This window comes from Variovorax sp. CF079, from assembly GCF_900101545.1.
Classification (GTDB): domain Bacteria; phylum Pseudomonadota; class Gammaproteobacteria; order Burkholderiales; family Burkholderiaceae_C; genus Variovorax.
Map to the genome: position 1 here is coordinate 1 of NZ_FMZU01000031.1, position 56,620 is coordinate 56,620.

General features: G+C 67.6%; 48 protein-coding genes, 2 tRNA genes and 2 pseudogenes (1 of these 52 cut by a window edge). 33 read left to right on the forward strand and 19 right to left on the reverse strand.

Annotation, left to right across the window (positions count from 1 at the left end; translation table 11 throughout):
* The 17 genes and pseudogenes from BLS74_RS30615 to BLS74_RS30690 form a co-directional block, all read left to right on the forward strand.
* Positions 1–101: pseudogene (locus BLS74_RS30615) on the forward strand (elongation factor Tu); the annotation flags it as partial.
* 10 nt (positions 102–111) lie between these two features.
* A tRNA-Trp gene (locus BLS74_RS30620) sits at positions 112–187 on the forward strand.
* Positions 188–331: 144 nt separating this feature from the next.
* Positions 332–715, forward strand: coding sequence for a preprotein translocase subunit SecE (gene secE / locus BLS74_RS30625; protein ID WP_093111289.1), 384 nt, complete (start codon positions 332–334; stop codon positions 713–715).
* A complete protein-coding gene (gene nusG, locus BLS74_RS30630; RefSeq protein ID WP_093111291.1) occupies positions 715–1,311 on the forward strand; it encodes a transcription termination/antitermination protein NusG in 597 nt (198 codons plus the stop codon). Before secE ends, nusG begins: the two co-directional genes overlap by 1 nt.
* Before the next feature lie 116 nt (positions 1,312–1,427).
* Complete coding sequence (rplK, locus tag BLS74_RS30635) at positions 1,428–1,859, forward strand: 50S ribosomal protein L11 (RefSeq protein WP_028252759.1); 432 nt, start codon at positions 1,428–1,430, stop codon at positions 1,857–1,859.
* A complete protein-coding gene (gene rplA / locus BLS74_RS30640) occupies positions 1,859–2,560 on the forward strand; it encodes a 50S ribosomal protein L1 (protein WP_093111293.1) in 702 nt (233 codons plus the stop codon). Before rplK ends, rplA begins: the two co-directional genes overlap by 1 nt.
* Positions 2,561–2,567: 7 nt before the next feature.
* Complete coding sequence (locus BLS74_RS34145) at positions 2,568–2,801, forward strand: hypothetical protein (RefSeq protein WP_139191792.1); 234 nt, start codon at positions 2,568–2,570, stop codon at positions 2,799–2,801.
* A gap of 3 nt (positions 2,802–2,804) precedes the next feature.
* The gene (gene rplJ / locus BLS74_RS30645) at positions 2,805–3,338 is read left to right on the forward strand and encodes a 50S ribosomal protein L10 (protein ID WP_093111295.1); all 534 of its coding nucleotides are present in this window, start codon (positions 2,805–2,807) and stop codon (positions 3,336–3,338) included.
* Between the two features lie 38 nt (positions 3,339–3,376).
* On the forward strand, positions 3,377–3,754 hold the full coding sequence (gene rplL / locus BLS74_RS30650; protein ID WP_093111297.1) for a 50S ribosomal protein L7/L12: 378 nt from the start codon (positions 3,377–3,379) through the stop codon (positions 3,752–3,754).
* A gap of 293 nt (positions 3,755–4,047) precedes the next feature.
* Positions 4,048–8,172 carry a DNA-directed RNA polymerase subunit beta gene (gene rpoB / locus BLS74_RS30655; RefSeq protein ID WP_093111391.1) on the forward strand — a complete coding sequence of 1,375 codons (4,125 nt, stop codon included), beginning with the start codon at positions 4,048–4,050 and terminating at the stop codon, positions 8,170–8,172.
* A 19-nt stretch (positions 8,173–8,191) separates the two neighbouring features.
* Positions 8,192–12,427, forward strand: coding sequence for a DNA-directed RNA polymerase subunit beta' (rpoC, locus tag BLS74_RS30660; RefSeq protein WP_093111299.1), 4,236 nt, complete (start codon positions 8,192–8,194; stop codon positions 12,425–12,427).
* Positions 12,428–12,499: 72 nt separating this feature from the next.
* Positions 12,500–13,102, forward strand: a complete 603-nt coding sequence (locus BLS74_RS30665; RefSeq protein ID WP_093111393.1) for a lema family protein — start codon at positions 12,500–12,502, stop codon at positions 13,100–13,102.
* 29 nt (positions 13,103–13,131) lie between these two features.
* Complete coding sequence (rsmB, locus tag BLS74_RS30670) at positions 13,132–14,490, forward strand: 16S rRNA (cytosine(967)-C(5))-methyltransferase RsmB (protein ID WP_244504094.1); 1,359 nt, start codon at positions 13,132–13,134, stop codon at positions 14,488–14,490.
* A gap of 58 nt (positions 14,491–14,548) precedes the next feature.
* Positions 14,549–15,094 carry a DUF4390 domain-containing protein gene (locus tag BLS74_RS30675; protein WP_244504095.1) on the forward strand — a complete coding sequence of 182 codons (546 nt, stop codon included), beginning with the start codon at positions 14,549–14,551 and terminating at the stop codon, positions 15,092–15,094.
* Positions 15,091–17,421 carry a sensor histidine kinase gene (locus BLS74_RS30680; protein ID WP_170855778.1) on the forward strand — a complete coding sequence of 777 codons (2,331 nt, stop codon included), beginning with the start codon at positions 15,091–15,093 and terminating at the stop codon, positions 17,419–17,421. Before BLS74_RS30675 ends, BLS74_RS30680 begins: the two co-directional genes overlap by 4 nt.
* A 71-nt stretch (positions 17,422–17,492) precedes the next feature.
* Complete coding sequence (locus BLS74_RS30685; RefSeq protein ID WP_093111303.1) at positions 17,493–18,191, forward strand: response regulator; 699 nt, start codon at positions 17,493–17,495, stop codon at positions 18,189–18,191.
* Positions 18,192–18,271: 80 nt separating this feature from the next.
* Positions 18,272–18,347, forward strand: a tRNA-Phe gene (locus BLS74_RS30690).
* 505 nt (positions 18,348–18,852) lie between these two features.
* Here the strand turns inward: BLS74_RS30690 and BLS74_RS30695 are convergent.
* Both BLS74_RS30695 and BLS74_RS30700 read right to left on the reverse strand, forming a co-directional pair.
* On the reverse strand, positions 18,853–19,491 hold the full coding sequence (locus BLS74_RS30695; RefSeq protein WP_093111305.1) for a LysE family translocator: 639 nt from the start codon (positions 19,489–19,491) through the stop codon (positions 18,853–18,855).
* Between the two features lie 182 nt (positions 19,492–19,673).
* Complete coding sequence (locus BLS74_RS30700; RefSeq protein WP_093111307.1) at positions 19,674–20,366, reverse strand: GntR family transcriptional regulator; 693 nt, start codon at positions 20,364–20,366, stop codon at positions 19,674–19,676.
* Between the two features lie 86 nt (positions 20,367–20,452).
* Here BLS74_RS30700 and araD point away from each other — a divergent pair, with 86 nt between their 5' ends.
* From araD to BLS74_RS30715, 3 genes are read left to right on the forward strand one after another with little or no spacing between them, the layout of a single operon-like run.
* Positions 20,453–22,180 (forward strand): L-arabinonate dehydratase, encoded by a 1,728-nt coding sequence (gene araD / locus BLS74_RS30705; RefSeq protein WP_093111309.1) that lies wholly within the window; start codon positions 20,453–20,455, stop codon positions 22,178–22,180.
* A gap of 43 nt (positions 22,181–22,223) precedes the next feature.
* Entirely contained in the window at positions 22,224–22,934 is a 711-nt protein-coding gene (locus BLS74_RS30710; protein WP_093111311.1) for a ribonuclease activity regulator RraA, read from the forward strand.
* A gap of 36 nt (positions 22,935–22,970) precedes the next feature.
* The gene (locus tag BLS74_RS30715) at positions 22,971–23,951 is read left to right on the forward strand and encodes a Bug family tripartite tricarboxylate transporter substrate binding protein (protein ID WP_093111313.1); all 981 of its coding nucleotides are present in this window, start codon (positions 22,971–22,973) and stop codon (positions 23,949–23,951) included.
* Positions 23,952–23,967: 16 nt separating this feature from the next.
* On the opposite strand, the gene BLS74_RS30720 is transcribed toward BLS74_RS30715, so the two are convergent.
* The 4 genes from BLS74_RS30720 to BLS74_RS30735 form a co-directional block, all read right to left on the reverse strand.
* On the reverse strand, positions 23,968–25,299 hold the full coding sequence (locus BLS74_RS30720; protein ID WP_093111315.1) for an MFS family transporter: 1,332 nt from the start codon (positions 25,297–25,299) through the stop codon (positions 23,968–23,970).
* 89 nt (positions 25,300–25,388) lie between these two features.
* Positions 25,389–26,549 carry a phospholipase A gene (locus tag BLS74_RS30725; protein ID WP_093111317.1) on the reverse strand — a complete coding sequence of 387 codons (1,161 nt, stop codon included), beginning with the start codon at positions 26,547–26,549 and terminating at the stop codon, positions 25,389–25,391.
* Positions 26,546–26,977 carry a hypothetical protein gene (locus BLS74_RS30730; RefSeq protein WP_093111319.1) on the reverse strand — a complete coding sequence of 144 codons (432 nt, stop codon included), beginning with the start codon at positions 26,975–26,977 and terminating at the stop codon, positions 26,546–26,548. The genes BLS74_RS30725 and BLS74_RS30730 overlap by 4 nt, the downstream gene beginning before the upstream one ends.
* The gene (locus BLS74_RS30735) at positions 26,974–29,073 is read right to left on the reverse strand and encodes an ATP-dependent helicase (RefSeq protein WP_093111321.1); all 2,100 of its coding nucleotides are present in this window, start codon (positions 29,071–29,073) and stop codon (positions 26,974–26,976) included. The genes BLS74_RS30730 and BLS74_RS30735 overlap by 4 nt, the downstream gene beginning before the upstream one ends.
* A 109-nt stretch (positions 29,074–29,182) precedes the next feature.
* Between BLS74_RS30735 and BLS74_RS30740 the strand changes: the two are divergent.
* The 3 genes and pseudogenes from BLS74_RS30740 (at position 29,183) to BLS74_RS30750 (ending at position 31,876) form a co-directional block, all read left to right on the forward strand.
* Positions 29,183–30,466 (forward strand): annotated as a pseudogene (locus tag BLS74_RS30740) (phospholipase D-like domain-containing protein).
* A 26-nt stretch (positions 30,467–30,492) separates the two neighbouring features.
* Positions 30,493–31,512 (forward strand): AEC family transporter, encoded by a 1,020-nt coding sequence (locus tag BLS74_RS30745; protein ID WP_093111323.1) that lies wholly within the window; start codon positions 30,493–30,495, stop codon positions 31,510–31,512.
* Positions 31,513–31,666: 154 nt separating this feature from the next.
* Positions 31,667–31,876 carry a hypothetical protein gene (locus BLS74_RS30750; protein ID WP_093111325.1) on the forward strand — a complete coding sequence of 70 codons (210 nt, stop codon included), beginning with the start codon at positions 31,667–31,669 and terminating at the stop codon, positions 31,874–31,876.
* Positions 31,877–31,883: 7 nt separating this feature from the next.
* Here the strand turns inward: BLS74_RS30750 and BLS74_RS30755 are convergent, their stop codons facing one another.
* The 3 genes from BLS74_RS30755 to BLS74_RS30765 form a co-directional block, all read right to left on the reverse strand.
* The gene (locus BLS74_RS30755) at positions 31,884–33,983 is read right to left on the reverse strand and encodes a primosomal protein N' (protein WP_093111327.1); all 2,100 of its coding nucleotides are present in this window, start codon (positions 33,981–33,983) and stop codon (positions 31,884–31,886) included.
* Positions 33,984–34,352: 369 nt separating this feature from the next.
* Positions 34,353–35,456: a uroporphyrinogen decarboxylase gene (gene hemE, locus BLS74_RS30760; protein WP_093111329.1), complete on the reverse strand. Its 1,104-nt coding sequence runs from the start codon at positions 35,454–35,456 to the stop codon at positions 34,353–34,355.
* A gap of 23 nt (positions 35,457–35,479) precedes the next feature.
* Positions 35,480–36,406 carry a LysR family transcriptional regulator gene (locus BLS74_RS30765; protein ID WP_093111331.1) on the reverse strand — a complete coding sequence of 309 codons (927 nt, stop codon included), beginning with the start codon at positions 36,404–36,406 and terminating at the stop codon, positions 35,480–35,482.
* 107 nt (positions 36,407–36,513) lie between these two features.
* Here BLS74_RS30765 and BLS74_RS30770 point away from each other — a divergent pair, with 107 nt between their 5' ends.
* Together BLS74_RS30770 and BLS74_RS30775 are read left to right on the forward strand one after the other, a co-directional pair.
* Positions 36,514–37,608 carry a tartrate dehydrogenase gene (locus tag BLS74_RS30770; RefSeq protein ID WP_093111333.1) on the forward strand — a complete coding sequence of 365 codons (1,095 nt, stop codon included), beginning with the start codon at positions 36,514–36,516 and terminating at the stop codon, positions 37,606–37,608.
* A 35-nt stretch (positions 37,609–37,643) separates the two neighbouring features.
* A complete protein-coding gene (locus BLS74_RS30775) occupies positions 37,644–38,648 on the forward strand; it encodes a Bug family tripartite tricarboxylate transporter substrate binding protein (protein WP_093111335.1) in 1,005 nt (334 codons plus the stop codon).
* Positions 38,649–38,663: 15 nt separating this feature from the next.
* Here the strand turns inward: BLS74_RS30775 and BLS74_RS30780 are convergent, their stop codons facing one another.
* The 4 genes from BLS74_RS30780 to BLS74_RS30795 all read right to left on the reverse strand — a co-directional run bounded on the left by BLS74_RS30780 (position 38,664) and on the right by BLS74_RS30795 (position 42,899).
* Positions 38,664–39,101 (reverse strand): CoA-binding protein, encoded by a 438-nt coding sequence (locus BLS74_RS30780; protein ID WP_093111337.1) that lies wholly within the window; start codon positions 39,099–39,101, stop codon positions 38,664–38,666.
* A 38-nt stretch (positions 39,102–39,139) separates the two neighbouring features.
* Positions 39,140–39,832, reverse strand: coding sequence for a redoxin domain-containing protein (locus BLS74_RS30785; RefSeq protein ID WP_093111339.1), 693 nt, complete (start codon positions 39,830–39,832; stop codon positions 39,140–39,142).
* A 93-nt stretch (positions 39,833–39,925) separates the two neighbouring features.
* Complete coding sequence (locus BLS74_RS30790; protein ID WP_170855779.1) at positions 39,926–42,109, reverse strand: protein-disulfide reductase DsbD family protein; 2,184 nt, start codon at positions 42,107–42,109, stop codon at positions 39,926–39,928.
* Between the two features lie 46 nt (positions 42,110–42,155).
* Positions 42,156–42,899 (reverse strand): alanyl-tRNA editing protein, encoded by a 744-nt coding sequence (locus tag BLS74_RS30795; protein WP_093111341.1) that lies wholly within the window; start codon positions 42,897–42,899, stop codon positions 42,156–42,158.
* 134 nt (positions 42,900–43,033) lie between these two features.
* Between BLS74_RS30795 and BLS74_RS30800 the strand changes: the two genes are divergently transcribed.
* Complete coding sequence (locus tag BLS74_RS30800; protein WP_093111343.1) at positions 43,034–44,371, forward strand: PQQ-dependent sugar dehydrogenase; 1,338 nt, start codon at positions 43,034–43,036, stop codon at positions 44,369–44,371.
* A 6-nt stretch (positions 44,372–44,377) separates the two neighbouring features.
* On the opposite strand, the gene BLS74_RS30805 is transcribed toward BLS74_RS30800, so the two are convergent.
* Entirely contained in the window at positions 44,378–45,388 is a 1,011-nt protein-coding gene (locus BLS74_RS30805) for a zinc-binding alcohol dehydrogenase family protein (RefSeq protein WP_093111345.1), read from the reverse strand.
* Positions 45,389–45,479: 91 nt separating this feature from the next.
* On the opposite strand from BLS74_RS30805, the gene BLS74_RS30810 reads away from it, so the two are divergent.
* Positions 45,480–46,388: a LysR family transcriptional regulator gene (locus BLS74_RS30810; protein WP_093111347.1), complete on the forward strand. Its 909-nt coding sequence runs from the start codon at positions 45,480–45,482 to the stop codon at positions 46,386–46,388.
* A 23-nt stretch (positions 46,389–46,411) separates the two neighbouring features.
* Complete coding sequence (locus BLS74_RS30815; protein WP_093111349.1) at positions 46,412–47,230, forward strand: creatininase family protein; 819 nt, start codon at positions 46,412–46,414, stop codon at positions 47,228–47,230.
* Positions 47,231–47,236: 6 nt separating this feature from the next.
* Here the strand turns inward: BLS74_RS30815 and BLS74_RS30820 are convergent, their stop codons facing one another.
* Positions 47,237–47,866 carry a YbhB/YbcL family Raf kinase inhibitor-like protein gene (locus BLS74_RS30820; RefSeq protein WP_093111351.1) on the reverse strand — a complete coding sequence of 210 codons (630 nt, stop codon included), beginning with the start codon at positions 47,864–47,866 and terminating at the stop codon, positions 47,237–47,239.
* Between the two features lie 115 nt (positions 47,867–47,981).
* Here BLS74_RS30820 and BLS74_RS30825 point away from each other — a divergent pair, with 115 nt between their 5' ends.
* The 3 genes from BLS74_RS30825 (at position 47,982) to cutA (ending at position 49,056) form a co-directional block, all read left to right on the forward strand.
* A complete protein-coding gene (locus tag BLS74_RS30825) occupies positions 47,982–48,227 on the forward strand; it encodes a GlsB/YeaQ/YmgE family stress response membrane protein (protein WP_093111353.1) in 246 nt (81 codons plus the stop codon).
* Between the two features lie 15 nt (positions 48,228–48,242).
* Positions 48,243–48,575, forward strand: coding sequence for a hypothetical protein (locus tag BLS74_RS30830; RefSeq protein WP_093111355.1), 333 nt, complete (start codon positions 48,243–48,245; stop codon positions 48,573–48,575).
* 148 nt (positions 48,576–48,723) lie between these two features.
* Positions 48,724–49,056 carry a divalent-cation tolerance protein CutA gene (cutA, locus tag BLS74_RS30835; RefSeq protein ID WP_093111357.1) on the forward strand — a complete coding sequence of 111 codons (333 nt, stop codon included), beginning with the start codon at positions 48,724–48,726 and terminating at the stop codon, positions 49,054–49,056.
* On the opposite strand, the gene BLS74_RS30840 is transcribed toward cutA, so the two are convergent.
* Complete coding sequence (locus BLS74_RS30840; RefSeq protein ID WP_093111359.1) at positions 49,047–49,721, reverse strand: histidine phosphatase family protein; 675 nt, start codon at positions 49,719–49,721, stop codon at positions 49,047–49,049. The genes cutA and BLS74_RS30840 overlap by 10 nt on opposite strands.
* A gap of 224 nt (positions 49,722–49,945) precedes the next feature.
* Between BLS74_RS30840 and BLS74_RS30845 the strand changes: the two genes are divergently transcribed.
* Positions 49,946–53,875, forward strand: a complete 3,930-nt coding sequence (locus BLS74_RS30845; RefSeq protein ID WP_093111361.1) for an autotransporter outer membrane beta-barrel domain-containing protein — start codon at positions 49,946–49,948, stop codon at positions 53,873–53,875.
* A gap of 52 nt (positions 53,876–53,927) precedes the next feature.
* The gene (locus BLS74_RS30850) at positions 53,928–54,566 is read left to right on the forward strand and encodes a dioxygenase family protein (RefSeq protein ID WP_093111363.1); all 639 of its coding nucleotides are present in this window, start codon (positions 53,928–53,930) and stop codon (positions 54,564–54,566) included.
* Between the two features lie 12 nt (positions 54,567–54,578).
* Here BLS74_RS30850 and BLS74_RS30855 read toward each other — a convergent pair whose 3' ends face one another.
* The 3 genes in view from BLS74_RS30855 to BLS74_RS30865 are tightly spaced (at most 3 nt apart) and all read right to left on the reverse strand, a layout consistent with a single transcriptional unit that may run on beyond the window.
* Complete coding sequence (locus BLS74_RS30855; protein WP_093111365.1) at positions 54,579–55,544, reverse strand: threonine dehydratase; 966 nt, start codon at positions 55,542–55,544, stop codon at positions 54,579–54,581.
* Positions 55,545–55,547: 3 nt separating this feature from the next.
* Positions 55,548–56,183 (reverse strand): LysE family translocator, encoded by a 636-nt coding sequence (locus BLS74_RS30860; RefSeq protein ID WP_093111367.1) that lies wholly within the window; start codon positions 56,181–56,183, stop codon positions 55,548–55,550.
* Between the two features lies 1 nt (position 56,184).
* Positions 56,185–56,620, reverse strand: partial view of a VOC family protein gene (locus BLS74_RS30865; RefSeq protein ID WP_093111369.1) — the 3' portion only. Its footprint extends 251 nt past the window's final position; the window shows 436 of its 687 coding nt (coding positions 252–687); its start codon lies off the right edge, out of view — the gene reads right to left on this strand; the stop codon is at positions 56,185–56,187.

Consider the following 56,620-nt stretch of genomic DNA (forward strand, 5'->3'; position numbering starts at 1 on the left):
TGATCAACCCGATCGCCATGGAAGAAGGCCTGCGCTTCGCGATCCGCGAAGGCGGCCGCACCGTGGGCTCGGGCGTGGTGGCGAAGATCCTCGACGTATAAGGGATTGCACAGGGGTATAGCTCAATTGGCAGAGCGTCGGTCTCCAAAACCGAAGGTTGTAGGTTCGATTCCTACTGCCCCTGCCACCTGAGGGTGGTGCTCTCGAACAAATAAGCCCGTCATAGCCTGACGGAAAGGCAGAAAAAGCCCGTCATAGCCTGACGGGCTTCGGCGTCTCAAGAAGACGTATTGAATTGAAGGCCGAAAGGCCGCAGGAATAAAGCCGCAAGATGGCCACTTCTCAAATCGAAACCGTGAGCACGGGCGCAGACAAGGCCAAGCTGGCCGTGGCTGTCGTGCTCGCGGTGGGCGCCATCGTGGCGTTCTATCTGCTCTCGCGCCAAGGTGCGATCGTGCAGTGGGTCGCCCTGCTGGTGGGCCTTGCCGCCGCTGTCGGCGCGTTCGCGAGCTCGGAGAGCGGTCGTCAGCTGTGGGCTTTCGGTCGCGATTCGTGGCGCGAGGTCAAGAAGGTCGTGTGGCCTTCGCGCAAGGAAACGATCCAGATGACGGCCTACGTGTTTGGCTTCGTCGCGATCATGTCCGTCTTCCTTTGGCTCACCGACAAGACGCTCGAATGGGTGTTCTTCGACCTCATTCTGGGCTGGAGAAAATAATGACTGACGACGCTGTCGAAACCACGCCGGAAAGCACTTCCCTGCTGGCACCTCCCGCCAACCCCGATCTGCGCTGGTACGTGGTGCACGCGTACTCGGGCATGGAAAAGGCCGTGGAGCGCAACATCCTCGAGCGCATCAACCGCGCCGGCATGCAGAGCAAGTTCGGCCGCATCCTGGTGCCGACCGAAGAAGTGGTCGAGATCAAGAACGGCCAGAAGCGCACCACCGAGCGCCGCTTCTTCCCGGGCTACGTGCTGGTCGAGATGATCATGGACGACGAAAGCTGGCACCTGGTGAAGCACACCAACAAGGTGACGGGCTTCGTCGGCGGCGCGAAGAACCGGCCGGCCCCGATCTCGCAGAAAGAGGTCGAGGACATCGTCAGCCAGATGCAACAGGGCACCGAGAAGCCGCGCCACAAGGTCGAGTTCGTCGTGGGCGAATTCGTGCGCGTTAAGGAAGGCCCGTTCACCGACTTCAACGGCACGGTCGAGGAAGTCAACTACGAGAAGAGCAAGGTGCGCGTGTCGGTCATGATTTTCGGCCGCGCGACGCCTGTCGAACTCGAGTTCAGCCAGGTGGAAAAGACCTGAAGACAGTTTCGGCCTGGCGCTTCCCGACTCGGCGCTGGGTTTTATTCGAAGAGTCGTCAACCCCGGGGAGCTGCGGCTGAACAAGCCAAGGCGTCATCACCCGCAAGGAGAAAAGCATGGCGAAAAAAATCGTCGGCTTCATCAAGCTGCAAGTGCCAGCTGGTAAAGCCAATCCGTCGCCGCCGATCGGTCCCGCACTGGGCCAGCGCGGTTTGAACATCATGGAATTCTGCAAGGCGTTCAACGCGCAGACCCAAGGCGTCGAGCCGGGCCTGCCGCTGCCGGTGGTCATCACCGCGTTCGCCGACAAGAGCTTCACCTTCATCATCAAGACGCCGCCGGCGATCACCTTGATCAAGAAGGCCATCAAGCTCGAGAAGGGTTCCGCCCGTCCGCATACCGACAAGGTCGGCAAGATCACGCGCGCCCAGCTCGAAGAGATCGCCAAGACCAAGATGAAGGACCTGACGGCAGCCGATCTGGACGCCGCGGTTCGCACCATCGCCGGCTCCGCCCGTTCGATGGGCGTGAATGTGGAGGGCGTGTAATGGCCAAGATCACCAAGAAGCAAAAAGCGCTCGTGGGCAAGGTCGACAGCAACAAGCTGTACCCGCTCGTCGACGCGATCGGCATCATCAAGGAAGCCGCCACCGCGAAGTTCGATGAGTCGATCGACGTGGCCGTGCAGCTCGGCATCGATGCCAAGAAGTCTGACCAGGTCGTGCGCGGCGCCGTCGTGCTGCCCAACGGCACCGGCAAGACCAAGCGCGTGGCGGTGTTCGCCCAGGGCGCAAAGGCTGAGGAAGCCAAGGCCGCCGGCGCCGACATCGTCGGCATGGACGACCTGGCTGCGATGGTGAAGGCTGGCGACATGCCCTTCGACGTCGTGATCGCTGCACCGGACGCGATGCGCGTGGTCGGTACGCTGGGTCAGATCCTCGGCCCGCGCGGCCTGATGCCGAACCCGAAGGTCGGCACCGTGACGCCCGACGTCGCGACCGCCGTCAAGAACGCCAAGGCCGGCCAGGTGCAGTTCCGCGTCGACAAGGCCGGCATCGTGCACGGCACCATCGGCCGTCGTTCGTTCGACACCGACAAGCTGCAGGGCAACCTGGCGGCGCTGATCGAGGCGCTTGTCAAGGCGAAGCCGGCCACCAGCAAGGGTGTGTACCTGCGCAAGGTGGCCGTGTCGTCGACGATGGGTGTGGGTGTCCGCGTGGACACGCAAACCATCGCCGCGCAAGGTTGAGTTTGTTGTGAAGGATTTGCCTCATCGCCGGTCAAACGGCGGCGAGGCGATGTGGTGGGTCGGGGCAGCGTTCAAGCGCTTCCCCGGGCCATCCAAGACCGCTGGTGTGCAGGGCAACCCGCACTTAATCGCCAGCGCAGATGGCGATCCCGCTGCAGAGGAACCTGGTTCCGAAAACAGTTGGTCGCTGCATGAAGCGCGTCTCGAGGCTCTGGCCGAGGGGCGCATTGAAAAGGAGTAGACCTTGAGTCTGAATCGCAGTGAGAAAGAAGCGGTCATCAGTGATGTGACCAGCCTCGCCGCAAAAGCTCAAACGCTCGTGATGGCGGAGTACCGTGGCATCACGGTCGCCGACATGACCAAACTGCGCAACGATGCGCGCAGCAAGGCTGTGACCCTGAGTGTTCTCAAGAACACGCTGGCACGCCGCGCTGTCGCAGGTAGCTCGTTTGAGATCGTGTCCGACCAGATGACCGGTCCGCTGATCTATGGCTTCTCCGAAGACGCCGTGGCTGCCGCGAAAGTGGTGGCCGATTTCGCGAAGACCAACGACAAGCTGGTGATTCGCGGCGGTGCATTCGGTGGCAAGGCCCTGGACGTCGAGGGCGTGAAGCAACTGGCCAACATCCCTTCGAAGGAAGTGCTGTTGTCGCAGCTGCTGGGCTTGATGCAATCCCCGATCTCGCGCACGGCCCGTGTTCTGGCCGCGCTCGCCGAGAAGCGTGGTGGTGGCGAAGCACAGGCGGAAGCTCCCGCCGCAGAAGGAGTCGCTGCCTAAGCGCGCGACTTTTCACCCAACTTATTTAGGAATCAAAAATGGCATTCGATAAAGACGCATTTCTGACCGCGCTCGACAGCATGACGGTCCTGGAACTCAACGACCTGGTGAAAGCCATCGAAGAGAAGTTCGGCGTGAGCGCCGCAGCAATGGCCGCTCCCGCCGGCGCCGGCGGTGGCGCTGCTGCAGCCGTCGTCGAAGAGAAGACCGAGTTCAACGTCGTTCTGCTCGACGCAGGCGCGAACAAGGTGTCGGCGATCAAGGCCGTGCGCGAAATCACCGGCCTGGGCCTCAAGGAAGCCAAGGACCTGGTGGAAGCCGCTCCCAAGGCCGTCAAGGAAGGCCTGCCGAAGGCAGACGCCGAAGCCGCCAAGAAGAAGCTGGAAGACGCCGGCGCCAAGGTGGAACTGAAGTAATTCGGTTCTCCCGGAGGGCTGGAGTGTGCCGAAAGGCCCTCCAGCCTTTGCCGCTTTCAGAGCGCACCCAAAAGCCGGCTTGGCGCCGGCTTTCCCGGAGACCTTCAGGTCGACGGAAAAGCCAAACCGAGACGATTTTTGAGTGTCTTCTGACCCCGACTGCAGAAGACCCCTTGGTTCGGGTGATGTGCAACGCATCACCGTCCGCCAGGGCTGGTAGTGGCCAGCCACCAAGGAGAGTGGTGCTCAAGCACCCGACCAAGTCGCTGAAGATCTCAAGCTCCGGAGCTCTCATGGCCCAAACGTCCACGTACAGTTACACCGAACGCAAGCGCATCCGAAAGAATTTCGGCAATCGCGACAGCGTCGTCGAAATCCCCTACCTGCTGCAGATGCAGAAAGACGCGTACACCGCGTTCCTGCAGGCCGGCATTGCACCCCAGAAGCGCACCGTGGAAGGCCTGCAGGCTGCATTCGACGCTGCCTTCCCGATCGTCTCGCACAACGGTTTCGTCGAGATGAAGTTCCTCGAGTACAACCTCGCGAAGCCTGCCTTCGACGTGCGCGAGTGCCAGACCCGCGGGCTGACTTTCGCCTCGGCCGTGCGCGCCAAGGTGCAACTGATCATCTATGACCGCGAATCGTCGACCTCGCAGTCGAAGGTGGTCAAGGAAGTGAAGGAGCAAGAGGTCTACATGGGCGAAGTGCCGCTCATGACCGACAAGGGCTCCTTCATCATCAACGGCACCGAGCGCGTCATCGTGTCGCAGCTGCACCGTTCGCCCGGCGTGTTCTTCGAGCACGACAAGGGCAAGACGCACAGCTCCGGCAAGCTCCTGTTCTCGGCCCGCGTGATTCCCTATCGCGGTTCGTGGCTGGACTTCGAGTTCGACCCGAAGGACATGCTGTACTTCCGCGTCGACCGCCGCCGCAAGATGCCGGTCACGATCCTGCTGAAGGCCATTGGCCTGAACCCGGAATCGATCCTCGCGAACTTCTTCGTGAACGACAACTTCCGTCTGATGGACAGCGGCGCGCAGATGGAGTTCGTCTCCGAGCGCCTGCGCGGTGAAGTCGCGCGTTTCGACATCACCGACAAGTCCGGCAAGGTCGTGGTCGCCAAGGACAAGCGCGTCACCGCGCGCCACACGCGCGAACTCGAGCAGACGGGCACCACGCACATCAGTGTGCCGGAAGACTTCCTGGTCGGCCGCGTGATCGCGCGCAACATCGTCGACGCCGACTCCGGCGAGATCCTGGCCAAAGCCAACGACGAGCTGACCGAAGCGCTCCTGAAGAAGCTGCGCGCCGCCGGCGTGCAGGACGTGCAGGCCATCTACACCAACGAACTCGACCAGGGCGCGTACATCTCGCAGACCCTGCGCATCGACGAGACGGTGGACGAGTTCGCCGCCCGCGTGGCGATCTACCGCATGATGCGCCCCGGCGAGCCGCCGACGGAAGACGCGGTGCAGGCCCTGTTCCAGCGTCTGTTCTACAACCCCGACACCTACGACCTGTCGCGCGTCGGCCGCATGAAGTTCAACGCCAAGGTCGGCCGCGACGAGTCGACCGGCCCGATGGTGCTGACCAACGAGGACATCCTCGCCGTGGTCAAGATCCTGGTGGACCTGCGCAACGGCCGCGGCGAAGTGGACGACATCGACCACCTCGGCAACCGCCGCGTGCGCTGCGTCGGCGAACTGGCCGAGAACCAGTACCGCACCGGCCTCGCCCGCATCGAGAAGGCCGTGAAGGAACGTCTGGGCCAGGCCGAGCAAGAGCCGCTCATGCCGCACGACCTGATCAACAGCAAGCCGATCTCCGCCGCGCTGAAGGAATTCTTCGGCGCCTCGCAGCTGTCGCAGTTCATGGACCAGACCAACCCGCTGTCCGAGATCACGCACAAGCGCCGCGTCTCGGCCCTCGGCCCGGGCGGCCTGACGCGCGAACGCGCCGGCTTCGAAGTGCGCGACGTGCACGTCACGCATTACGGCCGCGTGTGCCCGATCGAAACGCCTGAAGGTCCGAACATCGGCCTGATCAATTCGCTGGCGCTCTACGCGCGCTTGAACGAATACGGCTTCATCGAGACGCCGTACCGCCGCGTGATCGACGGCAAGGTCACGAACGAGATCGACTACCTGTCGGCCATCGAAGAAGGCAAGTATGTGATCGCGCAGGCCAACGCCGCGCTCGACAAGGACGGCCGCCTCACGGGCGACCTGGTGTCGGCGCGCGAAACCGGCGAATCGATCCTGGTCAGCGCCGAGCGCGTGCAGTACATGGACGTGTCGCCGGCGCAGATCGTGTCGGTGGCCGCGTCGCTGGTGCCCTTCCTCGAGCACGACGATGCGAACCGCGCGCTCATGGGCGCCAACATGCAGCGCCAGGCCGTGCCGGTGCTGCGTCCCGAAAAGGCCTTCGTCGGTACCGGCATCGAGCGCGTCTCCGCGGTCGACTCGGGCACCGTGGTCACGGCCACCCGCGGCGGCATCGTCGACTATGTCGACGCCACCCGCATCGTGGTGCGCGTGAACGATGCCGAAGCGGCGGCCGGTGAAGTCGGTGTCGACATCTACAACCTGATCAAGTATCAGCGTTCGAACCAGAACACCAACATCCACCAGCGTCCGATCGTCAAGCGCGGCGACAAGATCGCCAAGGGCGATGTGGTGGCCGACGGCGCATCCACCGACCTCGGCGAGCTGGCCCTGGGCCAGAACATGCTGGTCGCGTTCATGCCCTGGAACGGCTACAACTTCGAAGACTCGATCCTGATCAGCGAACGCGTGGTGGCCGAAGACCGCTATACCTCGATCCACATCGAGGAACTGGTGGTGATGGCCCGCGACACCAAGCTCGGTGCCGAGGAAATCACGCGCGACATCCCGAACCTGGCCGAGCAGCAGCTCAACCGCCTGGACGAGTCGGGGATCATCTACGTCGGCGCCGAAGTGCAGCCGGGCGACACGCTGGTCGGCAAGGTCACGCCCAAGGGCGAAACCACGCTGACGCCTGAAGAGAAGCTGCTGCGCGCGATCTTCGGCGAGAAGGCTTCCGACGTGAAGGACACTTCGCTGCGCGTCGACCAGGGCTCGCAAGGCACCGTGATCGACGTCCAGGTGTTCACCCGCGAAGGCATCACGCGCGACAAGCGCGCCCAGCAGATCATCGACGACGAGCTCAAGCGTTTCCGCCTCGACCTGAACGACCAGCTTCGCATCGTCGAAGCCGACGCCTTCGACCGGATCGAGAAGCTGCTGGTCGGCAAGGCCGCCAACGGCGGCCCGAACAAGCTGGCCAAGGGCACCAAGCTGGACAAGGCCTACCTCTCGTCGATCGAGAAGTTCCACTGGTTCGACATCCGCCCGGCGGACGACGACGTGGCGTCGCAGCTCGAGTCGATCAAGAACTCGCTCGAGCAGACGCGCCACAGCTTCGACCTCGCCTTCGAAGAAAAGCGCAAGAAGCTCACGCAGGGCGACGAGCTGCCCGCGGGCGTGCTCAAGATGGTCAAGGTCTACCTGGCCGTCAAGCGCCGCCTGCAGCCCGGCGACAAGATGGCCGGCCGCCACGGCAACAAGGGTGTGGTGTCGAAGATCGTTCCGGTCGAAGACATGCCTCACATGGCCGACGGCACGCCGTGCGACATCTGCCTGAACCCGCTGGGCGTGCCTTCGCGGATGAACGTGGGCCAGGTGCTCGAAGTGCATCTGGGCTGGGCCGGCAAGGGCATCGGCCAGCGCATCGGCGACATGCTGCAGGCCGAGGCCAAGGTGGCCGAGCTGCGCAAGTTCATGGACCAGCTCTACAACGGCTCGGGCCGCAAGGAAGACCTCAGCAAGCTGAGCGATGCCGACGTGCTCGAGATGGCCGGAAACCTGTCGACCGGCGTGCCCTTCGCGACCCCCGTGTTCGACGGCGCTTCGGAAGAAGAGATCCGCGGCATGCTCAAGCTGGCTTATCCGGAAGAGATCGCCAAGGCCAAGGGCCTGACCGACACCCGCACGCAGGCCTACCTGTTCGACGGCCGCACCGGCGACCAGTTCGAGCGTCCGGTCACGGTCGGCTACATGCACGTGCTCAAGCTGCACCACCTTGTGGACGACAAGATGCACGCCCGCTCGACCGGCCCGTACAGCCTGGTCACCCAGCAGCCGCTGGGCGGCAAGGCACAGTTCGGCGGCCAGCGTTTCGGCGAAATGGAAGTGTGGGCGCTCGAAGCCTACGGCGCCGCCTACGTGCTGCAGGAAATGCTGACGGTGAAGTCCGACGACGTGCAGGGTCGTACCAAGGTCTACGAGAGCATCGTCAAGGGCGAACACTCGATCGAAGCCGGCATGCCGGAATCGTTCAATGTGCTGGTCAAGGAAATTCGTTCCTTGGGCCTCGACATTGAACTGGAACGTTCTTAATTGAGAGGGAAAGAGTCAAATGAAATCGCTACTCGACCTGTTCAAGCAATTCACGCCCGATGAGCATTTCGATGCCATCCGCATCGGCATGGCTTCGCCCGAGAAGATCCGTTCGTGGTCCTTCGGCGAGGTGAAGAAGCCAGAGACCATCAACTACCGGACCTTCAAGCCCGAGCGCGACGGCCTGTTCTGCGCCAAGATCTTCGGGCCAATCAAGGACTACGAGTGCCTGTGCGGCAAGTACAAGCGCCTGAAGCACCGCGGCGTGATCTGCGAGAAGTGCGGCGTTGAAGTCACTCAGACCAAGGTGCGCCGCGAGCGCATGGGTCACATCGACCTGGCCGCGCCCTGCGCCCACATCTGGTTCCTGAAGTCGCTGCCCTCGCGCCTGGGCCTCGTGCTCGACATGACGCTGCGCGACATCGAGCGCGTGCTGTACTTCGAAGCTTACGTGATCACCGACCCTGGCATGACCCCGCTGAAGAAGTTCGGCATCATGTCCGAGGACGACTACGACGCGAAGCGCAAGGAATACGGCGACGAGTTCATCGCCAAGATGGGCGCCGAAGGCATCAAGGACCTGCTGATGGGCATCGAGCTCGACAGCGAGATCGAGAAGCTGCGCGGCGACCTGACCGGCTCCGAAGTCAAGGTCAAGAAGAACTCCAAGCGCCTCAAGGTGCTGGAAGCCTTCCGCAAGTCGGGCATCAAGCCCGAGTGGATGGTGCTCGACGTGCTGCCCGTGCTGCCGCCGGACCTGCGTCCGCTGGTGCCGCTGGACGGCGGCCGCTTCGCGACCTCCGACCTGAACGACCTCTATCGTCGCGTCATCAACCGCAATTCCCGCCTGCGCCGCCTGCTCGAGCTGAAGGCGCCGGAGATCATCGCGCGCAACGAAAAGCGGATGCTGCAGGAAGCCGTCGACAGCCTGCTGGACAACGGCCGCCGCGGCAAGGCCATGACGGGCGCCAACAAGCGCGCGCTCAAGTCGCTGGCCGACATGATCAAGGGCAAGAGCGGTCGCTTCCGCCAGAACCTGCTGGGCAAGCGCGTCGACTACTCGGGCCGTTCGGTCATCGTGGTCGGCCCGACGCTCAAGCTGCACCAGTGCGGCCTGCCGAAGCTGATGGCGCTCGAGCTCTTCAAGCCCTTCATCTTCTCGCGCCTCGAAGCCATGGGCATCGCCACCACCATCAAGGCGGCGAAGAAGGAAGTCGAATCCGGCACGCCGGTGGTGTGGGACATCCTGGAAGAGGTGATCAAGGAGCACCCGGTGATGCTCAACCGCGCACCGACCCTGCACCGCCTCGGCATCCAGGCCTTCGAGCCGATCCTGATCGAAGGCAAGGCGATCCAGCTGCACCCGCTGGTTTGCGCGGCCTTCAACGCCGACTTCGACGGCGACCAGATGGCCGTCCACGTGCCGCTGTCGGTGGAAGCGCAGATGGAAGCCCGCACGCTGATGCTGGCCTCCAACAACGTGCTGTTCCCGGCCAGCGGCGAGCCCTCGATCGTGCCGTCGCAGGACGTGGTGCTGGGCCTCTACTACACGACCCGCGAGCGCATCAACGGCAAGGGCGAGGGCCTGATCTTCTCCGACATCGGTGAAGTGCAGCGCGCGCTCGACGCCAACGTGGTCGAGCTCACCGCCAAGGTCAGCGTGCGCATCACCGAGTACACGAAGGACAAGGAATCGGGCGAGTTCACGCCCAAGACCGAACTCGTCGACACGACCGTGGGCCGCGCGCTGCTGTCCGAGATCCTGCCCAAGGGCCTGCCGTTCTCGAACATCAACAAGGCGCTGAAGAAGAAGGAAATCTCCAAGCTCATCAACGTCTCGTTCCGCAAGTGCGGCCTGAAGGAGACCGTGGTCTTCGCCGACAAGCTGCTGCAGAACGGCTTCCGCCTGGCGACCAAGGCCGGCATCTCGATCGCCATCGACGACATGCTGGTGCCGGCCGAGAAGCACGGCATCATCGAGCGCTCGGCCAAGGAAGTGAAGGAGATCGAGCAGCAGTACGTCTCGGGCCTGGTGACTTCCGGCGAGCGCTACAACAAGGTGGTGGACATCTGGGGCAAGGCCGGCGACGAGGTGTCGAAGGTCATGATGGCCAAGCTCTCGAAAGAGAAGGTCACCGACCGCCACGGCAAGGAAGTGGAGCAGGAGTCCTTCAACTCCATCTACATGATGGCCGACTCGGGCGCCCGCGGTTCCGCCGCGCAGATCCGCCAGGTCGCCGGCATGCGGGGCCTGATGGCCAAGCCCGACGGCTCCATCATCGAGACGCCGATCACCGCGAACTTCCGCGAAGGCCTGAACGTGCTGGAGTACTTCATCTCCACCCACGGTGCCCGAAAGGGTCTGGCCGACACCGCGCTGAAGACCGCGAACTCCGGCTACCTGACGCGCCGACTGGTCGACGTGACCCAGGACCTGGTCGTGATCGAGCAGGATTGCGGCACGCACGAAGGCGCAGCGATGCGCGCGATCGTCGAAGGCGGTGAAGTCATCGAGTCGCTGCGCGAGCGCATCCTCGGCCGTACTGCGGCCGAAGACGTGCTGCATCCTGAAACGCGTGCCGTGCTGGCCAAGGCCGGCGACATGCTCGACGAGGACGTGATCGAGGTGCTCGAAGCCGAAGGCGTCGACGAAGTCAAGGTGCGCACGGCACTCACCTGCGCGACCCGCTTCGGCATCTGCGCCAAGTGCTACGGCCGCGACCTCGGCCGCGGCGGCCTGGTCAACAACGGCGAGGCGGTCGGCGTGATCGCGGCCCAGTCGATCGGCGAACCCGGCACGCAGCTCACGATGCGCACCTTCCACATCGGTGGTGCGGCTTCGCGTGCGGCGGTGGCTTCGAGCGTCGAGGCCAAGTCCAACGGCGTGATCGGCTTCAACGCCACGATGCGCTACGTGACCAACAGCAAGAACGAGCTGGTCGTGATCGCGCGTTCGGGCGAGATCGTCATCCATGACGAGCACGGCCGCGAGCGCGAACGCCACAAGGTGCCGTACGGCGCCACGCTGGCGGTCAAGGCCGACCAGCAGGTCAAGGCCGGCCAGGTGCTGGCCAACTGGGATCCGCTGACGCGCCCGATCATTACGGAGTTCGCCGGCAAGACCAAGTTCGAGAACGTCGAGGAAGGCCTCACGGTCGCGAAGCAGGTCGACGAGGTCACGGGCCTGTCGACGCTGGTGGTGATCGATCCGAAGCGCCGCGGCGCGGCCAAGGTCGTGCGCCCGCAGGTGAAGCTGGTCGACGCCACGGGCAACGAGGTCAAGATCCCCGGCACCGACCACTCGGTGACCATCGGCTTCCCGATCGGTTCGCTGGTGCAGATCCGCGACGGCCAGGACGTGGGCCCCGGCGAGGTGCTGGCGCGCATTCCGGTCGAAGGCCAGAAGACCCGCGACATCACCGGCGGTCTGCCGCGCGTGGCCGAGCTGTTCGAGGCGCGTTCGCCGAAGGACAAGGGCATGCTGGCCGAGATGACCGGTACCGTGTCGTTCGGCAAGGAGACCAAGGGCAAGATCCGCCTGCAGATCACCGACCCCGAAGGCAAGGTCTGGGAAGACCTGGTGCCGAAGGAGAAGAACATCCTGGTGCACGAAGGCCAGGTGGTGAACAAGGGCGAAAGCGTGGTCGACGGCCCGGCGGATCCGCAGGACATCCTGCGCCTGCTGGGTTCCGAAGAACTCGCGCGCTACATCGTGGACGAAGTGCAGGACGTGTACCGCTTGCAGGGCGTGAAGATCAACGACAAGCACATTGAGGTGATCGTTCGCCAGATGCTGCGCCGCGTCGTGGTCGAGAACCCGGGCGACACGAACTACATCGCCGGCGAACAGGTCGAACGCAGCGAAATGCTCAACACCAACGACGCCCTGCGCGCCGCTGACAAGCTGCCCGCCACGTTCACCAACCTGCTGCTCGGTATCACGAAGGCATCGCTCTCGACCGACAGCTTCATCAGCGCCGCATCGTTCCAGGAAACGACGCGCGTGCTGACCGAAGCCGCGATCATGGGCAAGCGCGACGAGCTGCGCGGCTTGAAGGAAAACGTCATCGTCGGCCGCCTGATTCCCGCGGGCACCGGCATGGCGTATCACCAGGCACGCAAGGTCAAGGACGCCATGGACGAGGCCGAGCGCCGCGCGATCGCCGAGGCGGAAGCCGCCGACCTGGCCGCCAGCCCTTCGACCGACGATGCGACCACCACGGCCGACGCCAGCGAAGGCGCCGCGACCGAATAAATAACTGGTTAGCATCACCGGCATGACCGGTACCCATCGCCCCCCTTCCGCCCGCGGATGGGGGGCTTTTTCATGAGCGACATGCCCGATTCGCTGCCGTATTGGATCTTTGGCGCGGTGGCGCTGTTCTGGTTCGTCGGCGCCTACAACCGCATCGTGCGCCTGCGTTCGGCGGCGCTGCAGGCCTATGCGGCGCTCGACGCGGCGCTGGTGCGGCAGCTCGATTTCGTGCAGGCGCGCGTGGCCGAAGCGGCGCCTGCGCCTGCGCCGGCAGTGCCCAAGGGCGCGACGGCCGACGCCTCGCTGCAGGCGGCCGCCAGCCAGCTGGTGACCCTGCTTGCCGCCACGCGACTCAAGCCGCTCGATCCGGCCGGCATCGGCGCGCTGGCCACCGCCTTGCATGTCATGCTCGGCGCCTGGCAGCGGCTGCATCCCGATGCGGTGGTCAGTTTCGAGGCCGACGGTACCCTGTCGCGACCCGCGCCGCTCGCGGCCAGGGAAGACGCGGCCGCCGGCTCGGCGCCGATCGCCTGGCCCGAGCCCTCGGCTGCGGCCGAAATCGCCCGCAACCAGTTCAACCTGGCCGTGACGCAGTACAACGCGGCCATCGCCCAGTTCCCGGCGCTGCTGGTGGCGTGGATCATGCAGCTGCGACCGGCAGCGCCCTTGCGCTGATCCTGCGTTCTTTTCTCATCGACACCAAGTTGGCAGACCTTCCAGACCCCATCCGCGCTCCGTCGCCCGTTTCGCCGCCGTTGTGGCGCCAGTTGCAGCTCACCGCCGTCGCGCTCGCCTCGATCCGCAGCGGCGTCTCGGGCTCGGTGGCCTTCGAGGCCGTCGATCCGGCCTTGCGGCCGGGCGTCCAGGCGCTGGGCTTCCAGGTGCTGCGCTGGCTCGGCCGGGCCGAGGCCCTGCGACGCCAGCTGGCCAAGCGCACGCCGCCGCCGGCGGCCGATGCCTTGCTCTGCACCGCGCTCGCGCTGGCCTGGGATGCCGCGCTGTCGCCCTACGAGCCGTTCACGCTGGTCGATCAGGCGGTCGAGGCCGCCAAGCGCAACCCCGGCACGCGGGCCCAGGCCAGCTTCATCAATGCCTGCCTGCGCCGCTTTCTGCGCGAACGCGATGAGCTGGTTGCGGCCACCGAGCGCGAGCCGGTCGCGCAATGGAACCATCCGCGCTGGTGGATCGAGCGCCTGCGGCGCGACCATCCGCGCGACTGGCAACGCGTGCTGGCGGCCGACAACACCCAGGGGCCGATGACGCTGCGCGTCAACACGCGCAAGACCGATGTGGCCGCCTACCGGCGCGCCCTGGAAGCCGTGAACCTGCAGGCCGTTCCCGTGGCGGCCAGCGGCCTGCAGTTGCTGGGCGCGCGGCCGGTCCAGGCGCTGCCGGGCTTTGCCGAGGGCGAATGCTCGGTGCAGGATGCGGCGGCCCAGCTGGCCGCGCCCCTTCTGCTCGAAGGACTGCAAGGCGCCGCGCCGCTGCGGGTGCTCGACGCCTGTGCGGCGCCGGGCGGCAAGACCGCCCACCTGCTCGAAGTGGCGGGACCGGATGCGATCGAGCTCACGGCGCTCGAAATCGATGCCGGGCGCAGCCGGCGCATCGACGAGACGCTGGCCAGGCTCGGCCTGGCTGCCAAGGTCCTCGTCGCCGATGCCGCGCGGCCGAAGCAGTGGTGGGACGGCCAAGCCTTCGACGCCATCCTGCTCGACGCGCCTTGTACCGCCTCGGGCATCGTGCGGCGCCATCCCGACGTGCGCTGGCTGCGGCGCGAGAGCGATACCGAGCAGCTGGCGCTCCAGCAGGCGATGCTGCTGGCCGCCCTGTGGCCCCTGGTCCGGTCGGGCGGACGTTTGTTGTACTGCACCTGTTCGGTCTTCCGCGAAGAGGGGACGCACCAGATCGATGCGTTCCTTGCACACAACACCGACGCCCGTTTGCTGCCCTCGCCGGGGCATTTGCTGCCGCAAAGCGGGGGGATTGCCCGTGGCGTCCCGGACAATGCCTTGGGTGACCACGACGGATTTTTCTACGCCTTGCTCGAAAAGCAGCCGCGCTGAACGGCGGGGTTCGGTCTGGCTCGCCGCGCTGGCGGTCCTCGCCCTCCTTCTGGCGTGGATGCCGGTCCTGGCGCAGTCGCGCAGCGCCACGGTCAGCCAGCTCCGGCTCGAGCAGGCCGACGACGGTGTCTACCTCAGCGCCCAGGTGCAGTTCGAACTGCCCGGACTGGTCGAGGAGGTGCTCGACAAGGGGATCGCGATCTATTTCGTGGCCGACGCCGAGCTCTACCGGGAGCGCTGGTACTGGACCGACCTCAAGGTGGCGCAGGCCACGCGCCACATGCGGCTCGCCTACCAGCCGCTCACGCGCCGCTGGCGGCTCAACGTCTCTCCGGTGCCGATCACGAACGCGGGCTTCGGCGTTTCGCTGAACCAGAATTTCGACACCCTCGAGGATGCGCTCGAAGGCGTGCGGCGCGTGGGCCGGCTGCGGCTGGGCGACATCGCCGAGATCGGTGACGATCACGTGCATCCCGTGAGCTTCCGCTTCCGGCTCGACACCTCGCAGCTGCCGCGGCCCTTCCAGATCGGCGTGGTCGGCCAGGCCGACTGGAACATCTCGGCCGAGCGCAGCGCACGCCTGCCGCTGGAGAAGGCCAAGTGAGTACCGATCCACGCGGCGGCGCAGCAGGGGCGCCGCCACCGCGCCGCCGTTCCCGCGCCATGCGCTGGGCGATCGGGGTCGGCGCCTTCCTGGTCACGGCCATCGGCCTGGTGCTGATGTTCCTGCTCGCGCAGTCCACCAACAACCGTGCCTTCTACGAGGAGAACTACGCGCGTCTGTTCGGCATCAACGTGGTGGTCGCGGTGGTGCTGCTGCTGGTGCTCGGATGGGTCGCGTTCCGGCTGCTGCGGCGCCTGCGCCAGGGCAAGTTCGGCAGCCGCCTCTTGATCAAGCTGGCCGCCATCTTCGCGCTCGTGGGCGTGGTGCCCGGCGCGCTGGTGTACCTCGTCTCCTACCAGTTCGTTGCGCGCTCGATCGAGAGCTGGTTCGACGTCAAGGTCGAAGGCGCGCTCGACGCCGGCCTGAACCTGGGCCGCGCCACGCTGGACTCGCTGTCCGACGACCTGGTGAGCAAGGTGCGCAGCGCGAGCAACCAGCTGGCCGAAGTGCCCGACGCGAGAGCGGGCCTGGTGCTCGAACGCATCCGCGACCAGCTCGGCGCCACCGACGTGGTGCTCTGGACCGGCAACGGCCAACTGGTGGCCGGCGCGGGCGCTTCCCGCTTCCAGCTCAATCCCGAACGGCCCACGCCGCAGCAGTTCCGTCAGGTGCGCGCCGACCGCGCGATCGCGCACATCGAAGGCCTCGACGAGACGCCCGCGCCCGGCGCCGCGCCGCCGCCGCCCGCCAGCGTGCGGGCGCTCGCGCTGGTGCAAAGGCCGGGCTTCGAATTCAACACCGAGCCGCGCTTCCTGCAGGTCACGCAGCCGCTGCCGCCGGCGGTGGTGGCCAACGCGCTGGCCGTGCAGGAAGCCAACCGCGAGTACCAGGAAAGAGCGCTGGCGCGCGAAGGGCTGCGCCGCATGTACATCGGCACGCTCACGCTGACGCTGTTCCTCGCCGTGTTCGGCGCGGTGCTGCTCGCGGTGCTGTTCGGCAACCAGCTCGCCCGCCCGCTCCTGGTGCTGGCCGAGGGCGTGCGGCAGGTGGCCGGTGGCGATCTGCGCCCCACCGCGGTACTGCAGGGCAAGGACGAGCTGGGTGGCCTCACGCGCTCCTTCGCCGTCATGACGCAGCAGCTGGCCGATGCGCGCGGCGCGGTCGAAAAGACCATGGGCGAGCTCGATGCGGCGCGCGCCAACCTGCAGACCATCCTCGACAACCTGACCTCGGGCGTGATCGTGCTCGATCCCCAGGGCACCATCCTGTCGACCAACCCGGGCGCCACGCGCGTGCTGCGCGCGCCGCTCGCGGCCTACGAAGGCCAGTTGCTGGCCGACGTGCCCGCCCTCGCCGAGTTCGGGCAGAGCGTGCAGCAGCAGTTCGACGAGTTCCAGGTCGAGCGTCTGCAGCACGGTCTCGACCACTGGCAGCATGCCTTCGAGCTGCATGCGAGCGGGGAGGGCATGTCGCAGGACGCCATCAACATCGTCGCGCGCGGCGCGGAGCTGCCGGGCGATGCCAGGCTCTTGGTGTTCGACGACATCTCCGAGATCGTGTCGGCCCAGCGTGCCCAGGCCTGGGGCGAGGTGGCGCGGCGCCTGGCGCACGAGATCAAGAACCCGCTGACGCCGATCCAGCTCTCGGCCGAGCGCCTCGAAATGAAGCTCACCGGCAAGGTCCCGCCGGCCGAGGAAGCGGTGCTCGCCAAGTCGGTCAAGACCATCGTCGACCAGGTGGACGCGATGAAGCGCCTGGTCAACGAATTCCGCGACTATGCGCGCCTGCCCGCGGCCGACCTGAAGCCGGTGGACCTCAATGCGCTGGTGGCCGACGTGTTGCAGCTCTATGGCGGGGAGAACGCGCCCATCGCGCTGCGCTCCGAACTGGACGAGCGCTGCCCGCCGATCCGCGGCGATGCGCAGCAGATCCGGCAGGTCGTTCACAACCTGTTGCAAAACGCGCAGGACGCGGCCGAGGCTGCCGCCAGCGGCAGCGAGCGGGCCGGCGAGGTCGTCATCCGCACGCGGCTCGGCGACTCGGGCCAGCGCGTGCGCCTCACGGTGCAGGACAACGGGCCGGGTTTCGCCGAGAACATCCTCAAGCGGGCCTTCGAGCCCTACGTCACGACCAAGACCAAGGGCACCGGGCTCGGCCTCGCGGTGGTCAAGAAAATCGCCGACGAGCACGGCGCCCGCATCGAACTTTCGAATCGCATCGTTGATGGGGCTGTGGCTGGCGCACAAGTCTCGTTATCATTCGCGCTGGCAGGCGAGGCGCAGGGAGCGCTCGCACACACCGAAGATTCGAGGTCGCCGTCCGCCTGAGCGCTCCTGCAGTGCGCGCGGGCCGGCAAGCGAGCCCTCTCTATCTACACAGGCGCACAACACAAGCATTCATGGCAAACATCCTCGTGGTCGACGACGAGCTGGGCATTCGGGACCTGCTCTTCGAAATTCTCAATGACGAAGGCCACAACGTGGAACTCGCCGAGAACGCGGCCGAAGCGCGCGCAGCACGGCAGCGCGCGCGCCCGGACCTGGTCCTGCTCGACATCTGGATGCCCGACACCGACGGCGTCACGCTGCTCAAGGAATGGTCAACCGCCGGTCTGCTGAGCATGCCGGTCGTCATGATGAGCGGGCACGCCACCATCGACACCGCGGTCGACGCCACGCGCATCGGCGCCTTTGCCTTCCTCGAAAAACCCATCACCTTGCAGAAGCTGCTGAAAGCGGTCGAGCAGGGACTTGCGCGCGAAAGCGCACGCCGCGCCGCGGCGAGCGTGGTGCCGGCCGCCGCCAACAATCTCTCCGCGGTGGTCACCACGATCGGCGAGAACGCGCTGGTTCCTTCGGCGCCGCAAATATCTGCGGTCGACACCGGCCCGCAATCCACGCAGAGCTTCGACCTCGACCGTCCGCTGCGCGACGCGCGCGACGGATTCGAGAAAGCGTACTTCGAATTCCATCTCGCGATGGAGAACGGCTCGATGACGCGCGTGGCCGAGAAGACGGGCCTCGAACGCACCCACCTCTACCGCAAGCTCAAGCAACTTGGCGTCGACCTGTCGAGAGGCCGCCGAGGCACTGTATAATTGCGGGCTGCACACCAAGGCCCGGTAGCTCAGTTGAGTCACACAAGACCAACTGATCAGCCGCAAGTCGAGGCGTACATGGCCCGGTAGCTCAGTTGGTAGAGCAGCGGATTGAAAATCCGCGTGTCGGTGGTTCGATTCCGCCCCAGGCCACCACCCCCTCTTCTCGTACGATCCCAAGACAGCTCAAGAGTCCTTGTAAATCGAGGACTTAGCCTGAAAAGGCGGCTCAGGCGATATCGTCAAATCCCACAGCGTCCCGTTTCTTGCGCAGCGAGAGCGAAGCATCAATGTTGTCTTGCGAAGCGCCGACGTGAACGCGCATTGGAGAGCAGTTGACGTCGCTGCGGCTGGCTGAGTGCAGCAGCTAGGGTTCGGACAGTAGAGGGCCGTCGCGATTCCTGGGCTCACTGCCGTCGGTCAGCCATCGAAATTGGCTGGCTCAAAGCGTCATTGCAACGGGCCGGCTACCTGGGAAGGATGCGACACCGATTGCATCATTGGTGGCGTTGAGCCGCGGATGCGTCTCCTCGCCCCACAGGTGTAGCGCAAGGCCCCGCGCAGCCGAAGAAGTACGAAAGCGTCGCGGTGTCGGTGGCCCGCAACCCGTTTGACGATCCCCAATCGTTGGACGACTCGGCGCTGCGGCCAGCGTTTTCAGTCAGGCGTCTTTGGCCGCGCGTTTGACAGTAGCCAGAAGAGCCCCGGCACCTATGAAGGTGAGACCTGATAGTCGGTTGAAGAGCTTGGCTCGCCCTTTGACCTGCAACCATGGCGCAACACGCGAGGCAAACGTGGCGTAGAACATGAGCCAGAACAGCTCGAAGCACACGAATGTGCCCCCTAGAAGCAGGAACTGCGGAAGCTGAGGCGCGGCCGGATCGATGAACTGAGGGAAGAACGCCGTGAAGAACAGCAATGCCTTCGGATTGCTCGCGCCGACCAGCAAACCCTTGACGTAGAGCGCCAGGCGGCTTGCTCGGCTAGCGACCTGGGACGGAAGGTCAAAACTCGATGTCGTGGACCGCAGCGTGCCGATGCCGATGTAGAGGAGGTAGCCGACGCCAAACCACTTGATCGCGTGGAACAGCGTCTCGGACGTGGCAAGCGCCGCGCCTACGCCGACGGCAGAGCACGTCATGATGCCGACCACCGCTGTGACGCTGCCGATGGCCGAAAAGAATGTGCGTCGCGCACCATGGTTGACTGCGTTGGTGACGCACATCAGGACGCTGGGGCCGGGCGTTACGGTCAGAACAAAGACAGCTGCGACATACAGCAACCATGTTTGGAGGGACATGCAGATTCCTAGCGAATGAAGAGGACTTCTCCGTCCCGAACTGGCCGCGATGCGGCAACCGGCATCGAAGTGCCGCGATGCGACGTGCGAATTCTCGCCTCCTAAGACCGAACCGGGAAATTTCAGCGGGCTGCTGTTGCAGATCTACCGCGCGGCGCAGGAGCTGGCCAAGGCTGCGAGGTCTACTCGGCCGCGACATAGTCCGGGTACTGACGGCAGATCTCGTCCACCGCGCTGAGCGTGCCCGACAGGTGCCTGCGTAACGCGGCCTGGGCGGCGGTCGGGTCCTTTGCTTCGATGCCGCGCACGATGGCGCGGTGGTCGCGCAGGATCGCCTCGGTCTTGCCGGCAGTGGGCAAGTGCAGGAGGCGCAGCCGGTCCACGTGGCCCGAGACGCGGCCCACCAGCTCCCACAGGTCGGGCACGCCGCCGGCTTCGTACATCAGGCGATGGAAGGCGCGGTCGGCGCCGACGAAGTCGCCGTAGCGCTGTGCCGCCGACAGCGCTGCCTGCCGGGCGATGGTGGCCTTCATCTGCTCGATCAGCCCCGCGGGCGCGTCCAGCGCGAGCTGGTGTACCAACTCCAGCTCGATGGAGCGGCGCAGGAAATGCGCCTGGCGCGCCGCCGCGATGTCGATGCGGCTGACCAGCGTGGCGTGCTGCGGGAACACGTCCACCAGTCCTTCTTCACTGAGGCGCAGCAGCGCCTCGCGCACCGGCGTCTGGCTCACGCCGAAGTGGTCGGCCAGTTCCTGCCGCGCCAGCACGGTGCCGGGTGCCAGTTCCAGCGAGAGGATGGCGTCGCGCAGTTGCTCCAGCACCTGGGGCGCGGCCAGGCGGGTGCGGTCGAGTCGGATCTTGGGGAGGGCACTCATCGGGGTCGGATTGTGGCATTGACGTACTAATATATTAGTGTTTTAATCCCGTCGACGCGACCTGCGGTCCAAGAGACAACCCCCCAATGAAACGCCCCTACGAATCGCTGCGCAGCGCCCGCTGGTTCGCGCCCGACGACTTCCGCTCCTTCGGCCACCGCTCGCGCGTGCTGCAGATGGGCTACAGCTATGCCGACTGGATGGGCAAGCCGGTGATCGCCATCGTCAACACCTGGAGCGATGCCAACCAGTGCCACGCGCATTTCAAGCAGCGGGTGGAGGACGTCAAGCGCGGCATTCTGCAGGCGGGCGGCTTCCCGCTGGAACTGCCGGCCATCTCGCTGTCGGAAAGCATGGTCAAGCCCACCACCATGCTCTACCGCAACTTCCTGGCGATGGAAACCGAAGAGCTGCTGCGCAGCCACCCGGTAGACGGCGCGGTGCTGATGGGCGGCTGCGACAAGACCACGCCCGGCCTCACGATGGGCGCCCTCAGCATGGGCATCCCCTTCATCTACCTGCCGGCCGGGCCCATGCTGCGCGGCAACTGGAAGGGCAAGGTGCTGGGCTCGGGCTCCGACGCCTTCAAGTACTGGGACGAGCGCCGCGCCGGCCGGCTCGGCGAGCAGGCCTGGGCCGAGATGGAAGCCGGCATCGCCCGCAGCCATGGCACCTGCATGACCATGGGCACGGCCGCCACCATGATGGGCATCGCCGAGGCGGTGGGCCTGAGCCTGCCGGGCGCCTCCAGCATTCCCGCGGCCGACGCCAACCACATCCGCATGAGCGCCGACTGCGGCCGCCGCATCGTCGAGATGGTGTGGGAAGACCTCACGCCCGCGAAGATGCTCACGCGCGCCAGCTTCGAGAACGGCATCGCCTGCGCGATGGCCATGGGCTGCAGCACCAACGCCATCGTGCACCTGATCGCGATGTCGCGCCGCGCCGGCCATGCGGTGAGCCTGGATGACTTCGATACCTTCAGCCGCCGCGTGCCCGTCATCGCCAACATCCGGCCCAGCGGCGACGCCTACCTGATGGAGGACTTCTTCTACGCCGGCGGCCTGCCCGCGATGCTGGAGCGCATCCGCGGCCACCTGCACACCGAGGCGCTCACCGTCAACGGCCGCACCCTCGGCGAGAACATCGAAGGCGCCGAGGTCTATGACGACGATGTCATCCGTCCGCTCGCCAACCCCATCTATGCGGAAGGCGCACTCGCCGTGCTGCGCGGCAACCTGGCGCCCGACGGTGTGGTGATCAAGCCCAGCGCCTGCGCGCCCCACCTCCTGCAGCACAGCGGCCGCGCGCTGGTGTTCGACGACTACCCGGCGCTCAAGAAGGCGGTGGAGGACCCCGAACTCGACGTGACGGGCGACGACATCCTGGTGCTGCGCAACGCCGGCCCGCGCGGTGCCGGCATGCCGGAGTGGGGCATGCTGCCGATCCCGACCAAGCTGCTGAAGCAGGGCGTCAAGGACATGCTGCGCTTGTCCGATGCGCGCATGAGCGGCACCAGCTACGGCGGCTGCCTGCTGCACTGCTCGCCCGAGGCGGCCATCGGCGGCCCGCTGGCGCTGGTGAAGACCGGCGACCGCATCAGCGTGGACGTGCCGGCGCGGCGCATCCACCTTGAGGTCAGCGACGAGGAACTCGCGCTCCGCAAGGCCGGGTGGACGCCGCCGCCGCCGCGCTACGAGCGCGGCTACGGCTGGATGTTCGGCCGCCACATCAAGCAGGCCAATGAAGGCTGCGACTTCGACTTCCTGGAAACCGGCTTCGGCAAGCCGGTGCCCGAGCCCGACATCTTCTGATCCGCCTTTAAACCCCACCTTCTTTCGAGAACGGAGACCCCACGTGAATCCCGCCACCCGCGAGCAGCTCATGAACGTGAGCACCGCCACCCTGTGCACGGCCCTGTTCAAACGCGGCCTGCGCAACCAATTCATCCAGGACGTGCGACCGCTCAACCCGGCCTTGCCCAACATGGTGGGCGAGGCCTTCACGCTGCGCTACATGCCGGCGCGCGAAGACCTGAACCCGATCAGCGTCTTCCTCGACCGCAACCATCCGCAGCGCCAGGCGGTGGAGCAATGTCCCGAAGGCGCCGTGCTGGTGATCGACAGCCGCAAGGACGCGCGCGCCGCCTCGGCCGGCGGCATCCTGGTCACGCGGCTGATGAAGCGCGGCACCGCCGGCGTGGTGACCGACGGCGGCTTCCGCGACAGCCCCGACATTGCGAAGCTCGGCTTCCCGGCCTACCACTGCCGCCCCAGTGCGCCGACCAACCTCACGGTGCATCAGGCCATCGACATCAACGTGCCCATCGGCTGCGGCGACGCGCCGGTGTTTCCCGGTGACGTGATCGTGGGCGATGCCGAAGGCGTGATCGTCATCCCGGCACACCTGGCCGACGAGATCGCCGCCGAAGCGATCGAGATGACGGCCTTCGAAGACTTCGTGCAGGAAAAGGTGCTCGAAGGCCGCTCCATCCTCGGCCTGTACCCGCCCACCGACGAACAGAGCCGCGCCGACTTCGCAGCCTGGCGCCAGGCCAAAGGCCGCTGAGGTCTTTTCCTTTTTTCACTCCCGAGGAGACAAACCATGCGCTTCACCCGCCGCGCCGCCGCGCTGCTTCTGGCCGCGCTCGCCCCTGTGGCCGCCTGGGCCCAGGCACCCGAATGGCCGGGCGCCAAGCCCATCGTCTACGTCGTGCCCTTCACGGCAGGCGGCTCCACCGACATCGTCGGCCGCACGCTGGCCCAGAAGCTGAGCGAAAGCCTCAAGCAATCGGTGGTGGTCGAGAACAAGCCCGGCCAGGCCGGCGGCATCGGTGCTGCCTACGTGGCCAAGGCCGCGCCCGACGGCTACACCCTCTTCGGCGGCACCATCAGCACGCATGCCATCAACGCCAGCCTCTACAAGAAGCTGCCCTACGACCCGTTGAAGGACTTCGAGCCGGTCTCGCTGGTCGCGCGCCTGCCCAACGTGCTGATCGTCAACAGCCAGCTCGGCGTGAACTCGGTGGCCGAACTGGTGGCGCTCTTGAAAAAGGACGAGAGCAAGCGCAGCTTCGCGTCATCCGGCGCCGGCACCTCCACCCACCTGGCCGGCGAGATGTTCGCCGACCTGATCGGCGTGAAGCTCACCCATGTGCCGTATAAGGGCACGCCGCCGGCCATGACCGACGTGGCCGCGGGGCTGGTGCCCTTCATGTTCGATCAGGTGACGGCGGCGCTGCCGCTGGTCAAGAGCGGCAAGCTCAAGCTGCTGGCCGTGACCACCGGCAAGCGCATCGCGCTCGCGCCCGAGCTGCCGACCATGATCGAATCGGGCATTCCCGGCTTCGAGATGTCGTCGTGGCAGGCGGTGTACGCGCCCAAGGGCACACCCAAACCGATCGTGCAGCGCCTCAACGCCGAGATCGTCAAGGCGCTCAAGCAGCCCGACGTGCAGGCCAAGCTCTCGGACCAGCTGGCGATGGAAATCGTGGGCAGCACGCCGGAAGAACTGCGCGAGCACATGGCCCGCGAGATCCCGCGCTGGGCCGAACTGGTGAAGAAGTCCGGCGCGACGGCGGACTGATCCGAATCAACCGCGATCAGTGATCGTGGTGCAGGTAGGCCGCCTGCCGCGGCAGCCGCCAGCTCACGAAGAAGGCGATCGCCATCATCGCTGTCACGTACCAGAAGAAGCTCGATTCGTGGCCCAGCGACTTGAGGCCCAGGGCCACGTATTCGGCCGAGCCGCCGAAGATCGCGTTGGCCACCGCGTAGGCCAAGCCGACTCCGAGGGCGCGCACTTCGGGCGGGAACATCTCGGCCTTCACGATGCCGCTGATCGATGTGTAGAAGCTCACGATCGCCAGCGCCACGATGATCAGTACGAAGGCGAGCCCCGGGCTCGTCACGCTTTGCAGCGCAGTGAGGATCGGCACCGTGGCCAGCGCGCCGAGTCCACCGAACAGCAGCATGTTGTTGCGCCGGCCGATGCGGTCCGACAGCGCACCGAAGACCGGCTGCATGCACATGTAGACGAAGAGGGCGCAGGTCATCACGTAGCTGGTGGTCTTGATCGGCAGGCCGACCGTGTTGACCAGGTACTTCTGCATGTAGGTGGTGAAGGTGTAGAAGATCAGCGAGCCGCCCGCGGTGAAGCCCAGCACCGTGAAGAAGGCCGCCTTGTGGTGGCGGAACAGGCCCGCGAGCGTGCCGGCCTCCTTGTTGCTGCGGCTCTCGGTGCTCGAAGTCTCGTGCAACTGCCGGCGCAGCTGCATCGCGACCACGGCGGTGATGGCGCCGATCACGAAGGGAATACGCCAGCCCCAGGCCTTGAGTTCGGCCTCGCTCAGCAGCTGTTCGAGAACCACGATCACCAGCACCGCGAGCAGCTGGCCGCCGATCAGCGTGACGTACTGGAAGGACGAGAAGAAGCCGCGCTGGCCGCGCAGCGCCACCTCGCTCATGTAGGTGGCGGTGGTGCCGTACTCGCCGCCGACCGAAAGTCCCTGAAACAGACGCGCGACCAGCAGCAGCGCTGGCGCCCAGGCGCCGATGCTGTCGTAGGTCGGCAGACAGGCGATCGCCAGCGAGCCCGCGCACATCATCGTGACGGAGATCACCATCGAGGTCTTGCGACCCTTGCGGTCCGCGATGCGGCCGAACAGCCAGCCGCCGATCGGTCGCATCAGGAAGCCGGCCGCGAAAACGCCCGCGGTGTTGAGCAGTTGCGCGGTGGGGTCGGATTTCGGGAAGAACGATGCCGCGAAGTAGATCGACGAGAACGCGTAGACGTAGAAGTCGAACCACTCGACGAGATTGCCTGAAGAGGCCCCGACGATGGCGAAGATGCGGTGGCGCTTTTCTTCGGCGGTGTAGTGCTGCGGCACCGTGGCGTCCGCGGCAATGCCCGAAGCGGGCGTGACTGCGCTCATGCGAGCCTCCGTGTCTTGGTGTGTTGTACGGGAGAACCCTCATGCTAAGGCCGCCGGCCACCCGGCATCGGCCAGACGCCGCGATGTCCCTAGAAATCGACCAGGCTCAGGCCGATGCTCAGCACGGTGCGCTTGCGGTTGTAGTCGACCAGCGTGTCGCCATAGCCGTGAAACAGCTGCGTGTGGAAGCGCAGGTTGCTCCTGCTCGAGTTGCCGAGGTCCTTGAGCCATTCGAGCCGCATCGAACCGCGCCCGCTCTCGCGCAGGTTGTTGCGCACCGTCAGCCCGAGCGTGTTGTAGGGGTTCAGATTCCAGCGGCCCGTGAGCTCGGCGCGGCCGATGTAGTTGGAGATGTCGGGGTTGTCGTCCTTCGCAGCATCCTCATGCAGGCGCTGCCACACGCGGCCGGTGAGGGTGAAGCGGTCGTCCAGCTCCATGCCGCCCATCAGGTAGACGCGGTTCCAGCTGCGCGAATAAGGCAGGCTCTGTCCGTTCGACTGGTGCACCAGGCCGAGGCCCGCATAGCGCCAGCGCCAGCCGCCCGCCAGCTGCACGTCGGTGGGATAGACATACATCAGTTCCGGCTCGTGGTCGGTGGTGCGGAAGGGCCGCGAGATCGCGCCGTTGAAGAGCTGCCAGGTGGACTGCTGGCTGTAGCCGAACCACAGCGAATCCTTCTTGACCGGATCGTTCAGCGTCAACATGCCCTGGATCAGCTTGGTGCGCACCGAAAGCCCGATGCGCATCTCGTTGGCCTGGTAGGCGATGTCGCTGCCGTTGTGGCCGGCAGAGGGCGAGGTCGGCGTCTGCGGCTTGTCCTTGGCCGCCGAGGCGGACACGTTGAGCGGCCGGTAGGCGCGGAAGCTGAAGGTGCCGCAGTCGGTGCCATTCTCGAGTTCCCAGAAACGCGAGAGCGCGGAGTACTGGCGGTCGCGGCAGCCTTCTTCGGTGGCGACGGAGACCACGCGCGTGGCGGGCACGGCGGCGTCCACCGGCGCGGGCGGCTGCGTGTTGGCGAGCACGGGCGGCGCCGCCGGTACCGAGGCCGCGGGCAAGGTCTGCTGCTGGGCCCAGCGGTCGAAGCAGGCCAGCCGCGCCTCCTTACTGTCGGCGAGGCGCTGGCACTGCTGCCAGGTCAGCTGCGCTTCGGCCAGAGGGCTCTGCGGTCTCTCTGCAGGTTGCGCGTGCGCGCCTGCGATGCCGAGGCCGGCAAAGAGCGCCGCGAAAGTGGTGGTGCGTGTGTTCATCATTGCCAACTGCCCGTCTTGGTTAGTACAAAAGGACGTGTGCTGTCGTCGGCGGCGTTTCGCCAGGTTCCTTTGAACTCCTTGCCGCAGGATCCGGCCTGCAGCTCGCCGAGCCAGACGCCGCTGATCGCGCGGCCGTCCATCGATTCGTCGATGTTGAGTTGGCCCTCGTCGTCGATGTCGCCCGCGAGCTGCGCGACCGAGGGGCTTGCCGCGCCGCCGTCACGCGTGATGGTGCCGCGCACGCCGGCGTATTCAGGATGCTTGGCGAGTTGCAGCCGCGCGATGCCCGGCACGCCTTCGAAGCGTGCCTCCCATTGGCCATAGAGCGCCTCGACCGGCAGGTCGCGGCCGCTGGCGGGGCATGCCGGCTGGGCTCCGGCGCTGCCGGCGGCAATGCACAAAGCAGTGAGCAGCGCGTGGCACTTCATGGGGCTGCCGCGGCGGCCGCCGCTGCGGCAGCGTTGTCCTGGACCTTGCGCGCGAATTCGGCGCGCAGTGCCTTGAGTTTCTCGCGCGGGTCTTCCTTGATGGTCTTCTTGTCGAGCGCCATCTCGGCGATGAAGCGGCTCGGCTGCGCCGGCACCATCTCGCGGCCCTGCTTGCGTCGCTTGGTCCAGCTCACCGCCAGGCTGCGCTGCGCGCGCGTGATGCCCACGTACATCAGGCGGCGCTCTTCCTGCAGGCGCTGCAGCGTGTCCTCGCTGACCTTCTCCTGCCGGCCGCCGTCGTCGTCGAGCTTGAAGGGCAAGAGCCCCTCGGTCACGCCGATCAGCATCACGTGCGGCCATTCGAGGCCCTTGGCCGCATGCAGCGTGGAGAGCGTGACCACGTTCTGGTCCTTCTCCCGTTCGCTGATGGTGGAGAGCAGCGAGATGGTCTGCGCGACTTCGAGCAGGCTCTTGCGTTCGCTCTCGACCGTCGCTCCGGAGGCATCGTCGATCTGCCCGCCGCAGCGCTGCGACATCCAGTCGCAGAACTCGAGCACATTGGTCCAGCGGCTGGCCGCGGCCTGTTCGCTGTCCTCGCCGTCGTAGAGGTGCTTCTCGTAGTCGATCTCTTTCAGCCAGTCGGCCAGGAAGCTGCGCGCGTCCTCGGCGCCCATGGTGCGGCGCGCGCGGTATTCGAGGTCGTTGATGTAGCGGCCGAACTCGTGCAGGCCTTCCTGCGCGCGCTTCGGCATCACGCTCGGCAGCGAGGGCGAGAACAGGGCCTCGAACAGGCTCAGCTTGTACTGGCTCGCGAAGGTGCCCAGGCTGGCCAGCGTGGTGTGGCCGATGCCGCGCTTGGGCGTGGTCACGGCGCGCAGGAAGGCCGGGTCGTCGTCGTTGTTGACCCAGAGCCGGAACCAGCCGCACAGGTCCTTGATCTCGGCGCGGTCGAAGAAGCTCTGGCCGCCCGAAACCTTGTAGGGGATCTGCGCTTTGCGCAAGGCCTGCTCGAACACCCGGGCCTGGTGGTTGGCGCGGTAGAGGATCGCGAAATCGCGGAACTCCTTGTACTGCTGGCCTTGCGTGGTGGCGTCGCCGCCGCGCAGGCTCTGGATGCGCGCCACCGTGCGTTCGGCCTCGTGCGCCTCGCTGTCGGCATCGACCACGCGCACCGGCTCGCCCTCGCCGAGTTCGCTGAACAGCGTCTTTGGAAAGAGCTTGGGGTTCGGTCCGATCACGTTGTTGGCCGCGCGCAGGATCGCGCTGGTGCTGCGGTAGTTCTGCTCGAGCTTGATGACCTTGAGATTCGGGTAGTCGATCGGCAGCTTCTTCAGGTTGTCGAGCGTCGCGCCGCGCCAGCCGTAGATCGACTGGTCGTCGTCGCCCACCGCGGTGAAGCGCCCGCGCTCTCCTACCAGCGCCTTCAGCACCTCGTACTGCGTGGCGTTGGTGTCCTGGTATTCGTCGACCAGCACGTGGCCGAGCGCGGCCTGCCACTTGGCGCGCACCTCGTCATGCTGCTGCAGAAGCTTGAGCGGCATGCCGATGAGGTCATCGAAATCCACGCTCTGGTAGGCAGCGAGCCGCTCTTCGTAGCGCCCCATGATGCGCGCCGTGATGCGCTCGTTGTCGTCGGCAGCCTGGGCCTCGGCCTGGGCGGCATTGAGCCCCATGTTCTTCCACTTGCTGATGGTCCACTGCCAGATGCGCGCGGTCGCGGCGTCGGTGGTGCCGCCGGCGTCCTTCAGGATCTTCGTCACGTCGTCGCTGTCGAGGATGCTGAAGGCCGGCTTCAGGCCCAGCACGGCGCCGTCTTCGCGCATCATGCGCACGCCCAGCGCGTGGAAGGTGCACACCACCACATGCTTCGCGTCGCGTCCGATCAGCCCCTTGGCGCGCTCGCGCATCTCGGCTGCTGCCTTGTTGGTGAAGGTGATGGCCGCGATGCGCTTGGGCTCCAGCCCCGCCTGGATCAGGCGCGCGATCTTGTGCGTGATGACGCGCGTCTTGCCCGAACCCGCACCCGCGAGCACGAGGCAGGGACCGTGCATGTAGTTGACGGCTTCTTGTTGCGCGAGGTTGAGACCGGAGGACATGAGGCGAGGGGAAGGGGGCGCAAAGCGGGCAATGATACGGGGCGCCGTCGGACGACCTCAGATGTATGGCGGTGTTAAACCCGTTCGCATTTGTGATCGGCGCCGCCGCATGAAGAAAACAAGACATCCGCTCACCATCGCCTTCTGGTCCGCGCTCGCCACGGTGGCGGCAGCGCTGGTCGTGCTGAACTTCCTGCCCGGCGAAAAGAAGATCGAGCAGCACATCGAGCGCGAGTAGAGCCTGCACGATGCGCAGTTCCGCCGTGCGATGGGCGTCCTGCTCGGGCCGCCGGTCACGGAGGGCAACCGGTTCGAGGCGCTGATCAACGGCGACCGGATCTTTCCGCCGATGCTCGCGGCCATCCGCGGCGCGAAGAAGAGCGTCACCTTCGAGACCTACATCTACTGGTCCGGCGACATCGGCCGCGCCTTTGCCGATGCGCTGTCGGAACGCGCCCGCGCCGGCATCAAGGTGCGTGTGCTGCTCGACTGGGTAGGCAGCCAGAAGATCGAGGAGAAGATTCTGCAATCGATGGAAGAAGCAGGCGTGGAGATCCGCAGGTTCCACAAGCCGAGCTGGTACGACATCGCGCGTTTCAACAACCGCACGCACCGCAAGCTGCTGGTGGTCGACGGCGTGGTGGGCTTCACCGGCGGCGTGGGCATCGCGCCCGAGTGGACCGGCAACGCGCAGGACCCCGACCATTGGCGCGACTCGCACTACAAGGTGGAAGGGCCGGTGGTCGCGCAGATGCAGGCCGTTTTCATGGACAACTGGATCAAGGTATCGGGCGAGGTGCTGCACGGCGAGCGCTACTTCCCGGCCATTGCGCTGCGCGGCGGCGGTGCGGCCCAGATGTTCAGCAGCTCGCCCTCGGGCGGCAGCGAGAGCATGCACCTGATGTACCTGCTGTCGATCGCGGCGGCCACCAGGACCATCGATCTCTCGAGCGCCTACTTCGTGCCCGACGATCTCGCGCGCGATGCCCTCATCGCCGCGGTGAAGCGCGGCGTGCGCGTGCGCATCATGACGCCCGGCCCGATCATGGACGCGCAGACCGTGCGCCGCGCGTCGCGCGCCGGATGGGGTCCGCTGCTCGAAGCCGGCGTGCAGATGAGCGAATACCAGCCGACCATGTACCACTGCAAGGTGATGGTGGTCGACGACCTGTTGGTGTCTGTCGGCTCGACCAACTTCGACAACCGTTCCTTGCGCCTCAACGACGAGGCGAACCTCAATATCTACGACGAGGCCTTCGCCCGGGCGCAGGTGGCGGTGTTCGAGGACGATCTCGCGAAGAGCAAGGCGGTGGGCTTCGCCCAGTGGCAGGACCGGCCATGGCGCGAGAAGTTGATGGAGCACCTGGCCGCGCTGCTGGGGCCGCAGCTCTGAGTACCGCGGCAACGACAATCGCCCGCGTGCTGCAGATCCTCTTCGTCACCATCCCCTTCTTCGCCTTGATCGCGGCCGGCTACGCAGCGGCTCGCACCGGTGCGCTGCCGCTCGCGGCAATTCCGGGGCTCAATGCCTTCGTGCTCTATTTCGCGCTGCCGTGCATGCTGTTTCGCTTCGGCGCTGCAGCGCCGATCGCGCAGCTGCTCGATGCCGGCGTGGCGCTGGTGTGGGGGGCGAGCGCGTTGATCGTGGTTGCAGCCACGGTGGCCCTGGCGCGCAGGCAGCGCATCGGTTGGAACGATGCGGCCTTCGGTGCGCTGGTGGCGGCGTTTCCGAACACGGGCTTCATGGGCGTGCCACTGCTGGTCGCGATCCTCGGCACGCGGGCGGCGTCTCCGATGATCATCACGATCGCTTTCGATCTGGTCGTGACCTCTTCGCTGTGCATCACGCTGTCGCGCCTGGCCGGCGCCGACGAGCACGATGCGGCCAAGGCAGCCCGACAGGCCTTGCGCGGCATCGTGCAGAACCCGATGCCATGGGCCATCGTGCTCGGCGGGCTGGCATCGGCCACGCGCCTTGGGCTCCCGGCGCCGGTCGAACGCACGATCGCGATGCTGGCCGATGCCGCCTCGCCGGTGGCGCTGTTCACCATCGGCGCGGTGCTGGCGCGCTCGTCGCTGCTGGCGCGCGAGCACCGGGCGAGCGCGCTCGTCGCCGCCGCGATGGGCAGCGCCTCGCAGCCGCTGCGAAAGGCGCCGCTTGCCGACGTGCTCTGCGTCGCGGCGATCAAGCTGCTGCTGCATCCCTTGCTGGTCTATGGCCTCGCGCGAGGCGCGATCGCGCTGGGCCTGCCGCTCGGCCAACCGGCGCTGATGGCGATCGTTCTGGTGGCCGCGCTGCCGAGCGCAAGCAACGTGTCGATGCTGGCCGAGCGCTTCGGCGCCGACAACGGGCGCATTGCGCGCGTCATTCTGTGGACCACCGTGGCAGCCTTCTTCAGCTTTCCCCTGGCGGTGAGATGGATGGCTAGTCGGGGCTAACTTCGGAAGTCCATTGCCGTCGGCAATCTCTGTTTCAGAATATTTCCTACAAGACGCCGTCACTCCTCGGTGGATAGTGTGAACTATTGCTTTTGACTAATGCTTAGGTTTGCATTCGCGCTGCTAAAGTGGCGCCAGATACCGGGGGAACGGCATGACGACTTTGACGCGCTGGGTGCTTTGGGTGGCGTGGCTCGCTACCGTCAGTTGGCTTTGGCTCGTGGGTGCGCTGGGCATCGGTAGTGCGCTCGCGACGGGCGCAGCGAGCCTTTTGCTGTTCGCATGGCCGGGTCATTCGCACCGGCGGCGCCGGTCGGAACTGCGCTATATCGAGATGGGCAAGCAGCCCGTGGGCCTGCCCTGAGCCGCACTCAGATGCTGTGCGGGTCCACGTCGACCAGCCAGCGGATCACGCCCTTGCCCTCGGGCTGCCGTCGCAGTTCGTGCAACAGCGGCTGCCAGGCCGCCAGCAGGCGCTGAAGCGCCGCGCGCGACGCGCTTTCGACCAGCATCTGCGCCCGCTCCACATTCGCCACGCGCTGGATCGCCAGCGGCACGGCCGGGTAGCGGGTCACGCGCTCGGCCCCTTCCAGCGCATCGGCCGCCTCGCTGGCGGCATTCAGAAAAGCCTGTGCCGCCTCCTGCGTCCGGGCGTCGGCCCGCAGCAACGCCTGGAAGGCGTAGGGCGGCATGCCGGCAGCGGCGCGCTCTTCGAGTTCGCGCTGGGCGAAAGCCGGGTAGTCGTGCCGGCGCAGCGCCGCGAACAGCGCATGCTGCGGATGGTGGGTCTGGATCCACATCTCGGCGGTCGCGCCCTGCGCTGAAAGATAGGCGGCGTCGCGGCCCGCGCGTCCCGCCGACTGCATCAGCAGGCTGAACAGCCGTTCCGGCGCGCGGAAATCACTCGAGAAGAGCGCGCCGTCGGGATTGACCGCGGCCACCAGCGTGATGCGCCGGAAGTCGTGGCCCTTGGCGATCATTTGCGTGCCCACCAGCACGTCGACCTCGCCCGCATGCACGGCGGCGAGCTGCGATTCGAGCGCGCCTTGGCGGCGCGTGCTGTCGGCGTCGATGCGCGCGATGCGCACCGCGCTGCCATCGGGCCGCTTCACGCTCGCGAACAGCTCGCCCAGGTGCTCCTCGAGGCGTTCCGTGCCGCGGCCCACCGGCGCGATGTCGGGGTTGCCGCAGGCCGGGCAGGCGCGCGGCACGCGCTCGGTGAAGCCGCAGTGGTGGCAGCGCAGCGTGCGGTCGATCTTGTGGAACACGCGGTAGGCGCTGCAGTGCGGGCATTCGCTCTTCCAGCCGCAGTCGCCGCAGGCCAGCACCGGCGCATAGCCGCGCCGATTGAGGAACACCATGCTTTGCTCGCCGCGCGCGATGCGCTGGCCGATGGCATCGAGCAGCGCGCCCGAAAGCACGGTCCTGGGCGGCTGCAGGTTCATGTCGACCAGCCGAACGGCGGGCAGCGCCACGGCGCCGATGCGCGAGGGCATGGCCAGCCGCAGATAGCGCCCGCCGGCATCCTCGCCCGCGGCCGGCCGGCTCTGGTGCCAGCTTTCGAGCGAGGGCGTGGCCGAGCCGAGCATCACCTTCGCGCCTTCGCGCTGGCCGCGCCACACCGCCAGGTCGCGCGCCGAGTAGCGCGCGCCTTCCTGCTGCTTGTAGCTGGGGTCGTGCTCCTCGTCGACCACGATCAACTTCAGCGCCGGCATCGACGCGAACACTGCCATGCGCGTGCCGAGCACGATGCGCGCTGCGCCGTTGTGCGCCGCGAGCCAGCTGGCCAGGCGCTGCGGATTCGTCATGCCGCTGTGCAACGAGACCACGGTGCCGTCGCCGAAGCGCTCCTTGAAGCGTGCTTCGAGCTGCGGCGTGAGGTTGATCTCGGGCACCATCACCAGCGCTTGCGCGGAGGGCTCGCGCGCCAGCAGCGCCGCCACGGCCTGCAGGTAGATCTCGGTCTTGCCGCTGCCGGTGCTGCCGAACAGCAGGAAGGGGCCGGTCTCGGCATCGAAGCGGGCCAGTGCGTCGGCTTGCTCGGCAGACAGTGCCAGGCCGTCGGGCGCCGCGCCGGTGGCAGGGGAGTGCGCCGGCACGGCTTGGCGCTTGAGCCGCCGCGCCAGCTGCACCGCGCTCAGGTCGCGCAGCTGGGGCGGCAGCGCGGCCAGCGCAATCTCGCCGAGCGAGCGCTGGTAGTAGCGGGCGGCAAAGGCCACCAGGTCGCGCCAGGCATCGTTCAGCGGCGGCAACCCATCGAGCACGGCGGCGACGGGCTTGAGTTCCATGGCGGGCGCCGCGCCGTCCTCGAGCGCATGGACCGCCCATGCCACGCCCAGCACCTCGCGACGACCCAGCGGCACCCGCAGCAAGGACCCGATGGCCGGCGTTTCGGCGCTGGCGTAGCTCAGTACATCCCCTAATGCGCTGTGCGCAGGAGTCTGGACCGCGACGTCGATGCGCCAGTTCAAGGCGTGGTCCTGTTACGGCCGTTGGTTAAAGCAAGTTGTAGCAATGCGGCTTAAGTCGTTGATTTGCCTGCGCTTTGGAAGCCATCCAGAGTTTGTGTGGATAACTTTGTTGATATCCGGGCCCGACTCGCCGCCAGCCCTTGAAAATCAAGGCTTCGGCTGGAATGCCCGCAAAAAAAGCAAAGTTCAAAGTCCATATAAATCAATGACTTAGCGACGCTATCGCTTTAGGAGCAGGGATTTGCGGTCCAAAGATATTTTTGCGCAGCGCAGCAAGTGTTTTGTGCATAAGTCAGTCGGTCCTCACCCTTTCGACTTGACAAATGCGAATCGGTCGTTCTTAGGTACTTACAACCTATAACAGTCGCTTCAGACACGCAGCGCGCGCGATTGCGCATGCACCGCAGCGACCAGCGCCGCAACGTGATCGGGCGGCGTGAACTGGCTGATGCCGTGGCCCAGGTTGAAGATGTGGGTCGGCCCGGTCGAAGCGCGATCGGTGTGCGGCCGTCCGAAGCTCTGCAGCACCTTCGCCACCTCGGCCTCGATCTGCGCGGGCGCGGCGAACAGCACGTTGGGATCGATGTTGCCCTGCAGCGCCTTGGCCCCTGCACCTTCGCCCACGAGTGCGCGTGCGTGGCCGAGGTTGACGGTCCAGTCCAGGCCCAGCACCTCGCAGTCGAGCGCGCGCATGTCTTCGAGCCAGAGTCCGCCGCCCTTGGTGAAGACGATGCGCGGCACCGGCAGGCCGTCGGCACCTTCGCGCTTCAGCTGCGCGAGCACGCGCGCGGTGTAGGCCAGGCTGAAATCCTGGAAGGCGCCGTCGGCCAGCACGCCGCCCCAGCTGTCGAACACCATCACGGCCTGCGCGCCGGCGTCGATCTGCGCGTTGAGATACGCGGCCACGGCATCGGCATTCACCGCGAGCAGGCGGTGCATGAGATCGGGGCGGCTGTAGAGCAGGGTCTTGACCTGCCGATAGTCGCTCGATCCTGCCCCCTCGACCATGTAGCAGGCCAGCGTCCAGGGGCTGCCCGAGAAGCCGATCAGCGGCACCCGGCCATTGAGTGCGCGGCGGATCGATGCGACCGCGTCGAACACGTAGCGCAGCTTGGCCATGTCGGGCACTGCGAGCGCGCCGATCGCGGCTTCGTCGCGCACCGGCCGTGCGAAACGCGGCCCTTCGCCGGCCTCGAAAGAGAGGCCCAGGCCCATCGCATCGGGCACCGTGAGGATGTCGGAGAACAGGATCGCGGCATCGAGCGGATAGCGCTCGAGCGGCTGCAGCGTGACCTCGGTGGCGTAGTCCACGTTGGTGGCCAAGCCCATGAAGCTGCCGGCGCGGGCCCGCGTCGCCACGTATTCGGGCAGGTAGCGCCCGGCCTGGCGCATCAGCCAGACGGGGGTGTGATCGGTGGCCTGGCGCCAGCAGGCGCGCAGGAAAGTGTCGTTCTGAAGTGGCGCGAAAGGCATCCTGCGATTGTCGCAGGGCAGGCTCATTCGGCGGCGCGCCCGGCCTGCCCCAATGCCTGTGCGAGGAAGTCGACGAAGGCGCGCACGCGCGTCGACAGCTGGTAGCGCTGTGGATAGACCGCGTAGATGTCGGCCCCGGGCGTGCGGTACTGGGGCAGCACCTGCACCAGGCGGCCGCTGCGCAGGTAGCGGTTGATGTCCCATTCCGCGCGCATCACGATGCCATGCCCGTCGAGCGCCCACCTGACCGCGATCTCGCCGTCGTTGGTCGTGAGGCTGCCGCGCGTCTTGATGGCCTCGGTGCGCTGGCGCGCGCCGCGGCCGGTGCTCAGGCGCCACAGGCCGTAGGCCTCGTCGCCCTGCCGGATGCCGATGCAGTTGTGACGCATCAGGTCGCGCGGCACTTTCGGCTGGCCGCAGCGCGCCAGGTAGACGGGCGAGGCGCAGAGCAGGCGCTGGTTGGCCGCGATGCGCCGCGCGATGACGCGTGCGTCCGGCGGCTCGCCGAAGCGGATGCAGACGTCGAAGGCATCGTCGCTGAAGGGCGGCGGATTCACCGACAGCTGCAGCTGCACGTCGACCTCCGGATGGCTGCGCACGAAGCGCGAGATCACCGGCGCCACATGCGTGCGCCCGAAGCCCAGGGTCGCGTTCACGCGCAGCAGGCCCTTGGGGCTGCCTTTCGACTGGCTCAGCAGTTCGTCCAGGTCGGCGATCTCGTCGAGGATGCTGCGTGCGCGTTCGAGCAGCACCTCGCCCTCGGGCGTGAGGCTCATGCGGCGCGTGGTGCGGTTGACCAGCGTCACGCCCAGGCGGCCTTCCATCTGCGCCAGCCGCTTGCTGACGGCGGCCGTGCTGATCCCCAGGTCGCGGCCGGCCGCGCTCAGGCTGGGGGCGCTCGCCAGCGCCGAGAAGAAGCCGAGCTCGGCCGGTTGGATGCCGCTGGTCATGGGTATCGATTGTTGAACGCAGGTTAACGATGGCTTGAATCCAGGCCCGCATCGTAGAGCTGTCCGGCTCCTACAGTCAGCCCATCTTTTTCAACAGGGGCTGACTCATGAAGACATACCGCATCGCCACCATTCCCGGCGACGGCATCGGCAAGGAAGTGATCCCGGCCGGCCGTCAGGTGATGGAAGCGCTGGCCGCCGCCTCGGGCGGCCAGCTGAACTTCGAGTTCGAGGATTTCGGCTGGGGCGGCGACTGGTTCCGCCAGCACGGCGTGATGATGCCGGACGACGGCTTGGCCGCACTTCGCGACAAGGACGCCATCCTGTTCGGCTCTGCCGGCGACCCGCACATCCCCGACCACGTCACGCTGTGGGGCCTGCGCCTGAAGATCTGCCAGGGCTTCGACCAGTACGCCAACGTGCGGCCGACGCGCATCCTGCCGGGCATCGACGGGCCGCTCAAGCGCTGCACGCCCGAGCAGTTGAACTGGGTGATCGTGCGCGAGAACTCCGAGGGCGAGTACGCCGGCGTCGGCGGCCGCGTGCACCAGGGCCATCCGATCGAGGCCGCGACCGACGTCAGCATGATGACCCGCGCCGGCGTCGAGCGCATCATGCGCTTCGCCTTCCGGCTCGCCCAATCGCGCCCGCGCAAGCTGCTGACCGTGGTCACCAAGTCGAACGCGCAGCGCCATGCGATGGTGATGTGGGACGAGATCGCGGTGCAGATCGCAAAGGAGTTTCCCGATGTCACCTGGGACAAGGAACTGGTCGACGCCGCCACCGCGCGCATGGTCAACCGCCCCACCACGCTCGACACCATCGTCGCCACCAACCTGCATGCCGACATCCTGAGCGACCTGGCGGCCGCGCTGGCCGGCAGCCTGGGCATCGCGCCCACCGGCAACATCGATCCCGAGCGCCGCTACCCCTCGATGTTCGAGCCGATCCACGGCTCCGCCTTCGACATCATGGGCAAGGGCCTGGCCAATCCGGTCGGCACCTTCTGGTCGGTCGTGATGCTGCTCGAACACCTGGGCGAGGCCGCGACCGCCGCGCGCCTGATGGAGGCGGTGGAGCATGTGACCGCCAACCCTGCGCTCCATACCCGCGATCTCGGCGGCAGCGCGACGACCGACGACGTGACCCGCGCCGTCTGCGGCCACATCGCCGCCGCGCAGGCGCAGCGCCGCGCGGCCTGAGAGAGCGCCGCCGAACACAACGACATGGAGACAGCATGAACTTCCTCTTCGAGCCCCGCCGCCGTCGCTTCGTGCAAGCCGGCGCCCTCGCATTCGGCCTGGCCTCCACGCTAGGGTCCACGCAGGCTTTTGCGCAGCAGCCCTGGCCCGCCAAGCCCATCAGTCTGATCGTGCCCTTCCCCTCGGGCGGCACCACCGACGTGCTGGCCCGCGCGCTGGCCGACCGGCTCTCGCAAAGCCTCGGCCAGCCCGTGGTGGTCGAGAGCAAGCCCGGCGCCGGTGCGACGCTGGGCGCCGACTTCGTGGCCAAGGCCAAGCCCGATGGCTACACGCTGCTGATGGGCGCGGTGCACCACACCATCGCGACCAGCGTCTACAAGAAGCTGCCCTACGATTTCCAGAAAGACTTGGCGCCCATCACCGTCGTGGCCATGGTGCCCAACGTGCTGGTGGTCAACGCCGCCAACACGCCGGCCAAAAACGTCGCCGAACTGGTGGCGCTCGCCAAGTCCGCGAAGGACAAGCTGGCCTACGGCTCCAACGGCAACGGCACCGCGCAGCACCTGATCGGCACGCAGTTCCAGGCCAGCACCGGCGCCGAACTGCTGCACGTGCCCTACAAGGGCAGCGGCCCGCTCACCACCGACCTGCTCGGCGGCCAGGTGGCGATGTCCTTCGACACTATCACGCCGGTGCTGCAGCACATCAAGAGCGGCAAGCTGCGCGCGCTGGCCGTGACCACGGCGAAGCGCTCGTCGGTGCTGCCGGAGGTGCCCACCCTCGAGGAGGCCGGACTCAAGGGCTTCGACATCGGCACCTGGTTCGGCGTGCTGGCGCCGGCGGCTACGCCGAAGGAGGTGGTGGCGCGCCTCAACGCGGAGATGGTGAAGATCATCCAGTCGCCGGACTTCGCCGAGCGCATGCAGGCCATCGGCGCGGAGCCGCTGGGCGGCAGCTCGCAGGAGATGGCAGGCCGGATCCGCGAGGAGACGGCGAAGTTCGCGAAGCTGGTGAAAGAAGGAAAGGTCGCGATCGATTAGGGCCTGAGCAGGCCCTTAGCGCCAGGGCGTTGCGCCCCTGGTGAGCCGCGAATGCTCGACCATGATGCAGTGGTCCTGCACCACTTTCAGCCCGGCCGCGCGGCCCTTGGCCGCTGCTGCCTGATTGATGATGCCGAGCTGCATCCAGAGCGCCGGTGCGCCGATGGCGATGGCTTCGTCCATCACCGGCGGCACGTCTTCGGCCTGGCGAAACACGTTCACCAGGTCGATCTTCTCGTGCTTCGCGGCCTCTCTCAGCGTCGGATAGGCCTTCTCGCCGAAGACCTCGCGGGTGTTCGGATTGACCGGCACGATCCGGAAGCCGCGCGCCTTCATGTATTGCGAGACGCCGTAGCTGGTGCGATGCGGGCTCGGCGAGAGGCCGACGACGGCGATGGTGCGCGTGCGCGCGAGCAGCGCTCCGATGTCGGTGGGTGGGGTTGCGTCTTTCATCGCGCCATTTTGCGGCGCGGCGCGCAACCGTACCGTGCTCAGGCCTTGTACTTGATCGAGCAGCCGTAGGGCTTGGTGGCCGCCGCGCTGATCGGCTTGCCGCCGAAGGCTTCGCCGAGCGCCTGGTTCACGTAGTTGGTGGCGCTCTTGACGTCCTCGGCGCGCGCCGACGCAATGCTGTCGATGCCGCCCGCGTACACCAGCACACCCTTGGGATCGATGATGAAGAGATGCGGCGTGGTGCGCGCGGCGTAGGCGCGGCCGATCACGCCGTCTTCGTCCATCAGCACGGCCGTGGGCGCGGCCGACTGCTCCTTCATCCAGGCATCGAGTGCGGCCGGTTTCAGGTAGTCGCTGGCGGCGCGCTCGGTCGAGTTGACCGACAGCCAGACCACGCCCTTGTCGGTGGCCGCCTTCTGGGTGGCAGGCATGTTGCCGCTGCCGTAGTGCTTGCGCACGAACGGGCAGCCCGGATTTGTCCATTCGAGCACCACGAACTTGCCGGCGAAATCCGACAGCCGGTGCTGCTTGCCGCTGGTGTCGACGGCGACGAAATCGGGCGCCTTCTGGCCCACGGCCGGCGCGGCCATGGCGTGGGTGCCCATGAGGAAAGTGGCGCCGAGCGCCACCGCGGCGGCCACCACGGCGCGGCGCGAGGCCCGGCTCAGGGCCGCGCGGGCATTGCGCGCGGCACGGTAGGAACGCGAGTCGGAGGATGACGATGAAGGCATGGTCAGCTTGAACTCCCAATCAATATATTCAACAACCGCCACAGCTTAGAGCGGTTTTCTCACCTGCTTGTGACAACCCGTAGAGACTCGGGGTCAAAGCGTCGCCAAGGCCGAGCGTACCTCTTCTTTGCTAAGGATTTCGGTCAGCACCAAGGGCGCCTTGCCCGGCGCCTGCAGCACGTAGACCGGCACGCCGCTGCGCCCCAGCGCGGTCAGCGCGGCGGTGATCGCCGGATCGCGGCGCGTCCAGTCGGCGCGCAGCATGGCGACCTGCCTGGCATCGAACTCGGCCAGGAGCGCCGCATCGGCCAACGTGCTGCGCTTGTTGTACTGGCAGGTCACGCACCAGGCGGCCGTGAAGTCGATGAATACCGGCCGGCCGGCGGCCGCGAGTTCGCTCACGCGCGTCGCAGACCAGGGCTGCCAGCGGTCGCCGGTCGCGGCCACGGCCGGCGCCGCGCTGCGCATCACGTTGCCGCCGATGGCGCCCGCCAGCACCGCGGTGGCCGCGATCAGCAGGCTGGCCACCACGATGCGCGTGCGCCCGCGCAGCGTGAACGCCCAGACGATCGCCGCCAGGCACACCAGGAGGCCGAGCAGCGCGCCCGCGCCGTCGATACCGCTTTGCTGGCCCAGCACCCAGACCAGCCAGGCGACCGTGGCGAACATCGGAAAAGCGAGCAGCCGGCGCAGCGTGTTCATCCACGGTCCGGGTCGCGGCAGCAAGCGCGCCACCGCCGGCACGAAGCCCGCCGCCAGGTAGGGCAGGGCGAGGCCGAAGCCGAGCACCGCGAACATCAGCAGGGCCTGCGTGGCCGGCAGCCCGATCGCGAAGCCCAGCGAGGCGCCCATGAAAGGCGCCGAGCAAGGCGAGGCGATCACCACCGCGAGCACGCCCGACAGGAAGTCGTTGACCACCGGGTGCCGGGCCTGGGCGCCGCACAGCGAAGCCGGCGCCAGCATGCGGAACTCGTAGACGCCCGCGAGGTTGAGCCCGATCAGCGTGAAAAGCGCGGCCAGCACGGCCACCACCGCCGGTGACTGGAGTTGGAAGCCCCAGCCCAGTTCGGCGCCGGCCGCGCGCAGCGCGAGCATCGCGCCGCCCAGCGCCAGGAAGGACAGCATCACGCCGGCCGTGTAGGCGACGGCGGCCATCCGGTGGCCGCTGTGGTCTTCGGCCTGGCGCGTGAAGCCCAGCACCTTGATCGCGAGCACCGGGAACACGCAAGGCATCAGGTTGAGCAGCAGGCCGCCGAGCAGCGCGCCCAGCAGCGCGGCGACAAAGCTGCCTGCCGGTTGCGGCAGGGGCGCCGCGGTGTTCGCTTCGAGCGCGGCCTGCAAAGCCGGCGAGACCTCCGCCCGCGGGGCCGTGGCCGGCCAGGTGCCGGCAACCGGCGCTTCGGCGCGCCAGGCAATGGGCTGGCCGGCTTGCCGATCGGCCTCGGCCAGGACGACCACCACCGGCATCGTCGTCGGGCTGGCGCTGCGCTGATCGGAGAGCGGCACGGTGGCGGTCCAGGCGTCGCCCTGCCAGGCCTGCGTCCAGTCCTTGCCCTGCACGGCCGCCGTGTGGATCACCTCGCCGGTCTCGGGGAAGAACTCCAGGGTCTTGCCGCGCGCCGCCGCCGGCAGGCCTTCGAGGCGGACCTGCAGCTTGTCGCCCTCGATGGCGATCGTGCCCGGCTTCGCGAGCGCGGCCGGCTGGGCGGCCAGAGCGGCGTCGAAGGCGCTCTTGTGCAGTGCGGTCGAGCCCTGCAGCGGCAGCTTGAGCAGGAACTCGCCGTCTTCTGGAATGCATTCCTTGCGGCAAACCAGCCAGGAGGCCTTGAGTTTGATGTCGAGCCCGTTGGCGCCGGCGAGGCTTGCGGCGGGCTTGAAGTCGGACGCCACGGTCAGCGGCACCGGCAGCAGCACCGTGCCTTCGTAGCCGTAGTTGGCCAGGGTGCCGATCGGGATCTTCTTCGGCACCGGCCACGCGATGTCGCCGTTGGAGATGCCGGCCGGCAGCGACCAGGCGAGCTCGGTCGGCAGGCCGGAGTCGCCGGCGTTCTTCCAGTAGGTGTGCCACTCGGGCTGGTGCGTGATCTGCAGGCCGACCCAGACCGGCGCGCCGGCGACGACGCCCTGCGGCGCATGGGCGATCAGTTCCGCCCGCACATGGGGCGTGGTGACGACGGGTCCGACCTTGGTGGAAGCCAGCTGGCCCGCAGCCGGCAGGCAGGCTGCGAGAGTGGCGGCCAGGAAGGCCGCAAGACGAAGGGAGGGGAGAAATGCCATGCCGGTCAGTCGGAGCGCCCGCGCGGGGCGAAGTTCCGGGTGGCCCTCATGCGGCCCACCCCAGCACCACCCTGCGGGTGGTGGCGCTCTTCTTTTCGATCTTGGTCACGATGACCTGGCCGATCTCGCGTGTGTTCGCCACGTGGGTGCCGCCGCAGGGTTGGAAATCGATCTGTTCGGCATCCCCGATCCGGATGGTGCGGACCGTGCCCGTGCCGCGCGGCGGCTGCACGCTCATGCTCTTGACCAGCGCGGGATTGGCGTCGAGCTCGGCATCGGTGATGGCGCTCACGGCCAGCGGATGGCCGGCAGCGACCAGGCGCGCCAGGCCGGTCGTGAGCGCTTCCTTGTCCAGCGGATCGGTCATGTGGAAGTCCAGCCGCGCGTACTCGGGGGTGATCGAGCAGCCGTTGACCGGCTGCGGCACCAGGTGGCACAGCAGGTGGGTCGCGGTGTGGAAGCGCATGAGCTTGTGGCGGCGCTCCCAGTCGATGCGGGCCGTCACGGCATCGTCCGGCTTCAGCGTGCCCAGCAGTTCGGACTGGCCGGGCGCCGGCAGATGGACGATCTCGTCGGTCGCCCGGCCCTCGGCGTCTTTGCCCTTGCGTGTGTCGGCGATCGCCACTTCGCGCCCGTCGGCCACCAGCAGGTGGCCGCTGTCGCCGGCCTGGCCGCCGCCCTGCGGATAGAACACCGTGCGGTCGAGCACGATGCCAGCTTCGTCGGCGCGCACGACGCGGGCCCGGCATTCGCGCAGGTAGGCGTCGGAGCGGAACAGGTCGTCGGTCATCGCCCGATGGTAGCGGCGCCACCGCGCCGGGGTGCACCCACGCCAGAAAGCGCCCACAACCGACAGCGGGAGCTTGCGCGATCCGGATGATTCGTGGCTGCATGGCCTGTAGTCGCCTGAAGGACATCCGACCCATGAAGCATTCCAAGCTTTCTTCGGCCGCTGCGCTGCTGGCCGCCGTCATGCTGCTCGCGGCTTGCGGGGAAACGGCCAAGCTGCCGCCCGAAGCCGGCATCGGCCCCACGCCGCAACTGCCCGCGCCCAACAAGACGCTGATCCCGACCGTCAACATCGCCCCGGCCACCGGCTGGACCGACACCGCCGGCCCGAGTGTGCCCAGCGGCTTCACCGTGACGGCGCTGGCCCGCGGGCTGGACCATCCGCGCTGGGTCTACCCGCTGCCCAACGGCGACGTGCTGGTGGTCGAGAGCAACAAGCCGCCGAAGCCGGAAGGCGCGAACGGCGGCGGCCTGATGGACATGATCAGGGTCGCGGTGATGGGTCAGATCATGAAGCGCGCCGGTGCCCAAGTGCCGAGCGCCAACCGCATCACCCTGCTGCGCGATGCCGACGGCGACGGCGCGGCGGAGGTGCGCCAGGTGTTCATGCAGAACCTGGTGTCTCCTTTCGGGGTCGCGCTGGTCGGCAACGAGCTCTTAATCGCCAACGCCGACGCGCTGGTCAAGGTGCCCTACACCGAGGGTCAGACCTCGATCACGGCCGCCCCGACCAAGGTGACCGATCTGCCGGCCGGCATCAACCACCACTGGACCAAGAACGTGATCGCCAACCGCGAGGGCACCAAGCTCTACGTAACGGTCGGCTCCAACAGCAACATCGGCGAGAACAGCCTGGCGGCCGAAGAGGGCCGGGCCGCGATCTGGGAGGTCGACGTGAAGAGCGGCGAGAAGCGGTTGTTCGCCACGGGTCTGCGCAATCCCAACGGCATGGCCTGGGAACCGGAGACCAATGTGCTGTGGACGGTGGTGAACGAGCGCGACGAGATCGGCAGCGACCTGGTGCCCGACTACCTGACCTCGGTGAAGGATGGCGCCTTCTACGGCTGGCCCTGGAGTTATTACGGCCGCCATGTCGATGTGCGGGTGACGCCGCCCCGGCCCGAGATGGTGGCCAAGGCCGTGGTGCCCGACTATGCGCTGGGCTCGCACGTCGCAGCGCTGGGCTTGGCCTTCTCCAACCCGCGTGACATGCCGCCCGAGTTCGCCAACGGCGTGTTCGTCGGCGAGCACGGCTCGTGGAACCGCAGGCCGCTGTCGGGCTACAAGGTGGTGTTCGTGCCCTTCAGCGGCGGCCGGCCCAGTGGGCCGCCGGTCGATTTCGTCACCGGCTTCCTGAGCGCCGACGAGAAGGCGCAGGGCCGTCCGGTCGGCGTGGCGCTCGACAAGAGCGGCGCGCTGCTGGTGGCCGACGATGTGGGCAACGCCGTCTGGCGCGTCGCGCGAGCGAAGTAGCTGCCTCTAGAAGCCCTGCAGCACCACCTTGCCCTGCGCCTTGCCGCTCTCGATCAGCGCATGGGCGCGGCGCAGGTTCGCCGCATTGATCGTGCCGAAGCTTTCGTTGGCCGTGGTGCGGATGCGGCCCGCATCGACCAGCGCGGCGACTTCGGCCAGCAGCTCGCCCTGGCGCGCGACGTCGGGGGTCTCGAACTTCGAGCGCGTGAACATCGACTCCCAGTGCAGCGAGATCGCCTTGCCCTTGAGCGGCATGGCATCGAACACCGCCATGTCGTCGATCACCGCGAGCTGGCCCTGGGGCTTCAGGCTTTCGACGATCTGCGCGTAGTGCTGCCCGGTCTGCGTCAGGCTGGCGACCATGTCGACTTCGCCGATGCCGTCAGCCTTGAGTTCGCCGGCGAGCGGCTTCGAGTGGTCGATCACCGCGTGTGCGCCCAGCGCCAGGCACCAGGCGCGCGTTTCGGCGCGCGAGGCGGTCGCGATGATGCGCAGCTGCGTGAGCTGGCGCGCCAGCTGGATGAGGATCGAGCCGACGCCGCCGGCGCCGCCGACGATCAGGAGCGTCTGCCCGGCGCCGCCGCTCTTCGGCACCCGGAGCCGGTCGAACAGCAGCTCGTAGGCGGTGATCGTGGTCAGCGGCAGGGCTGCGGCCTGCGCGTCGTCCAGGCTCTTCGGCGCGAGCGCGGCGATGCGTTCGTCCACCACATGCAGTTCGCTGTTGGTGCCGGGCCGGGTGATCGAGCCTGCGTAGTACACGCGGTCGCCCGGCTTGAAGCCTTGGACCGCCGCACCGACGGCCTCGACCGTGCCGGCCGCGTCCCAGCCCAGCACCTTCGTCTCGGCCGCCCCCGGCCGCGCGCCCTTGCGCACCTTGGTGTCGACCGGGTTCACGGAAATCGCCTTCACCCGCACCAGCAGGTCGCGCGCGCCGGGCGTGGGCTCGGGCAGGCTGAGGTCCTCGAGCGAGGCGGGATCGTCGATGGGAAGGGATTGGCGGTAGCCGACGGCTTTCATGGTGTGTCCTTGGAGGAATGGAATCGATGCGGTCGAATGTAGGCATCGCGGCCGGCTTTGATAAGCTGCCCGCAAAGCGCATCAGTTTCAAATGAAAATTGAAAATATCGCGGACCTCCACGTGCTGGTGCACACGGCGCGCGGCGGCACCCTCACGGCGGCGGCGCGCGCGCTGGGCATCACGCCCGCGGCGGCCAGTGCGACCTTGAAGCGGCTCGAGGCACAGCTCGGCGCACGCCTGTTCGAGCGCTCGACCCGCGCGATGCGGCTCACGCCGCAAGGCCAGACGCTGCTCGACTACGCCAGCCGCGCCTTCGAGCTGCTGGCCGAAGGCGAGTCGCTGGTGGCGGCCGATCGCGGCGCGCTGGTCGGCACGGTGCGCGTCGCCGCGCCTTCGGACCTCACGCGCAGTGCGCTTTTGCCCTGGTTCGACGACTTCCTCGATGCGCACCCGGGCCTGCAGCTCGCGCTCTCGGTCGGCGACCGGCCGCTCGACGTCACGCGCGACGAGGTCGACGTGGCGCTGCGCTACGGCGCGCTGGCGGATTCGCGGCTGGTTGCGCGCAAGCTGGCTGATTCGCGTCCAGTGCCGTGCGCTTCGCCCGCCTACCTTCGCCGGCACCCAGCGCCGCAGGTGCCGCAGGACCTGCTGCAGCACAACTGCCTGACCTTCCATCGCAGCGGCCGGCGCCAGCGTGTCTGGCGCTTTGCGCGCAACGGCCAGTGGACCGAGGTGCGCGTCGACGGCGACCGCATCGTCGACGACGCCTCGCTCGCGCGCCAGTGGGCGCTCGCGGGCCGCGGCATCACGCTCAAGTCGGCGCTCGACGTGCAGCAGGACGAGGCCTCGGGTGCGCTGGTGCGGCTTCTGCCCGACTGGGACACCGAGCCCTATCCGCTGCACGCCCTGCTGCCCAGCGGCCGCTTCGTGCCGGCGCGGGTGCGTTCGCTCATCGATTTCCTGGCGGCCAAGTTCGCGGCGCTGCCCTCGCGCCACTAAGCTCGCACCACTAAGATTGCCTCATGACTGCCCTTGCCAGCCGCTTCTGGTCCCAACTCACGACACGCGATTTCGCCGCGCTCGATCCGGCCGCGACCGTCGCGGTGCTGCCCCTGGGCGCGACCGAGCAGCACGGCCCGCATCTGCCGCTGGGCGTGGACTCGACCCTGGTCGACGGCATCGTCGCCGCCGCGCTGCCGCTGCTGCCGGCCGAGCTGCCGGTGCTGTTCCTGCCGACCCAGCAGATCGGCCTGAGCCCCGAGCACGCGCGCTTTGCGGGCACGCTCACCCTGTCGGCTGAGACGCTGATCCGGCTCTGGAACGAGATCGGCGCCGGCGTCGCGCGTGCGGGCGTCAGGAAGCTGGTGCTTTTCAATGCGCACGGCGGACACACCGGCGCGATGGACATCGTCGCGCGCGAGCTGCGTGCGGCGCACGGTCTCATCGTCTACAGCGCGAGCTGGTTCAACCTGCCGCTGGGCGATGCGGGCGCGCAGTTCAGCGCCGACGAACACCGTTTCGGCGTGCACGCCGGCGAGATCGAGACCTCGATGATGCTGGCCCTGGCGCCGGGCCAGGTGGCGATGCAGGCGGCGCGCGATTTCGGCTCCAGCTCGCGCCAGCGCGCGGCCGATTACCCGGTGCTCGGCAACGGCAGGAGCGCCAGGCTGGGCTGGGCCATGGAGGACTACAACCCCGCAGGTGCCGCCGGCAACGCCGCCGCGGCGACCGCAGAGAAAGGCCGCGCGGTGATCGACGCCGCGGCGCGCCAGCTCGCGGCACTGCTGGCCGAGGCGTCGCGCCTGCCGCTGTCGACCGCGCACACCGGGCCGTTGGGCTGAACAGCCTCAGCCGGCCACCGCCGGCCCGCCCGGCGCGGCTTCCTTGATCTTGATCGTGCCGTCGGGCCGCTCGCAGGTGCCGATGAGCAAGCCGCTGGCGACCGCATGCGCGCGCAGCGCATCTACCACTTCGTCGCGCCCCGGGCTGGCCGAGAACGCGGGTGTGCTGTCGAGCGCGAAGAGCTGGAAGGCATAGCGGTGCACGCCGTGTCCCGGCGGCGGATCGGGCGGCAGCCAGGCGGCCTGGAGGTAGGAATTGCGGCCGGTGTGAACGCCGGTTCCCTCGTTGCCGGCACTGGCGATCGCGGCCTCGGGCAGGTTGCCGTCCTCCGCCGGAAGGCCGACCACGATCGCATGCACCAGCGGATGGGGCGTCGGCGAATCGGCATCCTCGACCAGCAGCACCAGCGAAGCGGCGCCGGCCGGCACGCCGGTCCATTGCAGGGGCGGCGACAGGCCTTCGCCGTCGGCCGTGTAGCGCGGCGGCAGCGGCGCATGGTCGACGAAGGCCAGGCTGGCGACCGAGATCGAGGCCATGCCCTGGCGCAGCCCCAGGGTGTTGAAGGCGATCTCGTCGAGGCCGGCGCGCACGCCGTGCAGGGCGTGGCCGATGGCTTCGGGAAGTTTTTCGAGCATCCCGCCTGTATAGCTCGCGGGCGGCAGCAGGCGTGTAGGCAGGCTCCGCTATCATGAAACGGCGCTGCGCTGCCGCGGTCGCCTCTTCCCTCCCATTCCAATACCAAGGAAGCGTATGAGCATCGTCTGGACCATCCTGATCGGTTTCGTCGCGGGCCTCGTGGCGCGCGCCATCAAGCCCGGCGACGACTCGGCCGGCTTCATCGTGACCACCCTGATCGGCATCGCCGGCTCGCTGATCGCGACCTACCTCGGGCAGGCGATGGGCTGGTACACCGCGGGCCAGGGGGCCGGCTTCATCGCCTCGGTGGTCGGCGCGATCGTGCTGCTCTTCATCTGGGGCCTCGTCAAACGCAAGTGAGCGTGCCGGGCAGCGATGGCCCGCAAATCCAGGGCGCACCACCATGTCTACGTCGTCGAACTCGACGACCGGGTCTGGAACATCGCCCGCTTCCGGCGCGCCAACCCCGACTATCGGCTCGGCCAGCCCTTCGTCTACGTCGGCATGACGGGGCTGGATCCCGACGTACGCTTCGACAAGCACAAGGCTGGCATCCAGGCCAACGCCTTCGTGCGTGACTATGGGCTCAGGCTGTTGCCGGCCCTTTATGCGGTCTACAACCCGATGCCCTACGAGGCCGCGCGCGAGATGGAGGTCGAACTCGGCATCGCGTTACGCGAAGCCGGCTATGGCGTCTGGCAAGCTTGAAATAAGCTCTCCCCCAGGCTTCGCGCACTTTGTGTCGCTACGCCAACCCCCTCACCGGGGGCAACACCAGCGGGCCGGCAAAGCCGGCTCCGCGGTGTTCCTGGAAGGGAGCTCGGGAACGCTTTGACGTGCAACGACAGGAGGCGCTATGGACGGTACGGCCTGCATCGTGATGACCACCGCCAGCACCGAGGACGAGGCGGAAGCGCTCGCCGCCGCGATCGTCGAGGCGGGCCTCGCGGCCTGCGTGCAGGTGCAGCGCGTGCGCAGCTTCTATGTCTGGCAGGGCACGCTGCACCGCGAGCCCGAATGGCTGCTTTTCATCAAGACCCTCGCCGCGCGCTATGTGGTGCTGGAAGCCTTCATCCGGGAACGCCACAGCTACGAAATGCCGGAGATCGTGCAGCTGCCGATCACGGCCGGGTCCGCGGACTACCTGCGCTGGCTCGCTGACGGCAGCGCGGGCGTCGCTCAGGCGTAGGTCACCCAGTCCGCCCAGGCCGGGCCGTCGAGGTGCGGCAGCGTGTTGTAGGTCACCAGCATGTGGCGCTTGGGCGTGAAGGCGAATTCGGTGACGGCGGTGTTGCGGATGCGCAGGTTCAGCTCGATGGTGGTCTCGGGGCTGGTGCCCAGCACGTGGCCGACCGCGGTGCTGATCGGGCCGCCGCTCGACACCACGAGGACCCGGGCGCCGTGGTGCTTGCCGCGCACGTGGTCCAGCGCGCCCGTCACCCCGGCCAGGAAATCGACGTAGCTCGGCATCCCGGCCGGTGCCGTCCGGCCCTGCATCCAGGCACCCAGCCCGTCGCGCAGCAGCCGGAAGTGGTGGCGGTACTTCTCGGGTGAATCGGGCTTCTCGAGCTTCTCGGGATGGATGGTCGCAATGACCGCTTCGGCGTCGTACTCGTCGAGTCCCGGCCAGGGCAGCACGTCGTCGCGCGCGAGGCCCAATCCTTCGGCGATGCCTTCCCAGGTCTGGCGATGGCGTTTCAGGGTGCCGGTGATGACGGCATCGAACTGCATGCCGCGTTCGCGCCAGTACTCGCCCAGGCGCCGCGACTGCCGGTGGCCCAGTTCGCTCAGCTGGTCGTAGTCGGCCGCGCCGAAGCTGGCTTGTCCGTGGCGTACGAGATAGAGGGTTCCCATGCGCGGAATTCTGCCGGCGCGCGCCGGAAAAGCGGGTCACTGCTGCGACCTTTCTGCGCTGGACGGGTGGGGTGATGGGTGCTGAAGTGTGAACTTTTTCATACAAATCATGTAATGAGTTGAATCACAAAGTTCTCATTCTGTAAGAATGCAAACTTTCGTTAACACCGATCGAGAGCCGCCGGTCCAGGGACGCCGCTTTCATAACAAGAGGACAGCAGAGCATGAACAAGTCATATCGGAGCGTCTGGAATCCCGCACTCGGGGCATGGGTCGCGGTGTCGGAGATCACGGCCGCACGCGGCAAGCGCTCCGGCGGCCTGGGCAGCTTGCTGGTCGCGGCGGGCCTGAGCGTCCTGGCGGCATCCGGCGCCGCGCAGACCGTCGACTACAACGACGGCGACAACCTGGCGGCTGCGATCGACACGACGCTGTCGGACGTGACCCTCAACAGCCTCGGTGCGGGCACGGCCACGCAGAGCGGTGTCGTCAGCGGTACCAACGGCATCGTCAAGACCGGCGCCGGCATCATCGTCCTGGGCGCTTCCAACACGTACCAGGGCACCACGACGATCAATGCGGGCGCCTTGCAGGTGAATTCCGATGCCAACCTCGGCACCGGCGGAGCCATCGCTTTCGGTGGCGGCACGCTGCGCCTGGGCGCCGACAACTTCTCGAGCGGCCGCGCGATCGTGCTCGGCGCCGCCGGCGGCACCGTCGATGTGGCCGGCACCCAAACCAATACGCTGAGCGGCCAGATCACGGGCAGCGGCGTGCTCACGCTGCGCAACACCGGCACCAATGCGCTAGGCAGCGAGACCCAGCGCCTGAGCATCGACAACGCCGCGAACAACTACACGGGCGGAACCGTCCTGCAGGGCAACGGGACGGCCGGCCGCCTCAATGTCTGGACGCACACGACGGGCTCCTTCGGCAGCGGCCCGATCGCCATCCTCGAGAACGCCGAGTTGCGCTTCCAGGACGCCACCGCGAGCGCCGGCAACCTTGCCATCACGGTGCCGGTCGGCGTCAACACCAACGTCAACGGCAGCAACAGCGGCCTCCAGTTCCAGAACGGCGCGAACGCCGGCACGGCGACGATCACCAACAACGGTGCAGGCACCTATGTGCTGTTCGGCGGCGGAGGAGCCAGCGCGCAGCAGGCGACCCTCAACAACAACGGCGGCCGGCTGATCTTCCAGGAGAACAGCAACGGCGGCACCGCGACCCTCAACAACGGCGGCACGCTCCAGATGGCGAACACGGCGGACCTGAGCGGTGCCACCGTCGTCAATACCGGCCAGGTCTACGTCAACGACATCAGCGCGCCGGCGGCGGCGATAGGTTCCCTGTCGGGCTCGGGCAGTGTCGTACTCGGCACCGCCACGCTGCAAGTGGGGGCGCTGAACAAGAACGACACCATCAGCGGGGTGATCTCGAACACGGGCCCGGGCTCGCAGGACAAGAACGGGTCGCTCTACATCAATCCCGTGATGCTCGGCAACGGCGCCGTGGTCAAGGTCGGCGCCGGCACCCTGACGCTGACGGGCGACAACACCTACACCGGCGGCACCACCATCAGCGGCGGTGCCCTGCAGCTGGGGGCGGGCACCGCCAGCGGCAGCGTGCAAGGCAACATCGCCATCGGCAGCGGCGCTTCGCTGATCGTCAACCGCTCGGACAACATCACGCTGACCAACGCGCTCAGCGGCAATGGCTCGCTGGCGCAGAGCGGCCCCGGCACCACGACCATCGGCACGGCCAACACCTACAGCGGCGGCACCACGCTCAATGCCGGCGGGCTCACCATCACGGCCGTTGGCGCGCTGGGCACTGGCGCCGTGACGATCAACGGCGGCACTTTCGGCACGCAGGTCCAGCTGGACAACGCGGTCGTCGTGAACAACAGCTTCAATGTCGCGCCGGTCGCCTCCTCCACCTGGACCGGCCCGGTGACGCTGAATGCAGACGCCACGCTGACCCACGTCGCGCCGCTGGGCTCAATCGTGTTCGCGGGCAGCATCGGCGGTGCGCACGGCATCACGCTCGACGGGGTCGGCGGCGGCTGGAGCGGCTACGCGTACAACGCCGTCAATACCTACAGCGGCACGACCACGGTGCAGGGCAACGCCAACCTGCTGCTGGCAGCCGCGGGCACCGTGCCGGGCGACCTCGTCGTCAACGGCAACGGCAGCGTGCTCGTGAACGGCAACGGCCGCCTGGCGCCGACCGCGAACCTCACGGTCAATTCCACCGGCAATGTCGTCGCGGGGCAGCCCGTGTCCGGCGTCGAATTGCTCAACGCGACCCAGACCATCGCCCAGCTGAACGGCAGCGGCACGGTCGGGCTGAACGGCAGCGAGCTGACGGTCGGCGCCGGCAATTTCAGCGGCACGATGTCGAACGGCGTCTTCATGCCAGGGCCGCCCCCCGGCGCTGGTTCGCTGGTCAAGGCCGGCACCGGTACCCTGACGCTCTCAGGCGCCAACACCTACACCGGCAGCACCACCGTCAGCGGCGGCACCTTGCGTGCCGGCGCGACCAACACCCTGAGCGCCGTGTCGGCGCACAGCGTGGCAGCCGGCGCCACGCTCGACCTGGCGGGCTTCAGCCAGAGCATGGCCGCGCTCAACAACGATGGCACCGTCTCGCTGGTCGGCGCCACGCCCGGAACCACGCTGACGGTGAACGGCCCCTACGTCGGCAACAACGGCACCTTGCGCCTGGGCACCATGCTCGGCGCCAGCGGCCCGTCCGACCGGCTGGTGCTCGACGGCGCCACCGCCGTCGCCAGCGGCAGCACCACCTTGCAGATCACCAACCTCGGCGGCCTCGGCGGCCAGACCTTGGGCAGCGGCATCGAGGTGATCACCGCGCTGAACGGCGCCACCACCACGGCGCAGACGACCAAGAGCGCCTTTGCGCTCGGCGGAGCGGGCCACGTCGATGCCGGCGCCTTCGAGTACCGCCTGTACGCCGCCGATGCGAGCGGCGCCGGGGAGAACTGGTATCTGCGCTCGGAAGTGATTCCGCCGCCCCCGCCGCCCCCGCCACCGCCCCCGCCGCCTCCCGGCCCGCCGGCGCCTCCGGCTCCACCTGCGCCTCCGGCTCCGCCGGCTCCCCCGGCGCCACCCGCTCCGGCGCCCGCGCCGGTACCGGTCACGGCCTACCGCGCCGAGGCCCCGATGCTCGCGGCCCTGCCGTCGCAGCTGCGCCGCACCGACCTCGCGATGATCGGCAGCCTGCGCAGCCGCCTCGGCGACGACGACGTGAGCGGTCGTGCGGTAGCCAGCCTGACGCCGGTGGAAGGTGCGCTCTCGGCCGAGCGCCGCGCCTGGGCACGCGCCGTCTACAGCGATGTCGACATCCGCCAGTCGGGCGTCGTCAGTCCCTCGACGCAGGGCCACGTCGCCGGCGTCCAGGCGGGCACCGATCTCTACGTCTCACAGCTCGGGGATTGGCACGCCGGCGTGTATGTCGGCACGCTCGACGGCGATGCCGACCTGAGCGGCTTCGCCAGCGGCGTCTATCGCCCGGTCGGCAGTACCGATCTGCGCGCCCGCTACCTCGGCGCCTACGCCTCGTATGCCAACGCGACCGGCTTCTACGTCGACACCGTGCTGCAGTACGGCTCGCATCGCTACACCATCCGTCCGCTCGGCGGCCTCGCGGCCTCGGGCAAGGGCAACAGCCTGACGGCCTCGGTCGAAGTCGGCCAGGCCTTTGCGCTCGGCGGCGGCTGGACGATCGAGCCGCAGGCGCAGCTGAGCTACCGCAAGGCGCGTGTCGACGACCTGGCGATCGCAGGCGCCCTGGTGCAGCAGGACGATTCCGGCAACTGGACCGCCGGCCTCGGCGTGCGCGTGAAGGGGGACATTTCCACCGCGGCCGGGCGGCTGCAGCCCTATGCACGCGTCGGCGTGGTTCGCGGCAGCGGCGGCAGCGATGTCGCGCGCTTCGTCAACGGCCCTTTCGTCACGCCCATCGGCAGCACGGGCAACTACACCTCGGTGGAACTGGCGGGCGGCGCCACGCTGTCGCTGAGCAAGACCGTGAGCCTGTACGGCGAAGTCGGCAAGGTCTTCAGCGCCGGCGGCGACACCAAGGTGAAATCGTCGATCCAGGGCGCGATCGGCGTGCGCGTGCGCTGGTAGCAAAGAAAACGCGGCGGGTGGAACTCGCGTGCGCCGGGCGGCTCGTACCGCCATGCGTGTCCTGACCACCTCCCCCGGTTCTCTTCCCCGGCGCACGGTCGCCGCCGCGCTGGTCGCAGCGCCCGCCCTCTGGCTCGGCGCGCGCGCGCAGCCGCAGGCGGCGCGCCTCGCCACGCCGTCGCAGACCGAAGGGCCGTTCTACCCCGTGCGCCTGCCGCAGGACGTGGACAACGACCTGCTGCGCAACGGCACGCTGAACTACCGCAGCGGCCAGCCGGCCTGGGTCGAGGGCAGCGTGACCGACCTGGCCGGCCGGCCGCTGCGTGGCGCCCAGGTCGAGATCTGGCAGTGCGACCAGGACGGCCACTATCACCACCCCGGCGACGGCGACCGCGCCGATGCCGCGTTCCAGGGCTTCGGCCGAGTGGCGGTCGATGCCGACGGCCGCTATCGCTTTCGCACCATCCGGCCCGTGGCCTACAGCGGCCGCACGCCCCACATCCATGTGAAGGTGAAGTTGGGCGCACGCGAGTTGCTGACGACGCAGCTCTATGTGGAGGGCGACCCCGGGAACGCGCGCGACTTCCTCTGGCGCAACCTGCCGGAGGCCTCGCGTGCCGCGATCACCGTGCCTTTCGAGCCGGCGGCGGATGGCGTGCGGGCGCGTTTTCCGATCGTCATCGCGGCCTGAGGCGGGCCGCTCTCAACGCTGCGACAGCACCTCGGCGAACATCGCGGCATCGACGTTGCCACCGGTCAGCGCAATGCCGACCGTCTTGCCCTGCCAGCGCGAGCGCTGCTGCATCGCGGCCGCCAAGGCCGCCGCGCCCGCGCCTTCGGCCACGTTGTGGGTGTCGGTGAACAGCGTGCGCATCGCCGCGGCCACTTCCTCGTCGCTCACCGCGACCACCTCGTCGGCTTCGCGCCGGATCACTGCCAGCGCCTCCGGCACCGGCGTGCGGCAGGCCATGCCGTCGGCCAGCCTTGTGCTGACGGGCGCTTCGATCGCCCGGCCGGCACGGAACGAATCGAGATACGCGGTCGCATGCGCCGACACCACGCCGACGAGCCGCGTCTTGACGCCGCAATGCGCACGCGCCGCCGTCGCGGCCGCGAAGCCGGAGCCCAGTCCGATCGGCACGAACAGCACCTCGGGCGGCGCATCGGCCAGCGCTTCGAAGAATTCCACATAGGCGGTCGCGACGCCGCGCACCAGCTCGCGGTGGAAGGAGGGCACGCGGTGCAGCCCGTCGCGCTCGGCCAGGTGCGCGGCATGCTCGCTCGCGGTCTGGAACTCGTCGCCGTGCTCGACCAGCGTGACGCCGAGCGCGCGCATGGCCGCGTTCTTCTCGACCGAGTTGCCGTGCGGCACCACGATGGTCGCCGCCAGGCCGTGGCGCCGCGCGGCGAAGCCGACCGACTGGCCGTGGTTGCCGCGCGTGGCGCTGATCACATGGCGCACCCCGGGCTCGTCGCGCGCCAGCGTCTCGAAGTAGGTGAGCCCGCCGCGCAGCTTGAAGGCGCCGGCCGGCGTGTGGTTTTCATGCTTGGTCCACACCGTGCAGCCCAGGCGCCCGGCCAGCAGCGGCCAGGCATACTGCGGCGTCGGCGGCATCGCCGCGTAGACGGTGCGGCGCGCGGCGGCGATCTCTTCGCGTGTGAATCGCATCGGCTACTTGCGTTCCGGCAGCGCGATGCGCACCGCGAGCGCGGCCAGCACGCTGCCCATCACATAGCGCTGGGCGCGCAGCCAGCCTTCGCTTCGCGACAGGAAGGCCGTCAGGCGCGCGGCACTCAGCACCAGCAGCACGTTGACGCCACCGCTGACGCCGATCTGCACCGCGCCCAGCATCAGGCTCTGCAGCAGCACCGAGCCGCGCTCGGGATGCAGAAACTGCGGGAAGAAGGAGAGGTAGAACATCGCCACCTTGGGGTTCAGCAGGTTGGTGACGAAGCCCATGCTGAAGAGCTTGGCCGGCGGATCGTCGGGCAGCAGCCGGGCCTCGAAAGGCGCGCTGCCGCCCGGCTTGACCGCCTGCCAGGCAAGCCACATCAGGTAGGCCGCGCCGGCCAAACGGATGGCGTCGAAGGCGAAGGGCACGGCGATCAGCAGCGCCGTCAGCCCCAGCGCCGCGGCCATCAGGTGCACCACGAAGCCCAGCAGCACGCCGGCCAGCGACATCAGTCCGGCCGCGCGGCCCTGGCACAGCGCGCGCGAGACGCAATAGATCATGTTCGGGCCGGGCGTCAGCACCAGCACCAGCGCGGCGAGCGCGAACAAGGCGAGTTCGGTGAAGCTCATCGGCATGTCAGATCCCCTCGGAGTCGAGCGTGACGGTGCCGCGCGGCGTATCAAACACCGCGCGGAGCTTGGGCGCGCCGGTGCTCACCGGAACGTTCGAAAGCCCGATGGCTTCCATCGCCGCGTCCAGGTCGCCGGCGCGCGGATGCGCGACGGTCAGCGAACGCAGCCTGACGCCGGAATCGGCCATGCTGTCGCTCGGATGCACCGGGCCCCATTCGATCAGCGTGGGCAGCGTGCCGTACATCAGGCGTTGGCCGTCGTCGCGCACCGTGATCTGCCATGCGAGCCGGCCGGCCGGCGTCTCGCGCGAGGCTTCGAGCACGCGGCCGCGGTCGATGCGCTGCCGCGCCAGGGCCTGCACGGCCGCGCCGGCATCGGGCACCTCGGCCACGAAGTGCACCAGCCGCGGCCCGCCGCGTGCCAGGCCGGCCTGCAGCTCG

What these genes read in the sequence shown, in the direction of transcription:
- secE (WP_093111289.1), top strand. Translation starts at nt 332, where the DNA reads ATGGCCACTTCTCAAATCGAAACCGTGAGCACGGGCGCAGACAAGGCC.
- nusG (WP_093111291.1), top strand. Translation starts at nt 715, where the DNA reads ATGACTGACGACGCTGTCGAAACCACGCCGGAAAGCACTTCCCTGCTG.
- rplK (WP_028252759.1), top strand. Translation starts at nt 1,428, where the DNA reads ATGGCGAAAAAAATCGTCGGCTTCATCAAGCTGCAAGTGCCAGCTGGT.
- rplA (WP_093111293.1), top strand. Translation starts at nt 1,859, where the DNA reads ATGGCCAAGATCACCAAGAAGCAAAAAGCGCTCGTGGGCAAGGTCGAC.
- rplL (WP_093111297.1), top strand. Translation starts at nt 3,377, where the DNA reads ATGGCATTCGATAAAGACGCATTTCTGACCGCGCTCGACAGCATGACG.
- rpoB (WP_093111391.1), top strand. Translation starts at nt 4,048, where the DNA reads ATGGCCCAAACGTCCACGTACAGTTACACCGAACGCAAGCGCATCCGA.
- rpoC (WP_093111299.1), top strand. Translation starts at nt 8,192, where the DNA reads ATGAAATCGCTACTCGACCTGTTCAAGCAATTCACGCCCGATGAGCAT.
- BLS74_RS30665 (WP_093111393.1), top strand. Translation starts at nt 12,500, where the DNA reads ATGAGCGACATGCCCGATTCGCTGCCGTATTGGATCTTTGGCGCGGTG.
- BLS74_RS30675 (WP_244504095.1), top strand. Translation starts at nt 14,549, where the DNA reads ATGCCGGTCCTGGCGCAGTCGCGCAGCGCCACGGTCAGCCAGCTCCGG.
- BLS74_RS30685 (WP_093111303.1), top strand. Translation starts at nt 17,493, where the DNA reads ATGGCAAACATCCTCGTGGTCGACGACGAGCTGGGCATTCGGGACCTG.
- BLS74_RS30695 (WP_093111305.1), bottom strand. Translation starts at nt 19,491, where the DNA reads ATGTCCCTCCAAACATGGTTGCTGTATGTCGCAGCTGTCTTTGTTCTG.
- BLS74_RS30700 (WP_093111307.1), bottom strand. Translation starts at nt 20,366, where the DNA reads ATGAGTGCCCTCCCCAAGATCCGACTCGACCGCACCCGCCTGGCCGCG.
- araD (WP_093111309.1), top strand. Translation starts at nt 20,453, where the DNA reads ATGAAACGCCCCTACGAATCGCTGCGCAGCGCCCGCTGGTTCGCGCCC.
- BLS74_RS30715 (WP_093111313.1), top strand. Translation starts at nt 22,971, where the DNA reads ATGCGCTTCACCCGCCGCGCCGCCGCGCTGCTTCTGGCCGCGCTCGCC.
- BLS74_RS30720 (WP_093111315.1), bottom strand. Translation starts at nt 25,299, where the DNA reads ATGAGCGCAGTCACGCCCGCTTCGGGCATTGCCGCGGACGCCACGGTG.
- BLS74_RS30725 (WP_093111317.1), bottom strand. Translation starts at nt 26,549, where the DNA reads ATGATGAACACACGCACCACCACTTTCGCGGCGCTCTTTGCCGGCCTC.
- BLS74_RS30730 (WP_093111319.1), bottom strand. Translation starts at nt 26,977, where the DNA reads ATGAAGTGCCACGCGCTGCTCACTGCTTTGTGCATTGCCGCCGGCAGC.
- BLS74_RS30735 (WP_093111321.1), bottom strand. Translation starts at nt 29,073, where the DNA reads ATGTCCTCCGGTCTCAACCTCGCGCAACAAGAAGCCGTCAACTACATG.
- BLS74_RS30750 (WP_093111325.1), top strand. Translation starts at nt 31,667, where the DNA reads ATGACGACTTTGACGCGCTGGGTGCTTTGGGTGGCGTGGCTCGCTACC.
- hemE (WP_093111329.1), bottom strand. Translation starts at nt 35,456, where the DNA reads ATGCCTTTCGCGCCACTTCAGAACGACACTTTCCTGCGCGCCTGCTGG.
- BLS74_RS30765 (WP_093111331.1), bottom strand. Translation starts at nt 36,406, where the DNA reads ATGACCAGCGGCATCCAACCGGCCGAGCTCGGCTTCTTCTCGGCGCTG.
- BLS74_RS30770 (WP_093111333.1), top strand. Translation starts at nt 36,514, where the DNA reads ATGAAGACATACCGCATCGCCACCATTCCCGGCGACGGCATCGGCAAG.
- BLS74_RS30775 (WP_093111335.1), top strand. Translation starts at nt 37,644, where the DNA reads ATGAACTTCCTCTTCGAGCCCCGCCGCCGTCGCTTCGTGCAAGCCGGC.
- BLS74_RS30780 (WP_093111337.1), bottom strand. Translation starts at nt 39,101, where the DNA reads ATGAAAGACGCAACCCCACCCACCGACATCGGAGCGCTGCTCGCGCGC.
- BLS74_RS30785 (WP_093111339.1), bottom strand. Translation starts at nt 39,832, where the DNA reads ATGCCTTCATCGTCATCCTCCGACTCGCGTTCCTACCGTGCCGCGCGC.
- BLS74_RS30790 (WP_170855779.1), bottom strand. Translation starts at nt 42,109, where the DNA reads ATGGCATTTCTCCCCTCCCTTCGTCTTGCGGCCTTCCTGGCCGCCACT.
- BLS74_RS30795 (WP_093111341.1), bottom strand. Translation starts at nt 42,899, where the DNA reads ATGACCGACGACCTGTTCCGCTCCGACGCCTACCTGCGCGAATGCCGG.
- BLS74_RS30800 (WP_093111343.1), top strand. Translation starts at nt 43,034, where the DNA reads ATGAAGCATTCCAAGCTTTCTTCGGCCGCTGCGCTGCTGGCCGCCGTC.
- BLS74_RS30805 (WP_093111345.1), bottom strand. Translation starts at nt 45,388, where the DNA reads ATGAAAGCCGTCGGCTACCGCCAATCCCTTCCCATCGACGATCCCGCC.
- BLS74_RS30810 (WP_093111347.1), top strand. Translation starts at nt 45,480, where the DNA reads ATGAAAATTGAAAATATCGCGGACCTCCACGTGCTGGTGCACACGGCG.
- BLS74_RS30815 (WP_093111349.1), top strand. Translation starts at nt 46,412, where the DNA reads ATGACTGCCCTTGCCAGCCGCTTCTGGTCCCAACTCACGACACGCGAT.
- BLS74_RS30820 (WP_093111351.1), bottom strand. Translation starts at nt 47,866, where the DNA reads ATGCTCGAAAAACTTCCCGAAGCCATCGGCCACGCCCTGCACGGCGTG.
- BLS74_RS30825 (WP_093111353.1), top strand. Translation starts at nt 47,982, where the DNA reads ATGAGCATCGTCTGGACCATCCTGATCGGTTTCGTCGCGGGCCTCGTG.
- BLS74_RS30830 (WP_093111355.1), top strand. Translation starts at nt 48,243, where the DNA reads ATGGCCCGCAAATCCAGGGCGCACCACCATGTCTACGTCGTCGAACTC.
- cutA (WP_093111357.1), top strand. Translation starts at nt 48,724, where the DNA reads ATGGACGGTACGGCCTGCATCGTGATGACCACCGCCAGCACCGAGGAC.
- BLS74_RS30840 (WP_093111359.1), bottom strand. Translation starts at nt 49,721, where the DNA reads ATGGGAACCCTCTATCTCGTACGCCACGGACAAGCCAGCTTCGGCGCG.
- BLS74_RS30845 (WP_093111361.1), top strand. Translation starts at nt 49,946, where the DNA reads ATGAACAAGTCATATCGGAGCGTCTGGAATCCCGCACTCGGGGCATGG.
- BLS74_RS30850 (WP_093111363.1), top strand. Translation starts at nt 53,928, where the DNA reads ATGCGTGTCCTGACCACCTCCCCCGGTTCTCTTCCCCGGCGCACGGTC.
- BLS74_RS30855 (WP_093111365.1), bottom strand. Translation starts at nt 55,544, where the DNA reads ATGCGATTCACACGCGAAGAGATCGCCGCCGCGCGCCGCACCGTCTAC.
- BLS74_RS30860 (WP_093111367.1), bottom strand. Translation starts at nt 56,183, where the DNA reads ATGCCGATGAGCTTCACCGAACTCGCCTTGTTCGCGCTCGCCGCGCTG.